Source organism: Micromonospora phaseoli, assembly GCF_900109115.1.
Taxonomy (GTDB): domain Bacteria; phylum Actinomycetota; class Actinomycetes; order Mycobacteriales; family Micromonosporaceae; genus Micromonospora; species Micromonospora phaseoli.
Window position 1 is genome coordinate 56,028 of the sequence record NZ_FNYV01000004.1, and the last position, 56,678, is coordinate 112,705.

A 56,678-nucleotide genomic window follows, 5' to 3' on the forward strand; every position below is an offset into this window, starting at 1 on the left:
TCGGTGCTCAAGTCAGAGGAGGTCGACGCACTCAACCGCAGGGTGGTGGCGATCCGAGCGGCGGTGCCGGACAGCGAAGCCATCCTGGTCGTCGTCGGGCACCTACCGGCGGATTTCGCCGCCGACCTCGCCGAGACGTTCAGTGTGGAGCCGATCGTCTACGACCCACAGTCCTTCCCCGAGGATCTGTCGGGCAGCATCAAGGCCTCCCTGCGCCGGCTTGAGCAGGCGCTCGGCGCGGACGCGCTGACCTCGGTGCGGACGCGGGTCGAGCGCATCCAGCGCCAGCAGACCAACGCTCAGCGCTCCATCGAGCGGCTGTCGTACCAGCTGGACGAGATTCGGGGCGACCTGCGCCACGACCTGCGGGGCCCGGCGCAGCGGGACCATCACCCGACGGTCCGACCGAAGGTGGGTGCGGCGGCGTTGCCGGGCCCGGTCGCCCGGCTCTTCGTCGAGGCCATCGCGGCCCTCGACCAGCTCACCGGCTTCGACCGGCACCTGCGCGACGCCTTCGCACCGCCCGGCACCGAGATCCGACGAGCGGTCGAGGACGCCGCGCCGCTGCGCTCCGGGTTGCGCTCACGGGACGTGCAGCGGGCACTGGGCACCTCGATGGTGTTGCGGCGGTTGATCGAGGCGTTCCGCGACGGCGTCGAAAGCTGGTACGAGGGTCACCGCCGCGCACCCCGGCCGGGGGATCTGGACCGGTTGGACCGGCTCTGTGAAACGTATGACGGCATCGCCGAGTACCTGCCGCTGTTCCAACTGGACGTGCTGGGTGACCTGGCCGTCCCGGGTGACGCCGGCCCGATCGAGCCGCCGGACCGCTCCCGCAGCTGGTCGGAGGCACGGTCGGTGTTCGACGGGCTGAGCGGTCGGGTGCGGCGGCTGATGGTGAACGCCTGACCGCCGCCGCCCCGACCCGTCTGCCCTACATCACGTGCTGGTTCGGGTGTCCGACCCGGTCAGCTGCCGTCCCACCGCCGACATGTCGAGATCCGCCTGGGTGACCCAGTCCTGGTCGAGCGCGACCCCGAACAGGTACTCCTCCGGCGCGAGCAGATAGTAGAAGACCGCGCCGATCTCCAGGTCGAGGACCAGGCGTTCGACCTGACCGGCGACGGTCCGGCGCAGATCCCGGCTGACCTGCAGCGACAGCAGGGACAGATCCCCGGCCAGGCGTTCGTAACGGGTCCGCCGGCCGGCCACGGTGACGCCTCTACTGAAGAAGGGCTCCAGGTCCGGATGACGCAGGATGTCGGCCGCGGCCGTCTGCTCCCCCGCCCGGTGGTGGCTGAGGTAGTGCAGCCCCGCGGGGCGCAGCGCCGTGGTGAGCAGGCCGCCGACCTCCGGTGACCCGACCACGTACGCCATGAAGTCGACGGTCGACGGCGACACCGGCACCTGCGCGTCACCGGCGGTCTGCCAGCCGCCCGGATTCTGCGAGGGCAGCCGCACCAGTTGGCGCAGCGCGGTGGCGAGTTGGGCGGCTGCCCGGTCGATCTCGCCCGCCCGGGACGGGTCGGCCACCGCGTCGGTCGTGGACGCCGGCAGCGATCCGAATCCCACCACGTGTTCGCCGCCGATCACCGTGTTGCAGAAGACGAGATCCGCCCGGGTCTGGACGGCCAGCCGGACCAGGCCCCCACACTGGAGTTCCCACACCCGCCGGCTGAGGTCGGCCGCCCGGTAGACGAGTTGGGCACCCACAAGGCGGTGCGTCTCGCGGCGCTGCGCGGGCTCGGCACCGTCGATCGCGACCGGCGCCGACGGATGGCCCAGGAGATCGAGCGAGAAGTCGAGCACCCCGCCGGTGTAGTGCGCGATGTGGTAGATGCCGGTGCCGCCCAGGAGCAACTCCCGGCACAGCTTCCGCTTCTTGCGGAATCCGGGCACGTCCTGCTCGGCCGACTCCTCCTCCAGCGCCTCGATCAGCTGCGGATCCGTCACCTGGCCACTCCTCAGCTTCTCGGCACGTCGATGTCGGTGTCGGTCAACGCGATGGCACCTGCGCCATCAGCACCCTCGTGCAGCGCGCGGATCGCCGCGAGGTTGGCGGCGGCGTCGATCGTGCAGGGATGGCGCCGACCGAGGTAGCGCAGGCAGGTGTGGTGCGTGTCCTCCTGGATCCGGACGGCATCGGTGAGGTCGCCCCGGGCGGCGAGGTGGCCGGCCTGGGCCGTGGTGGCGGTCAGGGTCCACGGGTGGGTGTCGCCGAGTCGGGCCCGTAGGGTACGCAGGCCCCGTTCGCCGTAGCGGACGGCCTGGTCGTACTCGCCGGCGCCGCGCTGGAACAGCCCCAGGTCGACCGAGCAGATGGCGGTGAACGGGTGCCCGGTCTCCAGCTGCCGTTCGTAGCCACGCAGGCAGCGGATGGCGTGTTCGACGGCGACCCCGGCGTCGCCCGCCCGGTAGTAGTCCACAGCCATGCTGAGCAGGCTGGCCCGGGTGACCGGGTGGTCCTCGCCGAACCGGTCCCGGTAGCCACGGAACGTCTCGATGCTGCGCTTCTTGGCGGCGATGGCGAGCCCGAGCCGGCGTTCGGTGACCGCCAGGCTCCGGTTGACGCTCAACTCGTCGAGGTGGCTGGCGGACCGCAGCTCGTGCACCCGCTCCAGCGTCTCGCGCAGGGTGGCCAGCGACAGCTCGTTCTCGCCGGCCTCCCGCTCAAGCGTCCCCACCAGGCACGACGCCCGCCACGTCGCGGGTTCCTCCGGCCCGAACAGCGACATCCGCCGGTCGAACAACTGGTGGGCCAGTCGTAGTGCCTCGCGCGCGTCGCCGTTCAACTGGAACGAGACGGCGAGATTGTGGATCGCCATCAGGGTGTTCGGGTGGTCGTCGCCGAGCACCTCCTGGTAACCGACGAGGGTTGCCTGGTCCTCCACCAGGGCGTCCTCGAAACGCCCGAGACCCCGCAGGTCACCGCCGCGGCCCCGGCCCGCGATGAGGGTCCGGAAGTGCCGCAGGCCGTGACGGCGGCGCTGCTCGCTGAGCACCCGCTCGTCGAGGCGGAGGGCCTCCTGGTGTTTACCCAGCATCCGGTGCAGGTTGGCGGTCTGGACGAACAGCCGCATGGTCAGCTGGTCGAAGTCGCCGGTGGCCGTCCACCGGTCGCAGACCTCCTGTGCCAACCGCACCGCGGACTGCCAGGCGTCGCTGTCGCCGAAGAAGAACAGGTAGCGGACCTGTTTGACCACCCAGTGCCGCACGGGCGCCTCGTCCGCCGTCAACGCACCCGACGGCACGAGGTGCCGCTGCAACTCCTCGAAGACCGGTAGGTAGCGGCGGTCGTCGGCCTCCGGGTCCGTCGGCGCGTAGCCGGCCAGTCCGCGCAGGACCTGGCGATGGCGCTGGCGGCGCTGCGGCTCGGGCATCGCCTCACGCAGCAGGACCTGGATGGCCCGGTGCATCCGCAGCGCGGCGCCACGCCCCCAGTCGATGTCGAAGAGGGCGAACCGGGCACCGACGGTCAGCACCAGGTCGATCTCCCCGGCGTCGAGCAGCAACTCCTCGGCGTCGAGGTCGGCGGCGGCGGCGAGTTGGGTCAGCATCGACACCGACCGCAGCAGCGAAAACCCGATGCCCTCCGGCGAGAGGAACGCAGCGAGCTCGGCGACCCGGATCGCCAACGGCCCGAACTCGGTGTCCCGCAGGGTGGCCAGGGTGATCTCCAGCACCCGGGCCACGGTCGAGGTGCGGGAGCCGGGAATCCGCTCGGTCGGCTCCTCCTCGCCGGGAGGCCGCCGCAGCCGGTCCAGCAGCTCGGCGACGCACCGGCCGACCGCCTCCAGGTTGGGCACTCCCTCGCGCTCCAGGGCCCGGGTGCGCTCGCGGATCCACGCGGTGGCCAGCCGCAGCGCCAGCGGCAGGTGCTCCACCGCGGCCGCGATGGCCCGCGCGTCCTCGGCGCTGATGCCGAGCGTCCGCCGCAGCATCGCGGTGCTCTCGTCGCCGGTGAACGCCGCCACCTCCAGCGGTGCCGGCAGGTTGGAGGAGCCGTCGTCCCGCGAGGTGAACAGCACGTGCCCGGCGCCGGGGCGGGGTAGCAGTCCGGCCAGCACGTCCGCGTCGTCGGCGTTGTCGTAGATCAACAGCCAGCGGGCGATGGCACCGCGCGGCGCCGACAGGGCGGCCACCGCCGCCTCCGCCGCGCCGACGCTGTCCGCCACGTTGATCTCCTGGGCCAGCTCACCGAGGGCCGCCTGGACCGTCTCCCGGTCCTGCGCCGGGATCCACCAGACCACGTCGTAGTCGTAGGCGAAGCGGTGGGCGAACTCGCGGGCGATCTCGCTCTTGCCGACACCGGCGCCGCCGGTGAGGGTCACCGGCCCACCGGCGTCGGCGAGCTGGTCACGCAGCCGTTCGAGGTACTCGCCGCGACCGACGAAGGACTCGTTCCGGGTTGGCAGGTTGGACCGCAGCCGACGTTCCGCCTCGGCCGGGTACCGCGGCGCGGTCCGCAGGTCGCCGGTGGGCTGCGCGGGTGCGATGAGGCCCAGCCGGCTGAGCAGCAGCGGCTGGGCCCGCGCCGCGTCGACCGCCCTCAGGTCGATGACCCGGCTCGGATCCAGCTGTTCGGGGGCGTCCCCGCTGGTCAGCACGCCGAACACCTCGACGTCGGTGTCGGGCGGAGCCGTCAGGCCGGTGCCGAGGGCCTGGACCACCCCCGGCGACAGGATGGCCAGCACCGTGGCGTCGGGGCCGTAGGCCGGCACCACGCCCGATCGCACGGCGTGCGGCTGGACCTGGGCGTTCGCCCGACGGAGCTGCCCGCCGATCCAGTCGGCGAACGGCCGGTCGACCGGCTCGTACAGCACGTGAATCTCGTCGGCGCTCTCGGCCCGGTCCAGCAGCACACCCCGGCGGTACCGGCGACGGATCCGCTCGGGCACGTCGGCCGCCCGGGCCACCGCGCCTCCGCTGATCCAGGAGGCCATCTGCTCGTAGGCCGCGAGGAGACTGTTCTCGCCGCCGGGCGGATCGGCCAGCACGGCCAGTACGTCGTCGTAGGTGTCGTACGCCTGCTCCGGCACCTCCACGATCTCCACGGTGGAGGCACCGGCCAGCCCTGCGGTCGACTCGTCGAGCAGGTTCGCGAACGCCTTGCGGGCTGAGTCGCGGACCGCTCCGTACCACGGTTGGCTGACATCACGCAGCGTCGGCGCCGCGAGCACCCGAATGCCGCCGGTGGCCTCCCGCTGGAGTTGAGCGGCCAGATCCGCCGCCTGCTGCATCGCCTGACGGCGGGGCGGTATCGACACCACCGCGACGTCGCTGAGCATGGCGGTGTAGCTGATGCCCGGCAGGGTGAGGTCGACCGGGGTGTCGATCAGGACGTAGTCGTAGCCACCGTGTTGCAGCAGTTGGCGGGCCCGGACCGGGTCGACCTCCGGCAGGGCGTTGACGTCGAGGCTGATGCCGATCACCGCGAACCCGAAACTCGACCCGGATATCGCGTACTGGTAGAGGACGCCCTGCTCCGGCCCGGTGGGTGCGGTCACCGCCGGCGTCCGGTGCGCGGGCGGATCGGGGTGTGGGCTGATCAGGGCGGCGAGTTCCGCGCCGAGCACCCTGGCAGCCGGGACGGCGTCCACCCGGAACGAACGCAGGTAGTCGTAGACCCTGGGTGTCTTGGTGCACCAGTCCACGGCGAGGACCCGCTTGCCGTTCGAGGCGAGGATCCAGGCGATGTTGGCCACCGCGCTGCTGCGCCCCGTGCCGCTGGTGGGCGAGACGAACGAGACGATGGTGCAGCTGCCGACCGTCTCCTCCCGGCCCGCCGAGCCGGCACGGCCGTGGGCGGGACGCTGCTGCGGAACGTCACCCGGAACAACCGGGGCGTCTTCGCGGTCAGTCGTCGCCATCGATGGCGCTCTCCCAGTCCGCGTACTGGTCGCCGGCAGTGCCGCTGCGGCGCTGCAACCGGTGCAGCGCGGCCCGGAGAACCTCGCTCGGCACGGCGTCGAGCGCGACCAGGTCCACGTCGGTCAGATCGATCAGATCGGAGCGCAACGAGTCCTCCCCGGTGTCCATCCCCCGATCACCGCCTGTCTGCATCTCGCACAATGATCGCGTCGCTAGCCGGACATCGACCGTTGGCCAGATCCGCTGCGTACGCCCATGATAACGGTATGACGTGGTCGCCAGACGGCCGCACGCGGGCCGGCCCGGTCCACCGCCGGGCCGGTCCGGCCGCGATCGCGGCACGAACCGGCAATCCCGGATCAGGCCAAACACGGCGAACAGAGCGCCGTACGTCGATGTATGCTGTGGGCTCGTCGACCACGGCCAACCGGCCGCAGCCAGGACGGTGAAGCTCCTGATGCCCGGATCCGACGACGGCCACCGGCCAGCCGGCGGCACCGCCACCCGGCGCGCTCCGCCGGTCGCCTTCCGCCAGTTCGTGCTCAAGCTGCACAGCCGCTGCGACCTGGCCTGCGACCACTGCTACGTCTACACGATGGCCGACCAGCGGTGGCGGGGCCTGCCCCGGATAATGCCGCAACGGGTACTCGACGCGACCGCCGACCGGATCGGCGAACACGTCCGGGCACACCGGCTCGACCGGGTCTCGGTGATCCTGCACGGCGGCGAGCCGCTGCTGGCCGGGCCGGCCCGGATCGAGGCGGCCGTGTCGGCCATCCGACACGGCGTGGCACCGGTGCCGGTACGGCTGACCGTGCAGACCAACGCCACCCGGCTCGACGAGACGTACCTCAGCCTGTTCGACCGACTCGACGTGCGGCTCAGCATCAGCCTCGACGGCGATCGTGCCGCCCACGACCGGCACCGGCGCGGGCCCGACGGGCAGGGCAGCCACGCCCGCGTCGAGACCGCCCTACGTCGCCTGACCACGGGCTACCCGCACCTGTTCAACGGGCTGCTGTGCACGGTCGACCTCCGCAACGACCCGGTCGCCACGTACCTCAGCCTGCTCGCGCACCAGCCGCCGACGATCGACTTCCTGCTACCGCACGGCACCTGGAGCACTCCCCCACCCGAGCGTCCGGCAGATCCTCGCCAGACCCCGTACGCGCGGTGGCTGATCTCGGTGTTCGACCGGTGGTACCACGCCCCGGGCCGGCCGGTCCGGATCCGGCTCTTCGACGAAATCATCCAACTGCTGCTCGGCGGCGCCTCGCGGCTGGCCGGGGTGGGCCTCAGTCCCGTGGTGGTGGCGGTGGTGCAGACCGATGGTGAGATCGAGATGGACGACACACTCGCCGCCGCCTACACCGGCGCGGCGCGTACCGGGCTGCACGTGCAGCGGGATCCGTTCGACGCCGCCCTCGACCTGCCCACGGTACGGTCCCAGCAGGACGGCGCGGCGGCGCTCTGCGCGACCTGCGGCGCCTGCGACCTGCGACGGGTGTGTGGCGGAGGACTGCGCACCCACCGCTACCGCGCCGGCAACGGCTTCGACAACCCCTCGGTCTACTGCCCCGACCTGTACGCCCTGATCGGCCACATCCGTCAGACGGTGCGCCGGGACCTGGCGACGATGCCCGGGGCGTCGCGTTGATCCTGTCGGTGCACCGGGTGCCGAGGATCGTCCTCGACGAACTCGCCGCCGGCCGTGGCGGCGCGGAGGCGGTGGCGCGGCTGCGGGCCGCGCAGCACAGCAAGACCCTCCTGTTGGTACGCGCACTGCTGTTGCTGCTGCGCGAGACGGCGCACCCCGACCGGGCGGTGGTCGAGGCGGCGTACCACGTGCTGGCCGAGGTCCCCCCGCAGGATCGGATGGCCGCGCTCGCCCATCCGCCCGTCGGCGCGTGGGCGTTCGGCACCGTGTCGCTGCTGGAGGCGGGGAACGCGTCGGCGGCGTACCCGGGACTGCTGGCCGCGGTGGCGGCGACCGCAGCCGTCCGCGCCGGCGCCGACGCGGACCTCGACGTCCCGCTGGCCCCCGGCGCTGCCGGCCGGCTGGAGCTGCCCGGCCTCGGCACGGTGACGCTCCCGGTCACCGCCGCTCGGGCCCGGATCCGGATAGCCGGCGGGCAGGCGCGGGTGTTCGCCGCCGGCGAGCAGGTCGACCTCGGCGACTGCCGGTCGACCGACCGGCGCTGGCGGCCGGTGTCCCGGCTGGACGTCGTCCACGGCGGGCTACCGCTGTCCCTGCTGCTGGACACCCGGACCTGGCGGCACGTACCCGGGCTGGGCGGAGACCGCCGGTTCAGCGATGCGCCGACCGGCGTGTGGAGTTCACGCCTCGAAGGGGCGTGGCGGATCCTGGTCGACCATCACCGACCGGTCGCCGAGGAGATCTCCGCCGTGCTCCGCGCACTGGTGCCGATCCCCGCGCCCCGGACCAGCACCCGCAGCGGCACCTTCCACCACGCCTTCGGCTCGGTGGCCATGTCTCTTCCACCGGATGCCCGGTCCACGGCCGCGGCGCTGGCCCACGAGATCCAGCACGCCAAGCTGGCCGCCCTGACCGACCTGTTCGCCGTGCTGGAACCGGGATCGACAGAGCTGTTCTACGCACCGTGGCGGCCCGACCCGCGACCCTTGGACGGCCTGCTGCACGGGGTGTACGCCCATCTGGGGGTGGCGGGTTTCTGGCGTCGGCAGGCGCGGGTGACGGACCCGGGTGCGGCGCGGCACCACGCGGAGGTCCAGTTCGCCCGGTGGAGCAGGGCCGCCGCAGACACCGCTCGGCTGCTGGCCGCGCAGCGGCGGCTGACTCCGGTGGGTCGGCACCTGGTGGACGGCATGGCCGGCGTACTCGCCCGATGGCTGACGGAGCCGGTCACCCCAGGGGCGACCGCCGAGGCCCACCGGCTGCTGGCCGCGCACCGGGCCCGGTGGGACCGGGACCGGGCACCGACCGGCTGACCACCCGTCTCGCCGTACTCCACTACGCTGGGTCCATGGGGGAGGGTAGCGAGCAGCCGACGCGTCGTGAGTGTTTCGTGATCGCCCCGATCGGCCCCGAGGGCTCGGAGATCCGCAAACGCAGCGACCAGATCCTCAAGCACGTGATCCGCCCGGTGGTGGAGGAGCGGGGTTTCGTCGCGGTACGTGGCGACGAGATCGAACGCGCCGGTCTGATCACCTCCCAGGTGTTGGACCGCATCATCCGCAACGACCTGGTCATCGCCGACCTGACCGACCAGAACGCCAACGTCTTCTACGAGCTGGCGGTCCGGCACGCGCTACGCAAACCGTTCGTCCAGTTGATGGCGAAGGACCAGCAGCTGCCCTTCGACGTGCAGGGCATGCGGACGATCCTGGTCGACCACACCGACCTGGACAGCGTGCACGCCGCAAAGGAGCAGCTCGGCCGGGCCATCGACGCCATCGGCCGGGAGGCGGACATCGTCACCCCGATGTCGGTCGCCCTCACCCTGCAGGAACTGCGCGGGTCGTCGAGCCCGCACGAGGCCGGCCTGTCGCAGGTCATCGAGACCCTGCCGCAGATGATGGACATCCTCCAGGACCTGCAACGTCACCTCGGCGCCGGTGTGGTCGGCATGGCGTCGACCGAGGACGACGACCATCGGCGGCTGCGGACGATGGTCGAGTCGCTGGCCGCGCGGGGCGGGGTGACCGAGGACGAACTCACCGGCCTGCTCGGCGGCGGCAGCAGCAAGTTCGAACGGTGGGTCGAGAACGTCATCCAACGGGCGCGAGGCTCCAACAACCATCGGCCCGTCTGAGCGCAGTCGCGCTCCGGTGCTCGGCCGGCGACCCCCGACCGCGCACCGTTCAGCACGACATGACGCGGGCGTGCAGGTCGGTGACCACCTTGCGGGCCGACTCGAACGCCCCGGCCTGCCAGGCGATGTAGTGGCTGAGGTGGTCACCGGCGAAGTACACCCGGTCGTCCGGCTCCAGCAGCCGGCCGTAGTGCCCGCCGCTGGTCCGCGACGGCCACGACACCCAGCCGCCCTCGGAGTAGCGGGTGCGTTCCCAGGCCACCGAGAACGACGTCTCCAACTCGGTGCGGTACTTCTCGCCATGGATCTTCACACCCTGGGCGACGGCGCGGGCCTCCCGCTCGGCGTGGGTCAAGGCGGCGTACGACTGGGCGTTGGCGCCGAAGTTGTAGTAGCCGACGACCAGGCCCTTGGTGCCGTGGTAGCCGTAGGAGGGGTACCAGATCGTGGCGAGGTCCAGGTTGGTGTTGGTGATGCCGGAGTAGATGTTCTCGTCCTGCTCCCACCACCGCCGGCGGTACTGCAACCCGATCTTCCCGGTGGCGTTCGGGACCGGGAAGGCGAGGGCGTCGCGGACCGGCTGGGTGAGGTTGGACGGGATCTTCGCCAGCACCTGTGGCGGGATGGTGCAGACACAGAAGTCGGCCGTGACGGTGCGCGGCCGGCCACCGGGCCCGTCGTAGACGACGGTGACGCCGGAGCCGGTGTTCGAGATGGACCGCACCTCGGCGCCGTAGGTGACGAACCGGCGGCCCACCGCCTCCTCCAGGGCGTACGCGATGCGGTCCATCCCACCGACCGGCTGGAACATCAGCATCGCCTGGTCGTAGCCGAACTCGAAGGAGATGTACCGGCCGACGCCGCTGGCCAGCACGTCCTCCAGCGGGTACGGCGTGAGCTTCGGCGTGCCGGCCTCGAAGCCGGCGCCCGGCTCCACCTCGTAGCCGCGCCGGTTGGTGCCGGTGTACTTCCAGCTGGCCGCCGGGTCGCCGGCCACCCGACCGCCGATCGCGCCGAAGCCACGCAGGAACTCCAGCAGCCGCTCCTTGTCCTCGCCGGTCAGGTGGCCGTCGAGCGCGCCCTGGTCGGTGGCCTTGGCGAGCAGTTCGGAGACGTACCCGTAGACGTCCGCCTTCGCCTCGCGGTGGCGGATCGGCTGGCCGGACAGCGCTCCGGCGTTCTCGTTGACGTAGTAGGCGTCGGCGTTCTGGTTGCCGAAGATCTCGATCGGCACGCCGAGTTCCCGGCAGTAGTCGAGGGTCACCATGTGCTGGGCGATACGCGCCGGGCCGGCGTTGAGGTACTGGCCGCCGTTGAACCGGGCACGCTGGGTCTGCCCGTCCAGGTCGGTCTCGGTGGTGCCGGCACGGACCGTCCAGTTGCGCCCGCCGGGGCGGGTACGGGCCTCCAGGATCTGCACCCGGTAGCCGGCCTTGCCGAGTTCGTACGCCGTGGCCAGGCCGGCGATGCCGGCGCCGAGGACCACGACGGACCTGGCGGACCGTCCGGTCAGGGTGAAATCGGACCGGTCGGGCGCCCGGAACGGCGGCGCCGCCTGCGCGGCGGGCGCCAGGCCCAGCGCACCCATCGTGCCGTAGAGGACACCCGCACCGCCGGACACGCCGACGGCTTGCAGGAACTGCCGCCGCGTCGTTGGAATCGTCACCCGCCGCCTCCTCACAAGATCGAAGGATGACGATCTCAGCGGCAGGTTTCACCGACGTGGCCCGCTGGTAACGCCTGTCGGTCGACGTCGACGTTAGGACGGATCAGCCATGGTATGCCCGACATTGACAGCAGAATAGCGGTTGGTCGATTACTGGCAGTAGTCGGATCTTGGATAACGCCTGGTCGTTCAACTACTTAACGTGATCGCGTTAGGCCACCGCCCTGATGTGGGCGGTCGTACCGGCGCACCTCCGCCGGAGTAGTGAAACAGGAGCGACGCATGTCCCATCACATCGCAAGCCGCCGCCTCGCCGTACGCGGGCTCGTCCTCGTGCTCGCAGCCGCCGCAGTGACGGTCCTCCCGGCGGTGCCCGCCTCGGCGGCCGTGCCGGGCCTGGTACGGATCGCCGCGGTCAGCGCAACCAACTCCACCGACTTCCGCTCGGTCACCGCAACCTGCCCTGTGGGCAAGCGGCTCATCGGCACCGGATACGAGATCAATGGCGCCTTCGGCGAGGTGGTGGTGGACGACCTGCGGCCCAACGGCAGCACGGTCGCCGCCCCCACCGCGGTGACCGTCGGGGCGTACGAGGCGGATCCGTTCGCCGGGAACTGGAACGTCACCGCGTACGCGATCTGCGCCAACCCGCTGCCCGGTCTGGTCCGGGTGACGGCGGTCAGCGCCACCGACTCGAACGACTTCCACAGCGCCACCGCAGCCTGCCCGACCGGCAAGGTGCTGACCGGCACCGGCTTCGAGTTGACCGGCATCACCGGCGACGGCGTCGTGGACGACCTGCGCCCGAACGGCGGCCCGGCCAGCGCGCCCAACGCCGTCACCGTCGGGGCGTACGAGGTGGACACCTTCCTGAGCAGTTGGAACACCCGGGCGTACGCGATCTGCGCAAATCCCGTCGCCGGGCTGGCGCGCATCACGACGGTCAGCGCCCTGAACTCCACCGACTCCCGCTTCAGCACCGCCACCTGTCCCGCGGGGAAGGTACTCACCGGGAGCGGCTTCGAGGTGACCGGAGCGCTCGGTGAGGTGGTGGTGGACGACTTCCGACCCAACGGCTCCACCATCACCGCGCCGACCGCGGTCACCTCGGGGGCGTACGAGGAGGACCCCTTCGCCGGCAACTGGCAACTGCGGTCGTACGCGATCTGCGCGACCAGGTAACCCGTTCGCCGGCACTCGAGGTCCATCCGGGAGCCGTCCCGTCGCAGGGGCGGCTCCCGGCCGGGATCCCGGGATCAGCCGAGGGCGAGGCGGTCCCGAGTGACTACCGATTCCCACGACTATGGATATCCGATCACCCGTTTGGGACACTGTTACTGATCTATGTCTCTCACGCCGGGTGGTGTCATGAGCGATTCTGCGAGCGGATCAAAATACCTTGATTTTCTCCATGTCGAGGGGGAACGCCTCGGGTGGATCTTCCGCGACCGGAACCTGTACCGGCACCGCTTTCCCGAACCGTACCCGACCCTGGAACCCGTACGCGACGAGGTGTTCTTCGACGCCGCGACGGCGAGCATGGACAAATGGCCCCGGATGCGGCGATGGTTGAAGATCGGCTTCGGCGTAGCGCTGGTCCTACTCTGTCTCGGGATTTTCGGCCAGGGACCATCCGACAATCTGGGCGTGATTATCCTGATCGGGCTTGCGATTGCGGTGGGTGGCGCCATGCTGAGCCGGTCCAAGACCCGGTACCTGGAAACTGGGCCAGAGCGGGAGCGGGAGCGGCAACTGCAGCACTACGAGGCCGAGTGCGCGTGGTGGGAGGAGCGCCGCGAGCAGTTCGACGCCATGGAGCGGGAGCGGGTCAGCGGCTATCTCGAATGGGGGGCCGCGATGCTGCCGCCGACGACCCGCCGGGTCGACATCGTCGGCGGCAGCGTCTGGGGCTGGGAGGCGCTGCTGACCGTGACGGGGGCCTCGATGCTGCGGACCAGGGGTGCGCTGACCCTCGTCGACTTCTCCGGCGAAGCCGTCTGCCACGAACTGGTCTGGCTGGCCAGGTCGGTCTCCGTCGACGTCACCGCCGTCCGACTGCCCGAGCAGATCAGCGAGACGACGCTGCTGTCCGGCATGGACGGACGAGGTCTCGTCGACAGCCTCGTCGAGGCGATGCACGGCGACGCCCCCGCCGGTCGGCGGGCCGAGCGCGCCCAGGACGACCGCATCCTTTCGACGGTCTGTCGGGCCCTCGGCGAGGACGTCACGATTCACCGGATCTCCGCGGCGGTCAGCGTCCTGCTCGACGAGCCGGGCGACTTCCCGGAGCTCAGCGAGGCCGAGCGGGAGCACATCAGCGACTCGCTCTTCTCGGACGAGTTCCGGCGCCAGACCCACCCGAACCTACGGCGGATCGAATCCCATCTGTACCCGCTGCGCGAGCTGCTCACCGCGACCGACCGCAGGGAGGCCCGGCGCGATCTGGGGCAACCCGGGTTGACCTGCCTCGTCTACGAGAACGCCGCGCACAACGCCCGCGAGGAGTTGCTCAAGGAGTTGGTGTTCCAGGGGTTGATCCAGCGGCTCGCCTCGCCCGAGCGGTTCGTCGGTCCGCTGGTCATCGCCGGCGCGGACGACCTCAGCCACCGGCACATCGAGCGGCTGACCGACCTGTGCGTACGGCGTGGGGTCCGGCTGGTGTTGATGTTCCGTCACCTGCGGGACTCGGCGGTCCGCGTCGTCGGCGCGGACGTGGTCGCGTTCATGCGCCTGAGCAACCACGAGGAGGCGGCACGAGCGGCCGACTTCATCGGCCGACAACACACATTCGTCCTCAGCCAGCTCACCCGCACGCTCGGCGGCAGCCAGACACACTCGCAGGGCACCAGCATCGGGTTCTCGGACCAGGTCAGCGGCGGCCAGTGGTTGAGGCAGGTCAGCCTCGGCCGGAGCTGGACCCACACCAGGACGGTGGCCGACAGCCTGAACTGGAACGACTCGGCGAGTGAGCAACGGGTGTACGAGTACGTGGTGGAGCCCCGCACCCTCCAGGATCTGCCGGACTACGCGTTGATCGAGGTCACCCAGGGCACCGGGAGACTGTCGGTACGCAGCGTGGAGTGCAACCCGGACATCGTCTCCCTTTCCCGGGTCACCACCGGCGCGTTGCCGGACCTGCCGCTTCCGGACCCGTCGGAGGCGGCGGTCCAACCGGGGGGCGAGCCGGACGAGACGCCGCTGATCGTGCCCGGACAACCGGGCTCGCCCGGACGCCCGCGTGCCGCCTCCTACGACGAGTCCGAGTGGGCCGAGGAGCACTACCCGGAGGACTGGCGGTGACGCCTCCGGTCGACCCGGGCCCGGACGTCCGCGGCTGGCTGGAGCAGGTGGCGGCGTACCGGATCGTGGAGCTGCCCGGGATACCTGCGCAGGTGGACCGCGCCCAGGGTGATCCGGGACGGCGGCAGCGGCTGGCCGCCGTCGTCGCGGCGTACCACGCGGCTGCCGCGGCCGGTGGCGGCGGCCGCGTCGTCGTCGGCTGGTGTCGGCCGGACGAGCAGAGCGGCGTGCACGTCTTCACCGGCGGCGGTGTCGAGGCCGCAGGCGTGGGTGCTGCCGGTCGCCACCGGTCCAGCCTCTTCGCCGGCTCGGTCGGCCTGGCCTACCCGGCCGGGGCCTTGACCGCGGTGCTCGACGCACTCCCCTGCTGGACGCGAATCGCCGGGATCACCGACAGCCTCGTCGAGGAACACGACGACCGGCAGATCCGCACCGACCTGCGCCCCCGGCTCGACGATTGCCTGCTCGGCGTCTGGCAGGGCGCCTTCGCCTGGCTGCTGGTCGCCGACCCGGTCCCCGCCGACGAGGTCGCGGAGCAGGCCCGGCAGATCGCCGCCCAGGAACGCGACGCCAAGGCCCGGGGCGCGTCGCCGACCCAGGCGGTACGCGCCGCGCGGCTCGGACGCCGGCACCGGGAACTGGCCGCCGCCGAGACGCTCGGCTGGTGGCGGATCGACCTGTTGGCCGCCGGTACGACGCCGACGGCCGCCGCGGCCGTGGCCGGCCTGCTCTGCGCCTCGGTCGACCTGCACGGGCTGCCCTACGCCCTGGCGCCCACCCGGGCCTGCGGCGACCTGACCGGCCTGCTCGGGCGGGCCGAACTGGCCACCGGGACCGGTCTGTCGGCACGACCACCGGGGCCACGGCCCATGCTCGTGGGTGGCTCGTTCCTCGGCAGCTCGCCGCTGCTCGCCGCCCTGGCGGTCCCGCCGACGGAGGAGGCGCCCGGAGTGCGCCTGACCGTCCGGTCGGAGTTCGACGTCACCCCGGAGACCACCGACGTCGAGGTCTGGCGGCCCACGGCCGCCGGGGCGGTGGAGGACGCCAGGACGGACCGGGGCGCGGGTCGGGTCCGCGCCGACTCGATAGCGTTCGGTGCGGTGCTCGACCGGCACGGCAACGTGGGCACCGAGTTACGGGTGACGACGAGCAGCCTCAACCGGCACACCTTCGTCTGCGGCGCGACCGGGGCGGGCAAGTCGCAGACCGTACGGCACCTGCTCGAACAGGCCGCCGGGGTGGGGCTGCCGTGGCTGGTGATCGAGCCGGCCAAGGCGGAGTACCGGCGGATGGCCAACCGGCTGCGGGGGGCGGGCGTCGTCGCGGTCCGCCCCGGCGAGGGTCGGGCGCCGCCCGCGGGGTTCAACCCGCTGCGGCCGGTGCCGGGATTCCCGCTACAGACCCACACGGATCTCGTCCGCGCCCTGTTCCTCGCCGCCTTCGACGCCGACGAGCCCTTCCCTCAGGTACTCGCCGCCGCCCTGGCCCGTTCGTACGAGCAGCTCGGGTGGGACCTGACCCTGGGTGAGCCGCGACGGCCGGGGCACCGGCCACGCTATCCGACCCTGGGTGACCTGCAACAGGTGGCGGAGGAGGTGGTGGACCAGATCGGCTACGGCCGCGAGGTCGCCGACAACGTGCGCGGCTTCATCCGGGTCAGGTTGGCCAGCCTGCGGCTGGGCACCACGGGCAGCTTCTTCGAGGGCAGCCACCCCATCGACGTCGGGCGCCTGCTCGACTCGAACGTGGTCTTCGAGATCGAGGACGTCGGCGACGACCGGGACAAGGCGTTCCTGATGGGTGCCCTGCTCATCCAGCTGACCGAGCACCTGCGGGTGCGGGTACGCCGGGAGGACTCCCCCGCTCAGGTGACGCTGCGGCACCTGAGCGTCTTCGAGGAGGCGCACCGGCTGCTGCGGCGCACCGACCGCCCCGGCCCGGCCGCGCACGCGGTGGAGCTGTTCGCCGGGCTGCTCGCGGAGATCCGCGCGTACGGGGAGGGCCTGGTGATCGCCGAGCAGATCCCGGAGAAGCTCGTCCCCGACGTCATCAAGAACACCGCGGTGAAGATCATCCACAGGTTGCCCGCACGCGACGACCGGGACGCCGTCGGCGCGACGGTCAACCTCACCGACCGTCAGTCGGAGTTCGTCGTGACCCTCCCGCCCGGCGTCGGTGCCGTCTTCACCGACGGCATGGACCACCCGGTGCTGGTACGCGTACCGGACGGCACCGACCGTGAGACGGCCGGGCCGCCCGCCACCGCGGACCCGTCGACGATCACCGGCCGTCGCAGCGCCAGCTGCGGCGCGGTCTGCCTGGCCCAGCCCTGCACCCTGCGGGACATGCGCCGGGCGCACCTGCTGCTGGCGGAGCTGCCCTGGCTGGAGCTCTGGGGCGAACTGGCGGTACTCGGGCATCTCACCGGCTGGCCCACCCCGGCCATTCGCGCGGAGCTGATCCAGGTCCTGCACCTGATGCCGGTACGGCTGCGCGAGTGCGCCCTGTCGCACGCCGTCGACGGTGCGGTCGCCGCGCGGTCCGCACAGCTGTCGAACCGGTGCGACCCCGACGAGCTCGCGAGGCACGTCGTCGACTCGCTGCACTGGACGGCGTTCGGTGGCGGGCAATGCGCGGAGCAGGAGACCGACTTCCTCGCGCACCGATACCGCTGGGCCGTGCTGCGCGACGACCTACGGGCCGAGGCGGCCGGAGCGGAGGCCGGAGCGGGACGATCCGCGCGAAGCGCCGAGTGGGCGCGGCGATACGGGGTGGAGATTCCGGGCCGTACCGTGACCGAGCAGTTCGCCGCCGTCTCGACGTTGCACGACAACGACCAGCAGGACCGGGTGGCCTGCCGGGTCGTCGCCTTCGGGTCACGCATCCCGTCGGTCATCGAGACGGCCGTGGGGGTCGGATACGACACGCCGACCTGGCCCGACCGGCTCGCGGGGGCCGTCGCCACCCATTTCGCCGCCTGCCGATGGCCGATGCGGGTCCTTTCCGCCGGGCAATACGACAGAACGGAGTGACAGATGTGTCCACGCTGGGACGACCCGCTGAACCAGGCCGACAAGCCGGACGACGACGACCGTCGCGACACGCGAGGCTCCGGGGGCGTCGAGCCGGGCGAGGACCGCGACCGGGCGGAACAGACGCTTGAGCAAGGCGATCAGCCGGAGGCCGAAGATCCGGACACGCCGGCGGGGACGGCCGAGACGCCGGACCGGGCCGAGGATCGCGCGGCGACCACCGACGCGTCCCTGCGAGAGCGGTTGCAGGCCGCCACGCACCGAGGGGGCGAGATCGTGGCGGCACTCCTGGTCGCGGGAACCAGCATCCTCGGTTGGCAGAAGACGGACGACAGGCCGCACGTGCAGACCGCCGCGGAGACCGCGGAGATCATCGAAAAAGGGGCCTCGGCCGCGAAGAAGAGGAAGAGGGACGAAGCAGAGGCGGAGCAGCCCAAAGGGGACGTCGACCCGCAGGAGCAGCTGCCGCCGGACCGGGAGGGCGACCGGCCAGCGTTGCACGGGACGGCTGAGCAGGCCGATGGCGCCAGTCCCGAGGGTGTCCCCGACATGCCACCGGTCGAAGTGGATCTCCCCAGCCGGGATTCGGCCGAGGGGCGTCGCTCGGATGCCGCAGACGACGATTGAGCAAGCCGCGTGCCGGTCACGGAACCGGCCAAGGCTTGTAGCGTCAGGTGCGGCTGCCAGCGACGGGGATACCGCCGTGAATGTCGCGCCGATGCCTCGCCGACCGCCGCATGGCCGGCCACGATGATCGTGACATCGCGGTGGCCGGCCGCGACGACGGCTCGTCCGGACCGAGTGATCCGATCCGGTCAGGCCGGGCGGGTGACCAACGGGTCGTGGACCCGGCCGAGGAACAGCGGTACGCCGGTGACCCGGTCGTGGATGACGTACAGGAACGGCCGGTTCACGAAGAACTGCGGCCCCTGCGGGATCGACGGTGGCCGGATGATGACGGCCGACGCGGCTGCCGCCTCGACACCCTTCTCGTCCACCGCGATGAACGTCTCGTGCACCACGTCATCGATGCACAACGCCGGATCGGTGGTGCTCATGCCGGTGAAGTCGGCGTACGACGTGAACGCCGTCGGCATGCCGAGGCCACTCAGCGCGGCGCCCAGCTCGGCCGGCAGGCGGAACGTCCACCGGGGCAGCCGCAGTTGGATGTCGGTGAACTGAAAGCCGGTGAACATCGCGCTCAGCCATGCCGCGTCAAGGTTCGCCTCGACCGCGGCGAGGTTGTCCCGGGTCGGCATGACGATGGCCATGGCCAGCCCGTCACCCGCGAGCGGCACGTCGACCGCCCGCCAGCCGTCGCCCTGGAGGTGCCCCATCCGGTCGAACGGACCGCGCATCATCGGCACCTGGACGACGGTGCCGTCATCCCGGGTGAACGGTTCCTCCACGGTGGCCGACGGCCTGAAGGGGTAGTACCAGGCCGCCTTGAGGTAGGCCGTGTTGGTTAGCACCAGGCTGGTGTCGGGGCGCACGGAACTCGGGCCCAACAACTCCGGAATCGTCGCGTTGGTCCGGTCGGACACCCAGGTGTTGATCTCCTGGCGGGCCGCCTCCGGTGCGCCACGGAAGTCGACCGGGTGCGGCGCGGCACCGTAGTAACCGGCCAGGGTGTCCCGGAACCCGGGCCGCAGGCCCAGATCGAGCCGGGTCCACACGGCGTTCGCGGTGGTCAGCTTGGGCTGCCTGGTCCCGTCGCCGTCCTGGAACCGGTCGGCGAGCATCTGGTCGACAGTGTTCAACCCGCGGTCGAGGGCGCCGGGTCGCGGATGTGGCGCATGCAGCACGGCATCCATCTCGTCCGCCGTGGTCGAGCCCGCGCCCGCCCGGGCCATGGCGAGCGCCAACCCGACCGAGTACGGCGCGCACACCACGTTGCCGCCGGTGTGGCTCGACGCGATCGTGCGGTAGAGGTCGGCCGTGAAGCCGCGTACGGCGGCCGCGGCGGCCGGCACTGTCGCCGGGTCGGGAGGTACGCGTTGTGGGCTTGTCGACGGGGACGACCCGTTGAGCCGGAGATGACCAGGGGCGGCGGTCAGGGCGGCAGCCGCAAGTGGCACCGCCCGGAGAACCGATCGACGCGAGACCATGTCCCGACGGTAGAGCAGTGCCAGGGAGACGCGCCAGGAAAAGGTCCAAAATGCATCGAAGTCAACCAATGTTCATCACCTGCGTGCAGCAATCGCTGGCGGTCACTTGTCAGGGTGGACGCGGTACCGCATACCCACGAATCCGGCGCGTACCGGTGCCGTGGGTGTGACGAGTCGCGGCAGCCACCGCCAACCTCAGCGGCGGCAATCCAGCTGGGTGAGCCGGCTCAGCACGGTGTCCGCGACGACGGACGCCTGGAAGGTAGCCCGGACAGGCCGACCCACCCGTCGATCCGGGTACGCGGATGGCGGCACTGCGGCGTACGGAACTCGGCGGCGCCGAACGCGGCGAGCGAGCTGAGGTGGGCGCACGACGGGCCGGGCTCATCCCCGCCGACGTTGGCCTGGCCGAGGGCGGACCGCGCCGCGCCACAGGGCTGCGCCGTGAGGAGGTCGCCGTGGTCGCCGGGTCAGTGTCACCTGGTACACCTGGCTGGAGCAGGCCCGCCCGATCAACCCGTCAGAGGACGTGCTGCGAGCGCTCGCCCGGACGTTGCGGCTGGACCCCGACGAGACCGCGCACCTGCTCGCCCTCGCCGGCCCGGCGCCCTGCAGTGCGGCTCCCGCCGAGCCTCGCCGGCGCTTCAGTGGCGCCGACACCGCAGACCGGATCAGCCGCTGTTGTAAAAACCCGGCCGGGTTGCGGGTTCACCCGGCCGGGACGACGGCTTCCTTCCAACCGGACCCGAACGACCCGCAGCCGAAGCGGACCGTCGGCGTACCGGTAGTCGGTCTCGGCGAGCCGGACCACGTCGCCGTGGGCGACGGCTACGCGCCGGATCACCGGTACGCGGCTCACCGCGACAGGCACCACCTCGACGCGGTACCGCCGTTCATTCGGCGACCCGGTCCGGGTGGCCAACGCCGCCTGCCGGTCAGGCAGGATCAGCCGGTTGCGGATCTGCGCGGGCGACCGTCAACGGAGTATCGGGCGCCCGGTTCCCAGCATCCCGGAGGCGTTGCCGGTGTGAGTTGTTGGTATTCGACGGCGGTAGGGTTCGGCCTTGTGGGACACGAACCGCGCGATCCTGGGTTGGCTGACCTCGTGCACCGGCTGCGCCGGTTTGCCGACGAGCGGGACTGGCAGCAGTTCCACACTCCGAAGAACCTGGCGATGGCACTCGCTGGAGAGGTGGGCGAACTGGTCGCGGAACTGCAGTGGCTCACCCCCGAGGAGTCCGCAAGGGTGATGGCCGACCCGGATCACGCCGCTCGGGTTCGTGCCGAGATCGGAGACGTCATGATCTACCTGGCCCGGCTGGGCGATGTCCTGGGGATTGACCTTTTGACGGCTGCAACCGACAAGCTGTCCGACGCAGCCCGACGCTACCCGGTCGAGCGGTCATTCGGGTCGTCGGCCAAGGCTCCGCCCGCCGACAACGCCGACTAACCGCTGCAGCCTTGATTCGACTCGATAAGGTGCTCAGAGCCAAGCGGTCCGACGGGCTTCCGATGCACGGATATGCCCCCCATCCGCACGATCACTTCGTGCTGCCTGGGGGCATCTGCCAATGTCGGCGTTCCGTACGTCCGCCGCTAATCTATTGCTTCTCGCCACCGACGGCACTCTCGCTGACCGAGTCGCCGAGCACTTGTGGGCGACGCGCCACGGCGTGAGCCCGGCTGAACGTCGATCCTGGGGCAGTAGCCTGCCGATACTGGCCCAGGATCTCGCCGACGCCGGCCTCGGCCAAGTGGAGGTGTTGGTCGAGTATCAACTGCCGTTGACCAGCCGGCGGGTAGACGCTGTGCTGGCCGGGGTCGATCCCCGTAGCGGGCGCGATTCCTACCTGGTTGTTGAGTTGAAACAGTGGTCCTACGCGACTGCGTACGAACAATCCGACACCCTGGTCGCCGTAGAGCACGCGCGTGGAGCGCGACTGCACCCCGGTGTGCAGGTCGGCGACTACTGTCAGTACCTCACGGACTTCCTTGGTGTCCTTGGCCGCGAGCGGTACCCACTGCACGGCGCCGCGTACCTGCACAATGCCGTCGATCGGGATGTTGCCGATCTGCTTCACCGTTCACCAACCGAGCAGAGCCGACTTTTCACCAAGCAACGTCGCGGTCAGTGGCTCGACTATCTCCGGTCACGGTTCGCGCCGACTCCCGGTGCGAACGCCGCCGATCGATTCCTCACCAGTACCGTTCGGCCCAGCCGGCACCTGTTGCGGTACGCCGCACAGGAGCTCAAGGAACGGCCGCAGTTCACCCTGATCGACGAGCAGCATGTGGCGTACGAGTTGGTGCTGCACGCAGTCGAGCGGGCGCGGAAGTCGGACCGCAAACGGGCAGTGGTGGTGGCCGGCGGACCTGGCAGCGGCAAGAGCGTCATCGCGCTGTCAGTAATGGGTGAGCTGGCCCGACGCGGCCGGACTGTGCTGCACGCAACTGGCTCCCGGTCATTCACGCAGACCCTGCGCCGCTACGCCGGACGCGGTTCGACCCGGCTGCAGGGCATGTTCAAATACTTCAACAGCTTCATGGAAGCGGAAGCCAACGACATCGAGGTGTTGCTCTGCGACGAGGCGCATCGAATCCGAGCGACCTCAGTCAACCGCTATACGCCAAAGACTCGCCGGGATACAGCCCGGTCACAGCTGGATGAGCTCATTACTACGGCACGCGTTCCGGTCTTCCTGCTCGACGAGCATCAGGTCGTCAAGCCGGGAGAACTGGGCAACATCGAGGTCATCTCGGCACACGCTGAAAGGCTGGGCTTGGACGTGGAGGTCGTCTCGTTGCACGACCAGTTCCGGTGCGGTGGCAGTGAGGCATACGAGGAGTGGGTGCTCAAGCTGCTCGGACTCGACGGCGATAAGCCGACGGTGTGGGCCGGCGACGGCAGGTTCGACCTGCAGATCGCGGAATCCCCGAGGCAGTTGGAGGCGTTCCTGCGGGCGCGCCAGCGTTCGGCGGGAACGGCCGGCGAGCCGGGACAGACGGCCCGGGTGTCGGCTGGTTACTGCTGGCCGTGGAGCGACCCGCGGCCCGACGGCACCCTGATTCCGGACGTGGTAGTCGGTGATTGGGCGCGTCCCTGGAACGTCAAGAGTGATCGCAGCGTGGGGGAGGCTCCCGGCAGCGCATTCTGGGCCACCGACCCGAACGGCTTTGGCCAGGTCGGCTGCGTCTACACCGCTCAGGGCTTCGAGTACGACTGGTCCGGCGTCATCCTCGGTCCCGACCTGGTGGCCCGCGACGGCCAGTTGACACCCCGGCAGGACGAGTCGAAGGATCCGGCGCTTCGCAACCGCAAGGCAGTCAGCGCTGCCGAGGCCGACCGACTGATCCGCAACACCTACAAGGTGCTGCTGACCCGTGGTATGCGTGGGACGATCATCTACTCCACTGACCCTGAGACTCGCGCGTTCCTGGCTGATTTGGTGAAACCCGTCCACCAGGTGGAGACCCGCTATGAAATGATCGGCGATGACTCGAATGCAGGCTAACCGAATCCTTTCCGTATCACTACAGTAACTTTCAGTTCAGCGGGCCGGCGAGCGTCCTCTGAGAGACCTGCCCCATCGCCCCAGTTTCTCGTGCGGTGGGGCAGATCTCTGCGGGCACTCGACGCACTGATCGAGTTTCAGTTGCCGCGCAGCAGTCGACAGGTGGACGTAATTCTGGCTGGGGGCCGCGAACATCCCCGCTGAGTCATCTCTTCGCGCAGGGCGTCATCTCCGCCGATGCGTTGCGCTACCAGGCCGACGCCCGCGCCCGCTTCCTCGACCTGGTCGGTCGGCAGCCCCACGCACCGAAGCTCTCCGGGGACTTCCGGCCGCGCAAGGTCGTCTATGCCATCGCTCTCGGTAGCGGCCGGACGGTCACCGTCGACACGCTCTTCACCTTCGCGCAGGTCGCGCTCTACCAGGCGATGAGGACGCTGCGTAACGAAGGCATCGATGTCGAGGTCGTCGCGATCTCAGCCACCTGATCCGGCTGCACTCTCAGTTCGACAGCACGGAAGGAGTACCGGATGGAGTCGCACCTGCCCGCAGAGGTCGTCCGCCGTGACACCACTGCGGCCGGCTGGGCGGGCCCCGGCCTCGCCGCTCGCTGACGTCCTCGCTGCCGCCCCGGCAAATCCCGTGGCCGGAGCGGCAGCGAGCCCCCGTTGACCAAGTACGACGTGGCCCCCCGCATGACAGCTGCGGGCAGGACTCATCATAGGGCCCGACACGGACGTGCTGTCAACGCTCGTTTAAGGACTCTCGGCGTCGATACACGGATGTTTACTGCCACCGCCCGTTCACCACTGGCCGGCCGGTCTGGGGAAACACTTGTTTAGCCGGCGAGCGGAGCGTCATACGATTGTTGCGCGGCCTGCCAGCGGTTCATCCGGGCAGACGACGGTAGGGTGGCCTACGCGCGGCGCAGGATGCGGGTGCGCGCGCCCGGCTGTTTGTGCCGACCCGAAGCTGAGGAGTGGGTGATGGTCGAGGACGTCCGAGGGGAGAGCGGGCCGTCGTCCCTCGAAACGCTCGCCGACAAGTTGAACTACCTGTTCGACAAGATCCGGCCGACCCGGGACGAGTTGGGCGCCGACGAGTTCGGCCGCCCGTACACGAACAAGGAGATCGCCGACAAGATCAACCGCATGTCCGAGGTCTCCGGTGTCAAGATCAGCTCTGCGTACGTGGGAGAGCTGAGGCGCGGCATCGCCGACGACCCGCGGACCTCGCACGTCCGTGCCCTCGCGGGCGCGTTCCAGGTGGACCCGGCCTTCTTCGTCGACGACAAGGTGACCCGAAGGGTCCAGGAGCAGATCACGATGCTCACCCAGCTGCGGGAGATGAAGGTACAGCAGGTCGCGCTGCGAACCGTCCTCGCCGACACCGGGCTGTCCCCGGCGAGCGCCCTGGTGGTCGAGCAGATGGTCGCCCGACTCCAGGAAGTCGAGCAGAGCCGGGAACAGCCACCCTCCTGATCGATTCGTCCACACCGGATCACCACGTCCGACGATGACGGAGCCGGCGAGGCGGAACGCCCCTCACGTACTGCCTCGACACCGCTCCCCCAGGGTCGTTACGATCTCGCCGCAGCACAAGGACGCGGAAGTTGCGACACGCTGAGGAGACGGGGAGCGTGTACGACCGAGATCTGCGCAGGTTCTGTGGCGAGCAGGTGCGGCGCCTGGAGCGCGAAGTGGGCTTACCCGACCCCTTCGTGCTCACCACCCTCGTCCGCCGGATATCGCAGTGGCGCGGCCGACCCATCCACCTGCTGCCCTACGACCACGTGGCCGGAGCGATGTGCGGCCTGTGGATGGCCCTACCCGACGCCGACGTGATCGGCTACGCGAGGACCACCCCGCTGCTCGAGGAGCACACGGTGCTGCACGAGCTGGGGCACATGCTCTGCGATCACAAGGGCAGCGGGAACCTCGGTACCGATCTCGGCGCGCTGCTCGCACCGGACCTCGACCCGGCGCTGGTGAGCCGGTTCCTGGGTCGCGGGTCGTACTCGGACCGGGACGAGCAGGAGGCCGAGCTGATCGCGACACTGATCATGAGGAAGGTGACGGACAAGCGTCCCCGTCCCGCCGCGCCGGCCAGCCAGGAGCTGGGCGCCGAGCTGGACCGCCTGCTGTCCACCTTCGAGGGGTGAGTTGACCATGCAACGGGCCATCATGGTCACCGCCGGACTGATCTCGCTGGTGTCCGCCCTACTGAAGATCCGCGCGGTACGCCGGCAACCGGACGCACCCGGCCCGAAAGCCATGTGTCTCGGGCTGCTGGCCTTCGGCACGGCCTTCCTCGTCCTCGCCCCGCCGCACACCGTGCTCATCAGTGAACTCCTGCGCGTCCCCAACAGCGGGCGTCTCCTGGGCAACCTGCTCACCCTGGCCTCCGCCGGAGCCATGCAGGTGATGATGCTCCATCTGGTGCATCCACCGCCGGTGGCGCGGCAGCGGGTCAGACGGCGGCTGATCGTGGTCACCCTGGTGGCGCTCGCGATGACGGTGCTGTTGACCTCCGCGCACACCGAGAACGTCACGAACTTCGTCGAGCGGTACGCGACCTCCACCCCGATCGGGATCTACCAGCTGCTCTACCTGAGCTGCCTGGCGATGGCGGTGGTCGACCTGATCCACCTGTCCATCCGGTACTCGCGGCACGTCGCGCCCATGCTGCGCACCGGCCTGCGGATGGTCGCCACGGGCGGGGTCGTCTACGCCCTGCACACCGCCTACAAGATGGCCCTGATCACCTCGGCGTGGTTGGGTCGTCGGCTTCCCGGCGACGAGTCGACGATCGCCACGACGCTGGCGGCGCTCGGCGGCATACTGATCGCCGGCGGAACCACGCTCCCGGTGTGGGGGCCGCGCGCGCTGGCGCCGTGGCGGCTGCTGCGTCAGTACCGGTCCTACCGGCGGCTCGCGCCGCTGTGGCGGGAGCTGTCTGACGCGGTGCCCGAGGTCATGCTGTCCCAGCCCGAGGCCGTCGCCGAACCGGCCCCCTGGACGATGGACATCCGCCTCTACCGGCGCGTGATCGAGATTCGCGACGCCCAACTGCTGCTTCAGCCGTACAGCGATCCGGAGGCCGTCGACGCCGCCCAGGAGGACGCCCGGCGCGGCGGGCTGCGCGGCGAACGCGTCCAGGCGCACGTCGACGCGGTCGCGCTGGTCACCGGCCTGCGACGGTGGCGCTCCGAGGGTCCCGGCGCGCCGCCGGCCGTGCTGCCGCGGCGCAGCGTCGGTGACGCCAGCCTGGCCAGGGAGAGCCGTTACCTCGAACAGGTCGCCGCCGCCTTCTCCCGCGTCGATGCGAGCCGGAGCGGCGCGGGTGTGAGCCGGTAACGGGAGAACCCGGCGGCTGCGCGCTGCCGCCAACACCACGACGGAGGAAACTGTCATGGCCGACCACCTGCCGCCCTCGGCGCACCGCCTGATCGAACGGCCGATCCGGTGGTGGGGCACCGCCAGCTCGGCCGTGCAGGTCGAGGGAGCCTGCGCCGGCGACAACTGGTACGCCTGGGAGCGGGCGGGCCGCGCCCCGGAGTCGGCGAGCGGCAACGGCTTCGCCGAGCGGTACCACGACGACCTGGAGTTGCTGGCCCGCTGGGGGTTCACCGACCACCGGTTGTCCCTCAACTGGGCGCGGGTGCTGCCCGATCCGGACCGGGTCGACAAGGTCGCCGTCGACTACTACCGGGATGTGCTCTCCGCCGGGCGCGCCGCCGGGCTGCGGATGTGGGTCACCCTGCTGCACACCGCGCTACCGCAGTGGTTCGCGCACCAGGGCGGTTTCCTCGGCCCCGAGGCCGGCGGGCACTGGCGGCGCTGGGTGGACCTGGTGGCCGACCAGTTCGGCGACCTGGTCGACGGTTGGATGCCGGTGAACAATCCGACGAGCTTCGCGCAGAAGGCGTACCTCACCGGCACCTTCCCGCCCGGGGTCCGTTCGCTACCGGAGTTCTTCCAGGCGCTCACCGCCGTGCACCGCGCCGACTTCGACGCGGCGTCGTACCTGCGCGGTTCGGGTCGTCCGGTGTGTTCCAACGAGTCGCTGACCCCCCTGGTGCCCGCGGACGACAGCCCGCAAGCCGCGGCCGCCGCCGCGCAGTGGGACGCGGTGGTGTGGGAATCCTGGTTGAGCCTCGCCCGCAGCGACGAGTACGCCGACGCGTTCGACCACTACGGCTTCTCCTACTACGCGGTGACCGCCGTCAACGGCAGTGGCGAGGCCCGGCCGTACCCCCTGGAGGCCTCGCCCGGACCGCTCGGATACGTGCCGTGGGCCGACGGTCTCGCCTGGGTGTTGCAGCGGCTGGCCCGCGAGCTTCCCGGGCGGTCCTTCGTCGTGGCGGAGCTCGGCTACGGCGGGGACGACGAAGGACGGACCGACTACCTCAGCCGCTCCCTTCGGCACATCGACGACGCGCGCAACAGCGGCGTGGACGTGGACGGCGTGTTCTTCTGGACCGGGATCGACAACTACGAGTGGCTCGCGGGCGACGGGGTGCCCTTCGGCCTGTTCGACCGGGAGCGTCGCCCCCGGCGCAGCGCCGAACTGGTGCGGCGGACGGCGCCGAGTGCCAGCGGCCGACTCGGCGGCGGTCACGGCTCCGACGGCAGGTAGCGTGTCGCGCATGTCGGTTGCGTTGGTGACGGGAGCTACGGCGGGAATCGGCGCCGCCTTTGCCCGCCGTCTCGCCGGGGACGGCACGGATCTGGTGTTGCTGGCCCGGGACGACGCCCGGCTGCGGTCGGCCGCCGACGAGCTACGGTCGGCCTACGGCGTCAGTGTCGAGACCGTGGTCGCAGACCTGTCCACCGAGGAGGGGCTCTCGGTGGCTGAGCAGCGCGCGGCCGAGGGCGTCGACCTGCTCGTCAACAACGCCGGATTCGGTCATCAGGGCTGGTTTCTCGACGCGCCGCTCGACGTCGAGTTGAAGACCATGCGGGTGCACTGTGAGGCGGTGTTGCGGCTGACCCACGCCGCGCTCCCCCACATGCTTCGCCACGGCACCGGCGGGGTCATCAACGTGGCATCCATCGCGGCGTTCGTCGCGCGGGGCACGTACGGCGCGTCGAAGGCGTGGGTGGTCAGCTTCAGCGAGAGCGTCGCGGCGGAGATCGTGGGCAGCGGCGTGCAGGTCACCGCCGTGTGCCCCGGCTGGGTCCGGACGGAGTTCCATCACCGTGCCGACCTCGATGTCGGCGACGTACCGAGCTACCTCTGGCTGGAGCCGGAGACCGTGGTCGATGCCGCGCTACGCGACTTCTCCCGCGGGGTCCGGGTGAGCGTTCCCACCGCCAGGTACAAGGTCATCGTCGGTCTCAACCGCGCGGTGCCCCGCCGACTCGCCGCAGCGATCTCCGCACGCGTCGGGTCACGACGGGCCGGACGCCGCGTGCCCGCCAAGCCCTGATCAGGCCCGTGCCGGTCAGCAGCCCAGGCGCGTGGTGGACAGGGCGATGTCGTCGATCCAGAGGTCGAACTCGGCCGGCGTGGTGCCGCCCTGGTAGAGCTGCCAGCCGATTTTCACCGTGTTCACCGTCGGCAGGATGAAGGGCACGTCGTTGCCGCCGTGCTCGTTGGTGGAGGCGGTCAGCTCCGGGTTCGCCACTCCGTCGATCCACACCGTGACGCGGTTGTCCGCCGGGTCGAGTTTCCACTCGAAGCACTGCCAGGTGTCTTCGGTGACCGGGGCGGATTCCCGCCAGTTGGTCCAGTCGCCGGTCGGCCCGCCGTCGGCGCCCACGCCCCAGAAGATTCCGGGGACGGTGGGTGCGTACTGGCCGCCGATCGGACGGACGATCTCGGAGCTGCCGGTGCCGGTCGCCTCTACGAGGGTGAAGTGCGCCCAGTCGGGTGCGGTCGGGAAGGCGTCGACGCGCAGCCGCATCCGACCGTAGAAGCGGTTGCCCGGTGCGGCGAAGTCGTCGACGCGCAGGAAGGCGCGTCCGTTGTCGACCGTGTGGATGTGCAGCACCTGGTTGCCACGGCGGGCACGTTCAACGGTCAGCGTGCCGTTACGCGTGTCGACGCCCCAGTTGAGGGTGCTGGGACCGCCCTGCGGCAGGCGCTCGAAGTCTTCGCAGAAGAGCAGGTGGCGGGTGCAGGAGCCGCGGTGGGAGTTGTCCGCGGCGTCGGCCGTGGCGCTGCCGGCCGGGACGCTGCCGGCCGGGACGCTGCCGGCCGTGGCGCTGAGCAGCAGGGCCGCAGTCAGTGCGGCGAGAAGGTTGCGCATGGTTCTCCTCCATGAGTCGATCCCCACCATGGCGGCGGGCTGCCGGAATCCACCTCACCCTCGCCGCGCCTTGGGAGCGATCCCATATATAGCAGATGTTGGATGTCTTCGCGGTCGACCCTCGGCTTCACCGACGGCAGTTTGACCTGCGCGGACACAGCTTTCGCTGCCACGGACCGAAGTTTTGCGCAAATCAACCTAAGTCATCGACATATCGACATGTCTTTTGCTAGCCTCAGCGCGGATATTACGCCGAGGTGAACCGAGACAGGGGCCAGCGCCTCGACCGTGACCTCCGTCGGCCCCTCCGACACCCGTCCCCAACCCCGCAGATCCCCCGCCCACGTCACCCGACGACGGGCGATCCGGTGCTGCTCCGAGGCCCTCACCGCCTCGGCAGGTGAGCCCTCCCCCCTACGTCCCGACCTGCCCGAACAGTCCTCACAAAGGGGAGGCAGTTGAAGAGACGACTCGCGCTCGCCGCGGCGGGCCTGACGACCATCGCGCTCGCCGCCCCACCCGCCACCTCGATGGCCGCGCCAACCACCCCGACGGCCACGCCCGATCAGGTCGTGCTGGTCCCGGCCGTGTAGATCCACGAGAGGAGTCATCATGTGTTACGGATACGACGGGATGGCCGCCCTGCGGCGCTCCGTCATCGATCGACGGGGCCTGCTGCGCGGCTCGATGGCCGCGATGGCCGGTGTCGGCCTCGCCACAGCGGGCATGGGCGCCACCGCCGCCGTCGCCGCCCCCGACCACGGCACGGGCCCCGGTCCCGGCCACGGTCCGGGTCCTGCCGGTCGGCGGCGAGTGCCGCCCGGCCTGATCAGCATCCAGCTGTGGACGGTCCGCGACGCGTTGAACGGTGAGCCGGGATACGACGCCACCCTGCGACACCTGGCCCGGATCGGCTACCCCAAGGTGGAGCTGGCGCTCGGCTACTTCGGGCGCAACGCCGCCCAGCTGCGTCGCTTCCTGGACAGCATCTGCCTCAAGGCCAGCTCCAGCCACGACGGGATCAGCGCCGACCCCGCCGCCCTGCGGGAGAAGATCCGCAACGCGGTCACCCTGGGCCAGAAGTTCATGGTGGTGCCGTACCTCTACTCCGAGAACGCCGACGACTGGAAACGTTGGGCGGAGCAGATGAACGTCGAGGCCGCCGCGGCGGCCCGGGCCGGCCTACGCTACGGCTACCACAACCACGCCCACGAGTTCACCATCGATCTGGGTGCTGGCCGCACCCCGTGGGACGTGCTGACCGAGGAGCTGGATCCACGACTCGTCCACCTGGAGATCGACATCTACTGGGCGGTCACCGGCGGCATCGAATCCGGTGACGGGGTGGCCGACCCGGAGGGCTTCACCCTGGACGTCATCCGCGCCGCGCCGCAACGGGTGCTGCAGTACCACGTCAAGGACCGGCACGCCGCCGACGGCGACATGGCGGACCTCGGCACCGGGATGATCGATTTCGGGCGGATCTTCCGGAAGCACTCGGTGCTGGAGTACATCGTGGAGAACGACACCCCGGACGTGACGCCCCAGCAGACCGCCCAGGTCGGCTACCGCTACCTGCGCGACCTGCGGTACTGAGGATCGCCTGCGCAGTCGACCACTGCAGTCGCCGGGGCGCCAGGTGCGACCGTGGTCGCACCTGGCGCCCCGGCGACACGGGTGCCGGCACGGGTCAGCGCGCTCAGTCGAAGTCGGCAGGGGTGAACTCCCGCGCCTCGACCAGGACCAGCCAGTTGCCCGAATTGTCGCGCGCAACGGCCTCCACCCCGTACGGGCGCTCCGCCGGCTCCTGAATGAAGTCGACCCCCTTGGACCGCAGGTCGTCGTAGGTCTTGCGACAGTCGTCGACGGCCAGGCCGATGCCGAACAGGTTGCCCTCGTCCTGCGCCCGGCGGAACATCTCGGCCACCTCCGGCGTGAACGGTGGCCCGGGCAGGGTCAGGTGCACCTCAAGCTCCGGCTGGCTGGGATGCTTGACGGTGCACCACCGATAGCCCTCGCCGAGGGTGATGTCGGTGGCCTCGACGAAACCCAGGATGTCGATGTAGAAGGCCTTGGCAGCGTCGATGTCCTTCACGAACACGCTGGTCAGCGAGATGTTGGTAATCATGGGACCAGGTTAGGGGAGGGTCGGCGGCGCCCGGCTTCTCCTAGCTTGCGGTGTCACCGCGCCGTTCGGCGAGCCCCCACATGAAGACGAAACAGCCAGGGATGTGCGGTGCCCCGGTGCGCGCCCAGCGGCGCTGGAATTCGCTCGGCGTCTCACCGACGACGTCCCGGAACCGGCTGCTGAACGAGCCGAGACTGGCGAACCCGACCGCGTAGCAGACCTCGGTCACCGTCAGGTTCGTGCTCCGCAACAGGTCCTGGGCCCGCTCGATGCGCCGCTGGGACAGGTACGCCGCCGGGGATCGACCGTAGGTGACGGTGAACAGGCGCTGGAAGTGGTACTTGCTGACGCCCGCCACCGCCGCGACGGCCGCGAGATCCAGCGCCTCGGTGTAGTGGCGATCCATGTGATCGCGGGCTCGCCGGAGGTGGACGAGCAGGTCACCGGAGGCACGGCGGGGTGGAGCAGTCATCGCCGGCAAGCTTATGCCGCCGGCTCACTGCGCTGGCATGGTCACCACGATCCGGTTGGCGGCTCGCCCCTGTGCCTGCCGGGACCAGGCGTCACCGACCTCGGCGAGCGGCACGGTCTCGTACGCCACGGTCAATCGGCCCGCGGCGGTGTGCTCGGCGATCGACCGGATGGCCCCGGCCCGCTGCGTCGCGTCCAGTTCGTTGTTGGTGTAGCCGAGCAGCCGCAGCGAGCGGCTACGTAGCGTCGCGGAGTCGAACGGGGCGATCTCGCCGGCCGCGCCGCCGAGATTGACCAGTCGGCCGCGCGGGGCCAGGGTCCGCAACGCAGCGGCGGCCGGCACGCCGAACAGCGGGTCGAGCACGAGGTCGGCCGGCCCGTCGCAGGCGGCCGTGAGCCGCACGGCGAGGTCGTCGACGGTGTCGCTGTCGGCGAGCGCGACCACGGCGTCGGCGCCCAGCGCGCGGGCCCGTTCCTGGGCGGCGGCCGACCGGGCGGCGGCGACCACCCGTCGGGCGCCGTGCAGGCGGGCCAGTTGCACGGCGGCCTGCCCGACGACGCCGCCGGCGCCGAGGACCACCACCTGCTCCCCCGGGCTCAGCTCGCCGCGCCAGGTCAGCGCCATCTGGGCGGCAACCGCGGAGAGCCCGAGGGCGGCGATGAGCGTGTCGTCGGCGTCGGGCAGGGTGACGACGTCGGCGTACGGCACGACGCAGTGTTCGGCCATGCTGCCGTCACCGGGGCGCATCCCGGCGGTGGTGGAGAACCACACCGGGCGGCCGTCGTCGAGCTGGCCCACCCCCTGCACCCCCGGGACGTACGGGGTGGCCGGCGCGCCGAAGTACGAGGTGCCGGTGGCGCAGAGTACGTCCAGCGGGGTGATCGGGGCGGCGGCGACCCGGACCCGGACCTGCCCGTCGCCGGGTCGCGGTGTCTCGCGGCGGGCGACGACGGGGGGCTGGCCGCAGGCGGTGACGACGGCGGCGTCCATCAGGTCGCGATGTCCGGGTAGGGCAGCGAGAAGTGCGCCAGCCGGCGGGCGTACTCCTGCTGGAAGCCGAGCGGTTCGTGGTCGCGTTCGAACATGGCGATGAACAGCGTCAGGGTGAGGAACGGGTGGGCACCCAGCTCGAACAGCTTGACGTAGTCGTGGCTGGCCAGCGCCTCCCGCTCGACGTCGGCGAAGCGCAGCCAGGTGCTTGCCTCGGGGACGTGGCAGTTCAGGATCTGGTTGGCCCGTTCGGCCTCCCACCAGGTCACCGTGCCGCGCGGGTCCTCGCGGTAGCGCTCCACCAGGGCGGGATCACGGTCGACGGTGTAGAGGAACTTGTTCAACAGGTACCTGCTCACGCCGCCACCGTCCCCTGCTCGCCGACCGCCGGCACACCGTCCGGGTACCAGGTGAAGTAGGCCTCCATGGTGTGGAACAGGTCGAGGGTGTCGACGTAGTCGGCCTTCGCGCCGTCACCGGCGACGCCCATCATCAGCATGAAGTCCATGAAGCCGTGGGTGGCGTTGCCGGGCGCGTGCAGGCTGTCCAGCGTCACCTCGGACAGGCAGCCCGCCAGGTCGCCGCTGCCGATCCACTCCACCGCCCGACGATCGAACTCCGGGTCGGGGCCGTGCTCGCCGAACTGTCGGGGCCCGCCCAACTCCAGCGAGAGGTGCCCGGTGCCGATGACGGCGACCCGCTGGTCGCCGGGCCAGGATTCGATCAGCTGCCGGATGGTCCTGCCGAGCTGCACGAAGCGCTTCGGCTGGGGCAGCGGCGGGGCGAAGATGTTGGTGTAGATCGGCACGATCGGCAGGTCGGCCTCGGGCCGCAGGGTGATGATCGGGCAGGTGATGCTGTGGTCGATGCGCAGCTCGTTGCTGTACGCGAGGTCGAATCCGGCGTCCAGCCCCTCGCGCAGCAGGTACGCCGACAGGTCCTCCTGGCCCCGGAGCAGCATCCGGGGCAGGCCGAACTCGCGTTCCTCGTTGTACCAGTTGGCGTCGTAGAACGGCGCCTTGCCGACGAGGAACTGCGGCATGTTGTCCAGCCACAGCTGGTGGAAGTGGTCGGAGCCGACCATCACCAGCACATCCGGCCGGGCCCGGGTCAGCGTCTCCCGGAATGCGGTGATCTTGCGTACCCATTCGTCGGCGAACGGTGGCCGGTCCTCGCCCTGGGCGGTGCTGGCCCGGTAGTAGAAGGGGTGGTGGGTGGAGGCGATGACCGCGACCAGTTTGGCCATGGACGGCTCCTCTCAGGACAGATCGGGGGTGGTGTAGGTGGCGTTGCGGTCGACGGTCAGGTAGACGTCCATGCCGATCGGGTCGCGGCGCTCCTCGGCGAGGTGACCGAGCAGGCCGGCGGCGCGAGCCAGCAGCGCGAAGCCGCGCAGCAGGTCGACCGGCAGGCCCAGGTCGGCCAGGGCCGCGCCGCAGACACCGGCGCCGTTGAGCGGCAGGGTACGGCCGAGCACCTCCGGATGGACCCGACCGATCGCCTCGAACAGCCGCAGGTGCGGCCCGCGCAGCTGCTCCTGCTCGGCGATCCGGATGAGCACCGGCGTACGCGGATCCTCGGTCTTGTGCACGGGGTGGCCGAGACCGGGCACCAGCCGGCGGGCGGTGCGGGCGGCGGTGACGGCTTCCCGGGCGAGGTCGTCGAAGCCGGCGTCGTCGACCGGTGGCGGCCCGCCGACGGCGGCGAGCGTGTCGGCGAGGAACCGGCCGCAGTCCTCGGTGACGCCGAGGAAGCGGGAGCCGCCGCCGAGCAGGCCGGCCGCCAGGGCGCCCTGGAGGGACTCCGGGGCGCTGAGGTAGGTCAGCCGGGCGGCGATGGCCGTCGGGGTGAAGCCGTGGTCGGCCAACGCCACCAGGACCGTCTCGAAGACGCGCACCTCCGACGGGGTGGGGCGACGCCGGGCGACCAGCCAGAAGGCGAGTTCACCGAAGCCGACCTGGCCCATCAGGTCGGCGGCGAGATCCTGACCGAGCAGCCGGATGCTGCTGGCATCGGAGGTGCCGATCGACGTCGGGAAGCTGGTCACGGGTTGTCCTGCCTCTCGGTGAGCCACGTGCGGATCTCGGTGCCGTGCTCGTCGAGGCCGGGCGGCGGCAGGTCGTAGCGGGCCGGGGTGGCGGAGAAGGTGATCGGGTGCCGGACGCCGGGCACCGCCTGGTCGCCGTCGCCGACCTCGACGACCGGGTCGAGGCCGAGTTCGTCGGCGAGCGCCACGCCGCCGTCGATGGTGTTGATCGGCGCGCAGGGCACGCCCGCGGCGATCAGGTCGCGGAACCACTCGTCCTTGCCTCGGGTACGCAGGCGTTCCAGCAGCAGCGGTCGCAGTTGCTCGCGGTTGGCGGTGCGGTCCTGGTTGCGCCCGAAGCGGGGGTCGTCCACCAGCTCGGGCACGCCGAGCACCTCGCAGAGCTTCGCGAACTGACCGTCGTTGCCGGCGATGACGACCAGCTCGCCGTCGGCGGTGGGCAGCGGCTCGTACGGGAACAGGCTCGGGTGGGCGTTGCCCATCCGGTAGGGCACGGTGCCCCCGGCGACGTAGGCGCTGGAGTGGTTGACCAGGCCGGACAGCGCCGAGGAGAGCAGGTTGACCTCGACGTGCTGGCCGTGCCCGTCCGCGTTCCGGTGGTGCAGGGCGGCGAGGATGCCGATGGTGGCGTGCATGCCGGTCATCACGTCGAAGACGGAGATGCCGGCCCGGTACGGCGAGCCGTCCGGGTCGCCGGTGAGGCTCATCAGGCCGGAGACGGCCTGCACCATCAGGTCGTAGCCGGGCAGCGCGGCGCCGGGGCCGGTGCCGAAGCCGCTGATGGACGCGTAGACGACCTTCGGGTTGACGTCGGCGACGGTGTCGTAGTCGAGCCCGAACCGGCGTAGTCCGCCGGGCTTGAAGTTCTCGATCAGCACGTCGGCCCGGCCGGCGAGTTCGCGGGCCACCGCCAGGTCGTCGGGGTCGCGCAGGTCCAGCGCGATGGAGCGCTTGTTGCGGTTGATGCCCAGGTAGTAGGTGGAGATTCCGTCGCGTACCGGGGGCATCCAGGTGCGGGTGTCGTCGCCGCCGGGGCTCTCCACCTTCACCACCTCGGCGCCCATGTCGGCCAGCAGCATGGTGGCGTACGGCCCGGCCAGGATCCGGGAGAAGTCCGCGACCAGCAGGCCCCGCAGCGGGCCGCCGGACGGCGTCGGTTCCTGTTCACGCCCGTGCTCCGATGCCATCGCCATCCCACTCCCCGACCGCCAGGCGGACATGTGTCCGTGAAAGCCGAGTATTGGAGCGGGAATGCTCACTGTCAACCGTTGACACCTACCGGAAGGCGCGCCCACACTTGCGGCCATCGCGACTGCGCCCGCATCACGGACAGCTGTCCGCAGAGTGGGCCGCACCCACCACCGCTGGGAGTTGACCGCATGAGCGCACCCGTGTCAGACCCGAACCCCGACCGTCCCCTCCTGTTCCGCAACGCTCTCGTCCTGACCATGGACGACAACCACCGCGTCCTGCCCTGCGCGGATGTCCTGGTCGTCGGCGAGCGCATCGCCGAGATCGCCGTCGGGCTGGCCGCCCCCGACGGCGCGATCGAGATCGACGCGTCGGGCGGCATCCTGATGCCCGGCATGATCGACACACATCGGCACATGTGGCAGACCGCGATGCGCGGCTACGGTGCCGATTGGACGCTGACCCAGTACTTCGTCTGGTACTACCTGGAGTCCGGCAAGATGTTCCGCCCCGAGGACATCTACGCGGGCAACCTGCTCGCCGCCATCGAGGCGATCGACGCCGGCGTCACCACCACCGTCGACTGGTCGCACGGCCTGCAGAGCACCGACCACGCCGACGCCGCGGTGGACGCCCTGCAGGAGGTGCCCGGCCGGTTCGTCTTCGCCTACGGCAACATCCAGCAGGGGCCGTGGGAGTGGTCCACCAGCCCGCAGTTCCGCGATTTCGTCTCCCGCCGCTTCCACAGCCGCGACGACATGCTCGGCCTGCAGTTGGCCTTCGACGTCACCGGCGATCCGGCCTTTCCCGAGCGGGCCGCGTTCGAGGTGGCCCGGGAATTCGGCCTGCCGGTCACCACCCACGCCGGAGTGTGGGGCGCCACCAACGACGACGGCATCCGGCTGATGCACGAGAACGGCTTCATGAACCCGTCCAACGTGTACGTGCACGCCGCCACCCTCACCAACGACTCGTACCATCGCATCGCCGCCACCGGCGGCTCGGTCTCGGTCTCCACCGAGAGCGAGCAGAGCGCCGGTCAGGGCTACCCGCCCACCTGGGCGCTGTGCCACCACGACATCCCGGTGTCGCTGTCGATGGACACCAGCGTCTGGTGGAGCGGCGACCTGTTCTCCGCGATGCGCAGCACGCTCGGCGCCGACCGCTCCCGTGAGCACCTGGAGGCGCACCACCGCCAGGACACCGTCACCCACTGCCGGCTGCGCGCCGAACAGGTCGTCGACTGGGCCACCCGGGGCGGCAGCCGGGCGCTCGGGCTCGACGACGTAGTGGGGAGCCTGGAGACAGGCAAGAAGGCCGACCTCGTGCTGATCAAGAACGACCGGTCGCCGGTGATGTTCCCGATCCTCAACCCGTACGGCCACGTCGCGTTCCAGGCCCAGCGCGGGGACGTGCACAGCGTCGTGGTCAACGGCCGGCTGGTCAAGCACGACCACCAACTCGTCGGGGTCGACCTGGCCAAGGCCCGCCGCCACGTCGGGCAGACCATCGACCACCTGGTCGGCGCGATGGGTGCGGACGCGTGGGCCAAGGGCATGAACCCCGACATCCCCGAAACGAAGATCCAGGACAACCCCTACACCTACACCGAGTGGGACGCCGGTTCGGCGCAGTGGAAGCATTGACCGGCACGTGACCCTCGGAAGGCAGGCAGCAATGGCACGCGACGCCCGACCCGACTTCATCGAAGCCCTGGCCCGCGGCCTCGACGTCCTGCGCTGCTTCCAGCCCGGTCGACCGGTGATGACGCTCAGCGAGATCGCCGGTGCGACCGGGCTGGCCCGGCCCACCGTCCGCCGGATCCTGCTCACCCTCGAGGACCTCGGCTACGTACGCTGCGCCGAACGAGGCTTCGCCCTCACCCCACGGGTGCTCGAACTCGGCATGGCGTACGTCAACTCGCTGAGCATGTGGGACGTCGCCCGACCGCACATGCAGCACCTCGTCGCGCAGACCAACGAGTCCACCTCCATGGCCCAGCTGGACGGCAGCGACATCGTCTACGTCACCCGGGTCGCCGTACCGAAGATCATCACTCTTTCGGTGACCATCGGCACCCGCTTCCCCGCCCCCGCCACCTCGATGGGCAAGGTGCTGCTCGCCGCGCTGCCCGAGGACGAACTCGACCGGGTGCTGGCCCAGCCCGGCCGCTCCGGTATCACCCCCCGCTGGCAGCCGGACCGGGCCGCCCTCGACGCGTCGCTGCGCGAGGTGCGGGCCCGCGGCTGGGCCCTGGCCGACGAGGACCTCGCCCCCGGCATCCGGTCGGTCGCCACCGGTGTCCGGGACGGCCAGGGCCGGGTCGTCGCCGCCGTCAACGTCACCGTGCACGCGGCCGAGACGTCGCTGCGCACCCTCACCGAGGAGCACCTGCCGCGGCTGCTCTGCGCCGCCGCCGACATCAGCCAGGACTGGGCGCTGCTCGGCAGCGTGCCCAGCGTGCTCCAGGACGCCCGCGTCGAGCCCGCCGCCGCCACGGTCACGGTCACGGTCACCGCCGAGCCGGTCAACGCGGGCAACTGAGCGCCGGCTGGTCGGGTGGTCGCGGCCCCGACGACTGCCGCGACCACCCGGGCCGGTCACCGCCTCGGTGCCTTGACCTTCTCCTTGTTGTAGTTGTTGCCCCTGCCGTCAGGCTTGTAGTTCTTCTCCACGTTGCCCGCCGCGTCGACCGAGAACCAGTGGACGGTCGTGCCGGCCGCAACGGTCAGCGTCTCCCCGCCCTCGCGGATGCCCGCCGACCCGTAGAGGGTCGAGTCGTAGGTGGGCCGGGACCGGTCGAGGGTGTAGAAGACCGCCGCCGGTTCGCTGGTGGAGAACGTCACGTCCACCATGCCCGGTGTGGCGCTCGGGGTCACCGACAGCGAGCTGGACGGCCTCTTCTTGTCGGTGTCGAAGTCCCGGGCCACCCGCAGCATCTCGACCAGGCCGTTGGAGAACTCCATCGTCTCGGCGTGCGCCTCGTCCCAGGCCGGCTGGAACGACGTGCCGACCTCGAAGTTCCAGGCGTAGATGCCGTACTTGTACCAGAGCATGTCACCGGAGTTGCCGGCCGCCGAGTACAGCACGTCGGCGATCGGTCCGGTGCGCGCCGGCGTGACCGCCAGGTTGCGGTGCCGCTTGATGGCGGTCAGGATCCGCGCCGAGGCGCCCCAGAACAGCGACTCCTCGGCCAGCGTCGGTCGCGGCGCGGAGATCCGGCCGGGCGTCGCGTACGAGCCGGGCGACCACATGAAGTAGTTGCCCGACGAGTGCAGGTTCATCGAGAACTTGACGTTCGGCCGGGCGGCCAGCCAGTCGACGTTGCGGCTCTCCGGCTCCGACAGCTCGCTCGGTCCGGCATAGGTGCCGCTGGTGCAGCTGGTGGAGGCACCCGAGTAGCCGTCGAAGAGGCTGTACTCGGTGTAGTTGCGGTTGTTGTCCACGCCCCACGAGTTGCGGCCGAGGAAGTCACCGGACGTCTCCGGCGTGCAGTGGTTGGTCATGTTCTTGCGCTGCGAGTTGAAGTCGTAGAACGAGTAGTGCCCGCCGTCCGGGTTGATCGACGGCGCGATCCAGATGTCCAGGTTGTCCACCAACTGGCGGGTCTTCCGGTCGTGCGCGTAGTTGCGCAGCAGCCGCTCGGCGGTCTCGATGGTGACCAGTGGGGGCACCCATTCCCGCGCATGTTCCTGCGCGTACGCGAGGACACCGAGCTTGGAGCCGTCGCGGTGCTTGCCGATCCGGATCGCGTACACCGGATGCGGGTCGCGGGAGACCGACGCCGGCGCCGACAGGCCGTCCGACAGCGCGGTCGGCGCGGCCGGCGCGACCACACCGGTGCCCGGGCTGCCCCGATAGGTGTACGCCCGCAGCAGCGTCCCCGCCTGCGCGTTGAGCGCGGCGACCACCTGCTCTGCGGTGCTGGTGACGGTGCCGCTGCCATCGGTGGCGAGGTCGACGCGGACCTGGTTGCCGGTCACGGTCACCGCCAGAGGCGCGTCGGCGACACCGGGGTCGGCCAGTTCGACCGAGATGTCGTTGCCCCCCTGGTGCCCCCAGGCCACCGAGTCCACCGCGATCCGGCTAGCGTTGGCGGTGCCGAGCACGGCCTGCGCCTGCCGCCGGTAGCCGTTGGTCTGGTACGGCAGCTCGACGATCTCGGCCAGCTTCGGGTACTGCACGGCGAGGGCCTTGATCCGGTCGTACAGCTCGGTGGGCGTGAGGTAGCTGGCCACGAAGTCCTTCATGTAGCCCGGCCCCTCCGGGTCCTTGTCGGGGATGGGCAGCCACTCGTTCACCTTGGCCACCGCCGTGTCACCGGTCGGGCTGGTGATCCGCACGTACGCCGGACGGCTGGTCACCTGCGCCGCGCCCCGGTGGTAGAGGTAGGCGCCGGCGTCGACGAAGCGGGAGATGCTCTGCGTGCCGCCGGAGCCGATCTCGGTGCCCGGCCCACTGTCCCGCTCGACGGTCAACGGGGCGCTGTCCGTCTGACCCTGCGCCCACTTGGCCTCGACCGAGAGGACCTGGGTCTCGCCGGAGGTGTAGTAATCCGCTCGGATGATCCTGACGTCGGAGACGGTGGTTCGGGCCGAGACCGTCGCCGCGGCGGCGAACTCCTGGTTCTCGGCGAAGTGGGCGGCGATGGTCGCCTCCCGCTCGGCCACCCGGTCGGCCGCGTCGGCCGCGGTGTGCAGAACCCTGCCGAAGGTGAAGCCGGCCCGGGTCAGGGTGGCGACCTCGTTGCCGGTCACCACGGCGTGCACGACGATGCCGTCCTCGGTGTGGCTGACGTGATGATCGAGGTCGACGCCGGTGGCGACCAGGGCGTCCAGTTCGGCGGTGCCGGTCAGCACCACCTCGACCACGCTGGCATCCTCGTCCGCGAGCCGACCGAGGTCGGCCGGTGCGGCGCTGGGCGCGGCGGCCCGCGGCACGATGGCCGCCGCCGGACTGACCAGCAACAACACGGCCGTCGCGACGGCCAGAGCGGTGGATGCGGGCATCCGGTGTCGCCACCGGGAACCGGTAGGGAGTGCAGACATGAGGCGGTGGCCCCTTTCCCCGGGCATGCGCGCCGACGAAGCGGGTCACGCAGCGTCGCGCAGCTGACCGATTAGAGTGATCGGGTTGGGCACAACCCTCGCCCGCAGATCCGTATCTGTCAATGACTGCCGACCCCGGCTCCGGTGACCGCGCCCACCCCGCCCCGACCGCCCCCGATCTGGTGTTTGACCTGCATGCAGACTGGACACCAAGAGCGTGAGGCTCGATTACGAGGGGGATCACGCGTGTCCGAGAACGCCATCGACCGACACAGCCATACCGCCGACCGGCCGGCCGAAGTGACCGACCCGCTACTGTGGCGGCTCGCCCTGGACGTCGCCGACGCCCACGCGCCGGACGGGGAGGGCGGCTGCGACCACCTGCTCTGCGCCGGCCAGGACTGGCCCTGCGGGCCGTGGCAGCAGGCCCAGCGGGCGCTGAGCCTCGCGCAGGGCGGCTCGCCGGACGAGGCACCGGCACCCGGGGCACCGCGGGAGGCGGACTGGGCGCCCTCGGCACCGCTGCCGAGCTGGTCAACAGAGCAGTCGCGCCGCAAGTCGGCCGCCGCCTGAACCGCCGCCTGAACCGCCGGCCTAACCGCCGGCCGAGGTGCCGGCTGGATCCGGCCGGCCGCACGGCAGCCCGTCCGCGCCCGTCAATGTACCGTTGACAGGTGCGCGACCTGCTCGATCTGCTCGCCGGAGTACCGGTCGCCCGGGATCAGCTCGATGACACCGAGCTGGATCTGATTGACCGGGCGCGGCAGGCCGGTGCCACCTGGGCCCAGGTGGCCGACGCGCTCGGGCTGGGTAGCCGACAGGCCGCCGAGCAGCGCAGCCAGCGGCTGGCCGCCGTGCGGCGGGCCCGGCGGTCGGCGGCCGACCGGCACTGGCCCGCCGAGATCGCCGCCCTGCGCGAGCTGCTCGGCGAACTGCGGCGCTGGATCGACGCCGACCGGCGCTGGGAGGGACGCTTCCCCCGGGCCACGCTGGCCGACCGCACCACGACCCTCGCCCTCGACGCCGAGCCGGGCGGCCTCTACGACCTGGCCCGGCGGATCTGCGTCGACCTGGCGGAGGCCGGCCCCGACCTGCCGACACCGGTACGCGCCATCGCCCGCGACCTCGCGCAGATCCTGTCAACGCCACGTTGACACCCCTGCCCGCTATTGCTTCGCGCAGGCCCAGAACCTGACGATGTGAGTCACCTCGACTCAACCTTCGGAGCGGCTCGTGCGGCGCAACGCGGTCCTGTTCGTGGCGGTCTCCCTGCTGGCCGGCTTCGGCGGCAGCGCCATGGCCCTGGTCGCCGGCATCTGGCTGCTCGACCTCACCGGCTCCCCCGGTCTGGCCGCGCTCGCCGGCCTCTGCGTGTACGCACCCACCCTCGCCGGCCCGTGGCTCGGTATCCTCGTCGACCGGCTGCCCCGGCGGCCGCTCGTCATCGCGACCAACCTGACCCTGACCGCCACCCTGCCCACCCTGCTGGCGGTCCGTTCTCCCGCACAGGCGTGGCTCCTGCTCTGCGTGTCCACGGTCTACGGAGTCGCCTACGTCCTGGTCGACGCGGGCGAGAGTGCCCTGCTGCCCGCCGCCCTGTCCCCCGCCGACCTCCGCCATGTCAACGGCGCGCGCGCCAGCGCCCAGGAGGGCGTCAAACTCGTCGCCCCGCTGGCCGGCGCCGGCCTCTACGCCTGGCAGGGTGGGCATGTCGTCGCCCTGCTCGCGGCCGTCCTGCCGGCCCTGGCCGCCGTCGGCTACGCCGCGCTGCGACTGACCCGCAGGCCACCGGCCGCGCACCGGCCTCGGGGAGTCCGGGCCGGATTTGCGGTCCTGTCTGGTGCGGCGTCGATCCGAGTACCCGTGGGGCTCGCCGCGGTCACCATCGGCATGTCCGGCTTCACCACCGCCGCCGGGTACGCCGTCGTCACCGACGTACTCGGCCGGCCGGCGACGGTCCTCGGCGTCCTGCTCAGCGCCCAGGGTGCCGGCTCCCTCGTCGGTGGGCTGATCGTCGGCCGGCTGCTCGCGCGGTACCCGCCGACCGCCGTCGGCGTGGCCGGCACGGTGCTGTTCGCGGCGAGCTGCCTCATCCGGTGCCTGCCCTGGTGGCCGGGGGTCGTCGCGGCGTCCGTCGTGGCCGGCGTGGGGCTGCCGTGGGCGCTCGTCGCCGCCGTGACCGCCGTGCAGACACACAGCCCGGATGCGCTGCTGGGCCGGGTCGCCGCCACCGCCAACACGATCATGTTCGGGCCGATCGTGGTCACCACTGCGGTGGGGTCCGCCGCCGTGCTGCTCGGTGCCCGACCGCCGCTCGCCCTCGCCGCCACCGTGTGCCTCATCGCCGGCGCGCTCGGCGGGCGGCTCGCTACGGCGTCGCGGTCGGCTCCCCGCCATCCGGCTCGGGGCAGCAGACGGTCAGGGCGGCCGGCACGGCCCGGACCTTCAGACGCTTCGTCCGGGAGCGGGCACCCCCGTCCATCTCGTACGTCTTCTTCTCGGCGAAGCGCACCCTGACCTTGCGTCCCCGGGTGATCCGGAGGAACTTCGAGTCCTCGGAGCGGCCGGTGGCCATCTTGCCGAGGGTGCGCGCCCAGTCGACGGCACCGCTGGCCGTGGAGACCCCGATCTCCAGCGAGCCGCTGTCCGGGCGGGCGTCGTCGAAGGCGGGAATGCCGCCAGTGATGGTGCCGACGTTGCCGAACAGCACGCAACTGGCCTCGCCGTCGAACCAGGTGTCGCCGTCGACGGTGATCCGGGTACGGGTCAACTCGCCGCGTACGTGTCGCAGGCCCGTCCACACGTAGGCGAGCCGGCCGAGGCGGCCCTTCATCTCCCGGTCGGCCTCGCGGATCAGGTCGCCGTCGAAGCCGGCACCGGCCATCACCGCGAAGTGTTCACCATTGAGTTTGCCGAGGTCGAGGCGGCGGCGCGTACCGTGCAGCCCGATGCGGACGGCCTCGGCCAGGTCCTCCGGGATACCGAGGTTGCCGGCGAACAGGTTGGCGGTGCCGGCGGGCAGGATCGCCATCGGCGTCGGCGATCCGGCGAGGGTGTCTGCACAACGTTGCACCATGCCGTCGCCGCCCCAGACGAAAACCAGCTCAGCACCCTTGTCCAGGGCCCTGCGGACCTTCTTCGGCGCCTTGCGGCTCTTGGGCACCTCGTACCAGAGCAGGTCCCGCACACCCGCGCCGACCAGGGCGGCGCGCAGCTCGTCCAGGCCACCACCGAGGTTCTTCTTCCGATGGGCCACGACCGCGACGGTGCCGACCGTCACGGCGGGGGCCGGCGGGCTGTCCGGGTCCACCACCACACTCGCGCTCATGCCTGCCGTTCTACCCAACCAGCGCGCGATTGACGCGCGGACCACGACGACTGCTCGCGGATCCGCACCCGAGGACCGAGGAGCACCGTGACGACGTTGCCAGAACCAGCATGATCCACCAGGATTCGATAGACCGGTTTCCCGTGCTGCACCCGTCACCTCACGTACGCGGGCAGCCCGCACCTCAACCTCGAATGGAGCCGAACAGGTGGGAATCTTCGGCCGGAAACGCAAGGCGCCGCCCGCACCACCGCCAGGACCGCCACCACCGCCCACCGTGGCACCCGGGGACCTGGAGGTCGCGCGGCGGGTGGTCAGGGCCTTCCTCTCGGCGCTGGGTGACGACGAGCTCATGCAGCAGGCCGCGCAGGCAGTGGCCCAGGCCGGCGGTGGCGTACCCGACCTGGAGACGTTGCTGCGCAACGCCCGCCAGGCACACCAGACCGGAGATCTCGGGATCGATCGGCCGTGGCGCTGGCTGACAGCCGTCACCGCCGAGGCACAGCGACTGGGCGACCCGCAGCTGGTCGCCGAAATCGGGTACTTCGTACTCGTCTGGGATGCCCAGCTGCGGGGCCGGATCAGCTCGGGCGAACTGGGCTCGATGCTCCAACTCCCACCGCACGACGCCGTGCGGGACGTCTACTCGACGGCGCTGTTCGCCCTCGCCGAGGTCGATCCCGAACAGCTCATCACCGACCGGACCGGCACCGTCACGGTGGCCTCGCTGCGGACCGCCCTCGCCAACGCCGTTCTCGACGCAGATCCGTCGTACCCGGTCGAGGTCTCGACGCAGGCACGCCGGCTCCTCGACGGCTGAGCCGGTGCCGACCGCCACGTCGCGGCTCGCCCCGGCCGATGTGACAAGCGGGCCGGGGCGAGCCAGGGCGATTGCGCGACTACAGGGTGCGGGCGAGGCGGTCGGCGAGGATCCGGGCGAACCGCGACGGGTCGGCCAGGTCGCCGCCCTCGGCGAGCAGCGCGGTGCCGTACAGCAGCTCGGCGGTCTCGGCCAGGGACGCGTCGGTGGCACCCTGCTCGTGCGCCTTGCGCAGACCGGTGACGAGCGGGTGGGTCGGGTTGAGCTCCAGGATCCGCTTCACCTTCGGCACCTCCTGCCCCATCGCCCGGTACATCTTCTCCAGCGTCGGGGTGAGGTCGTGCGCGTCGCCCACCACGCAGGCCGGTGAGGTGGTCAACCGCGACGACAGGCGCACCTCCTTGACGGAGTCGGCCAGCACCCCGCCCATCCAGCCGAGCAGGTCGGCGTACTCGGTGCGCTGCCGCTCCCGCTCGGCCTCGGCCTCGGTACGCTCCTGCTCGGTGTCCAGGTCGACCTGCCCCTTGGCCACCGACCGCAGGGGCCGACCGGCATAGCTGCCGACCCGTTCCACCCACACCTCGTCGACCGGATCGGTGAGCAGCAGCACCTCGTAACCCTTGGCCCGGAACGCCTCCATGTGTGGGGAGTTCTCGATGGTGGCGCGGTTCTCGCCGGTCGCGTAGTAGATGTCGCTCTGACCCTCGCGCATCCGGCTCACGTAGCCGGCCAGGTCGGTCAACTCGGCCGGGTCGTGGGTGGAGGCCACGGAGAGGATCTCCAGCAGGGTGTCCTGGTTGTCGGTGTCCTCCAGCAGCCCCTCCTTGACCGCGGCGCCGAACTCGGTCCAGAAGGTGCGGTACCGCTCCGGCTGGTCGGCCTTGAGGTCCTTCACCGTGGCGAGGACCTTCTTGACCAGGCGGCGGCGTACGGCCCGGATCTGCCGATCCTGTTGAAGGATCTCCCGGGAGATGTTCAGCGACAGGTCGTGGGCGTCCACCACGCCCTTGACGAAGCGCAGGTAGTTGGGCATCAGCGCGTCGCAGTCGTCCATGATGAAGACGCGCTTGACGTAGAGCTGCACCCCACGTCGCCCCTGGTGGGAGAAGAGATCCAGCGGTGCGTGCGTGGGGATGAACAGCAGCGCCTCGTACTCGAACGTCCCCTCGCCCCGCATGTGGATGGTTTCGAGGGGGTCCGCCCAGTCGTGGCTGACGTGCTTGTAGAACTCGTGGTACTCGGCCGGCTCGACCTCACCGCGCGGGCGGGCCCACAGCGCCTTCATCGAGTTGAGCGTCACCGTCTCGGTGGTGGCGGGGGCGTCGTCCGCGCCAGGCCGCTCGACGGTCATCCGGATCGGGTGGGCGATGAAGTCGGAGTAGCGCTTGACGATCTCGCGGATCGTCCACTCGGCGGTGTAGTCGTGCAGATTGTCCTCGGCGTCGGCGGGCTTGAGGTGCAGGGTCACCGCCGTGCCCTGCGGCACGTCGTCCAGCGCGGCGACGGTGTACGTGCCCTCGCCGGTGGACTCCCACCGGGTACCGCCGCTCTCGCCGGCCCGCCGGGTCACCAGCTCGACTGACTCGGCGACCATGAACGCGGCGTAGAAGCCGACACCGAACTGGCCGATCAGCTCCTGCGACGCACCGGCGTCCTTGGCCTCACGCAGCTGACGCAGCAGCTCGGCGGTGCCGGACTTGGCGATGGTGCCGATGACGGCGACGACCTCGTCGCGGGTCATGCCGATGCCGTTGTCCCGCACGGTGAGGGTGCGCGCGTCCCGGTCCACCTCGATGGCGATGTGCAGGTCGCTGGTGTCGACGTCGAGCTCCTTGTCGACCAGCGACGCCAGGCGCAGCTTGTCCAGCGCGTCGGAGGCGTTCGAGATCAGCTCGCGAAGGAAGACGTCCTTGTTCGAGTAGATCGAGTGGACCATCAGCCGGAGCAGCTGACGCGCTTCGGCCTGGAACTCCAACGTCTCGGCCCGGTCGTTCACACCATGTCCTTTCCGGTCGTCCACACAACGGTTCGCGGAAAGGATACGAGCCGTCGCGGTACGCGTGCGCCGGGTGGTCCACCAACGCGCCGACACGCCCGACGGGCGGTGCCCGAACCGCCGCCGGCCCGCCCCTGACCTACGGGGCGGACCGGCGGCGGGGCCAGGGGAGGTCAGCGTCGGCGACCGTACGTCCCGGCGACGAGCGAGACGCCGACCGCGGCGAAGCCGATCTGGATGAACAGCTCGATCCAGTCGATGCCGGCGGTGTCGTCCACGCCGATCAGCCCGGCGAACAGCGTGCCGAGAATCGCGGCGACGATACCGATCAGGAGAGTCAGCAGGATCGGGATGCGCTGGCGGCCCGGCACGACGAGCCGACCGAGGGCGCCGATGACCAGACCGATGATGATGGCGGTGAAGAAGCCTTGGATTTCCACGAGAGCCGTCCTTCCGGGCGTATAACTCAGCGCCCGTCTGGTGCCCCCGCCGGCCGTACCGTCAAACCCGACATCGCGCCGTCGACCGCTTTGTCACGCGACCGTCACATCCCCGCAGGGCTCCCGTCATCCACCCTCAGCGCGGGTTGATCAGGACGGCGTAGTCGGCCGCCGTGAGCGGCTCCGACGACAGCGAACCGTCCGCCCGGGGGACGCTCAGCGGTGCGCCGCCCTCCAGGAACAGCACCGCCGTGACGTCGGTGCGGGCGTTGAGCGTGCACACGATTTGCCCGTACGCCAGCAGCCCGTCGCTGCGGCCGGTGTCCACGGCGGCCGCAGCGACCGTGACCCGGGCCACGCCGTCCGCGAGCTCGACCACCGCGCTGCTGAACGCCCCCGGCAGGGCGCTGGTCACGCCGTCGTCGCGCTCGGCGGGCGTCGGCCCGGCGAGCAGGTCCCGCAGTTGGGCGTCGAGAGCGGGTGCCTGGTCGATCCGGCGGATCACCGGCACCAGGCGGTCGTCGCGGGAGAAGTAGAGCACCTCGGTCGCCGCGCCGGTCTCGGCGGCCGTCGGCGCGGCGGTCGCCGAGTACGGGAAGGGGCCGGGCGGCGGGGTGACGGTGCGGGGCAGGTCCTCGGCAGGCACCCCGCACGCCGCCACCAGGGTTAACACGGCGGCGACCGCGACGGCCCGGGCGGTAAGGGCGCGAGCCGTGACGGCGCGGGTCATGAGAGGCTCCCGGGCAGGGTGACCCGGAACCGGGCCCCGCCCTCGGGGCGGTCGCTGACCGAGGCGTCCCCGCCGTGCGCGGCGGCGTGCTGAGCCACCAGCGCGAGCCCGAGGCCGGTGCCGTCGCCGCCACCCCGATAGTTGGCCGCCCGGCCGCGCACGAAGCGGTCGAAGATCGCCTTGCGGTCCTCCATCGGCACTCCCGGGCCCTCGTCGTCCACCTCGAGCACGCCGGTGTCACCGTCGTGGGAGAGCCGCACCGCGACCGGTCCGGCGCCGTAGCGCTCGGCGTTGTCGAGCAGGTTCGTCAACACCTGCGCGACCCGGCGCTGATCCACCCGCCAGATCGCCGGTGTGTCCGGTGCCAGCTGCACCATCGAATCCGGCAGGTCCCGGTCGCGGCACGCCTGTCGGGCGAGCTGCGCCAGGTCAACCGGCTCCCGGTGCACCGGTTTGTCGCTGCGGGCCAGGTCCAGCAGGTCGTTGACCAGCTGCTGGAAGCGGTCGATCTCGTCGGCCACCAGCCGGGCCGCGGTGGCGGTCCGCTCGTCCTGGTTCTCCCGGCGGCGGGCCAGCACACTCGCCGCCGCGGCGAGCGTCTGCAACGGAGAGCGCAGTTCGTGGCTGACGTCGGCGGCGAAACGCCGATCCCGGTCGATGCGCTGGGCCAACTGGTCGACCATCCGGTTGAAGGAGGTCGAGAGGCGGGTCAGGTCCGGGTCGGTGTCCGGCGCGAGCCGGGTGGTGAAGTCACCGGCGGAGATCCGCTCGGCGGCGTCGGCGACGGCGGTCAACGGGCGCAACCCGTGTCGGGTGGCATACCAGCCGAGGGCCGCCCCCGAGCCGGCCACCATGATCGCGACCGCGGTCAGCGCCAGCGCCAGGATCTGGAAGGTCTGCTCCAACTCCCGCAGCGAGGCGATCTCGTAGAAGCCGGCCGACTCCGACAGCGGCACGCCGACCAGCATGACCGGGTGGTCGTTGACGCGGACGCGCTGCACCGCCGGTTCCCCGGCCGAGACCAGATCCTGCATCCGGGTCGGAATAGCGGTGGTGAGTCCGGAGTCGGCGCCGCGGGCGTACCACTCGCCGTCGAGAAGGATCAAGGGTCGCCGGCCGCTGCCGGTGTCCAGCGCCCGCAGCGCCTCCACCACGTCCGGGTTCTCGATGTTCAGCCCCGCCCGAACCACCGCCGCGTCGTAGTACGCCGCCCGCAGCACGGTGCGCTCCCGCTCGTCGAGCAGGGTGCGGCGGGTCAGCTCGTACGACACCAGGGCCATCGATGCCGACAGCAGCAGCGCACCTACCGCGAACGCGGCGGTGACCCGGGCGCGCAGTCCGAGGCGTCTCATCTCTGGAGTTTGTAGCCGAGGCCGCGCAGTGTCACCAGATGCCGGGGATTGGCCGGATCGGTCTCGATCTTCTGTCGCAGCCGGCCGACGTGCACGTCGACCAGTCGTTCGTCGCCGGTGTCGTACCCCCAGACCCGGCTGAGCAACTGCTGGCGCGAGAGCACCCGACCGGCGTGCTCGACCAGCTCGCAGAGCAGCCGGAACTCGGTGCGGGTGACGGCGACCGGCTCGCCCGAGCGGCGTACCTCCCCGGCCTCCGGGCTGACCTCCAGCTCACCGAAGGCGAAGACCGGCACCGCCTCCTGGGTGTCCGCCGAGCTCACCGTGCGGCCGCGCCGGCGCAGGGCCCGCAACCGGGCGGTCAGCTCCTTGATCGCCACCGGTTTGACCACGTAGTCGTCCGCCCCGGCCTCCAGCGCGGCGACGATGTCATGGGTGTCGTCGCGCGCGCTGACCACCACGATGGGCACGTCGTCGTCGCGGCGCAGTTGACGGATGCCCTCGAAGCCGTCGATACCGGGCAGCATCAGGTCGACCAGGACGTAGTCGGCCGGTTCCCGGCGCTGCGAGCGCAGCCCCTCCTCGGCGGTGGCCGCCCCCCGGGCCTCGTAGCCCTCGTCCTCCAGGGCGAGCAGCAACGCCAACCGGATCCGGTCGTCGTCCTCGATCACCAGTACCGCTGTCATACCGGAATCATCCCCAAGCCATCACCGACCGGCCAACCGCAGTCGACTTAAGGGGGTTTTGTCATGCAACTGTCATACGTCCGCGCGGTGCCCGCCAACCCCGCTGGGCAGGGTGAGAACGACCTCAGGACACCATGAGAGGGGGCCTCGACGTGATCACCCCGCGCCGCCCCGAGTGTTCGGTTCCGTTCGTGGAGGTATCCATCACCGAGCTGGACCTGGCCTGCCTGCCGGAGACCGGCGCGGTCTTCGACCAGCTGCTGGCCCTGCACCCGGAGCAGATCGTGATCGACCTGGCCGACTGCCGACACATCGACGCCGCGGCCATCGGGCTCCTGCTCGACGTGCACCGTCGGATGATCCGCGCCGGCGGGGTGCTCTCGGTGCGCAACCCGAACCCGCGCATCATCCGCATTCTTCAGACCGCCCGACTCGACCACATCCTGCCGGTACGCACCGACGCCAGCCCGGCGCCGGCGGTGCCCACCGCCCCCCCGACCGTGGTCGCGGCCGGCGCGGGGACCGCATCGGCCGGCGATGCCCCGCTGCCGGATGCCGTGCCACGCGCCACCGCTTACGGCCGCGCGACCGTCACCGTACGCACCTGACGCACCGAACCGCGAGGACGAGGAGCAGCATGACCATCGCCGGGATCGGCACGGCTCTCGCCGTCGGCCTCGCCGTCGGCTGGCTCGGCCGGTTCGTCCTTCCCGGTCGCCCGGCCGTGCCGCTGTGGCTCACCATGACCATCGGTGGCGTCGCCGCGTTGCTCGGCGCCATCACCGCGTGGCTCGCCGGCGTTCAAGGATTCAGTCTGCTCAGCCTGGTCGTGCAGGCCGGTCTCGCCGCGACCGGCGTGGTGATCGTGATCGCCACCGCCGGCAAGGAACGCTCCGACTCCCGCTAACCGTTCGTCCGGCGACGGCGCCACCCGGCCGGAGCCCCGAGTCCCTGTCCCGGCCGCACCGGCCGGGACACCGGAGAGGAAGCAGGATGACCGTCGTACCGGACGACAAGCTGATGACGCTGATCTGCGACGTCTGCGGCGAGACCACCACCGGCACCGCCTGTGTGCTGCCCGACGCCGAGGTCGTCTGGACGCTGGTCTCCGACCATGGTTGGAGCGGCTCGCCGTTCGCCACCGGCCCGCACCGCTGCCCGCGGTGCAGCACCATGCCCACCGGCACGGCACCGCGCGGCGCCCGCCCGAACACCGAGGAGGTGCCGGTCATCGCCGCCGGCGGCGACGTCGAACCGGGCACCGAGGACGCGTTGCGCGCCGCGCTGCGCACCGCGGTCGACGTGGATGGCACCGTCGTGGTCGATCTGGTCGGAGTGCAGGTCATCGACTCGGCCGGGCTGGGCCTGCTGGTCCGGGCCCATCGGGACATCCGTGAGCGCGGCGGGCAGCTGTTCCTGGCCGCGCCGTCGAGGTTCGTCCGCACCGTGCTGCACACCATGAAACTCGACGGGGTGTTCCCCATCGTCGACAGCCTCGACGCCGCCGTGGCGCACCTGCGGGCCGCCGCCAACCCGACCGCGCCCGCGACCCCGACCGCGGTGTCACCGCCAGTGCCGGCAGTGCCGCCGCTGCCAGCGGTGCCGGCTACCCGCCGGACCGCCGGCAGCGTGACGGTATGACCGTCATCCCATCTCGGACACGGCGTGTGAAGACGCCAGCGCGCCGGTGAGTGCCGGGCAGCACCGGCGTACGACGATCAGGAGGCGGCGGAGAAACCGCCACGGCGGCGCAGTCGACCGATCCAGCCCTGCGCGGTGTGTCGGGGCACGCCGTAGTGTTCGGCGACGGCGGTGACGGTGCCGGTGCGGTTGAAGACGTCGACCACGTCGTCCGGCATGCGCCGGTAGACACGCCCTTTGGGCACCGACGCTTCGGTACGCCGGCGCGCCGCGCCGGCCGCGGTGCGGTTGGCACCGGTTCGCACGGACCGCTTGCCGGTGGCCGAGCTTCGCGGCTGCTCGCTGGGCGGCTCCTCGGTGGACGATCCGAGGGCGCGCTCGGCCGCCGCCGGTGTCACCGGTGTCGCGTGGTCAGGGAAGAGCGCGCGCAGCAGGAGGTTCAGATCGAAGGAGGGGAGGGTCGGTGCCGAGATGCCACTGCCGGCCCGCATCACGAGCTCCACCACCCGCGGCGTCGAACCGTCCATGTCGACGCAGATGACGGTTTCGGTTTCGGCGTTCTCGGCTCTGATGGTGATTGTGTAGTCACCCATCGCTACCCTCCGCTGTTCGTCACATCACAGCACACACCCCGGCAGTGTGGTGGTTGAACATCTTAACCAGATTAGCGGATTGAGCTGCTTCCTTACAGACCGCAACCGACACGTGTCGACGCCGCCGACCGTGGCCGACACGCACGTCGCTTTCCGGTGGACCGTCATCAGCGGGGCGAGGTGAAACGTCCGGGTAGCGACTTCAGCCCGTTGACGAAGTTGCTCTCCAGCCGGACGACCGGGCCGGTCACCTCGAAGCGCGCCAGGTGCGGCGCCAGTTCCCGCAGCATGGTCTGCGCCTCCAGCCGGGCCAGATGGGCGCCGAGACAGAAGTGCGGCCCCATGCCGAAGGACAGGTGCGGGTTCGGATCACGGTCCAGCCGTAACGTGTCCGCATCGTCGAAGACGCGCGCGTCCCGGTTCGCCGACACGTACCACAGCACCACCTTGTCCCCCTCGGCGATGGATCGGCCGCCCAGCTCGGTGTCCTGGGTGGCGGTACGCCGGAACTGCATGATCGGGGTGACCCAACGCAGCAACTCCTCCGTCGCCTCGGGCAGCAGCGTCCCGTCACGCGACAACCTATCCCGCTGCGCCGGATCCGACAGCAGCGCCAGGACGGCACCGGAGATGAGGTGTCGGGTCGTCTCGTTGCCGGCCACCACCAGCAACAGCCAGAAGCTACAGAACTCGCGATCGGAGAGTCGACGGCCGTCCACCTCGCTGGTCGCCAGCAACGTCATCAGGTCGTCGCGAGGCGACCGGCGGCGCTGGGCGGCGACCTCGAGCGCGTACTGGAACGCCTCGAAGAACGTCCTGCGGTAGGCCTCCACGTCCCCGCCGCCGTACTCGGGATCGTCGAAGCCGACGAGGTTGTTGCTCCAGCGGTGCAGCAGGTGCCGGTCCTCGCGGGGCAGGCCGAGCAGGTCCGCCAGGACCAGCAACGGCAGTTCGGCGGCGAGGTCGGCGACCACGTCGCACTCCTGACGACGCACCGCCCGCCGCACCAGGTGGTGCGCGTGGGCGGCGACGCTGTCCTGCAACGCCCGGATCGCCCGTGGGGTGAACACGGCGGTGACCAGCCGCCGGATCCGGGAGTGCTGCGGCGCGTCCATGTTCACCAGCAGTTGCCGGGCCTGTTCGAGATCCGCCGTGGTGCGCGGGTCGGGCAGGAACGCCCCCTTACGGCCGGAGGAGAACAGCTCCGGCTGCCGGGACGCGGCGACGACACCGTCATGGCTGGTGACCGCCCAGAATCCGGAGCCCTGGCTGAGCATCCGGCCGGCGCCACCGCGCCGCCAGAGCGCCGGCTCCGGCACCCAGCACACCGGCTCGTCCCGCCGCATCCGGGCGAACTCCGCGTGCGGCACCCCGACGCCGTACGTCTGCGGATGCGCCACGTCCGGACGCTGCGCCACCGGACTCACGACCGCTCCCCGGCGGCCTGCGGGCGCAGCAGCTCGCGCAGCACGTCGTGGCGGAGCTTGCCGGTGCCGTCGCGGGGCAGCTCGGCGACGAACCGCCACCGTCGGGGCACCTTGAAGCCGGCCAGGGACCGCCGGCAGAACCCGTCCAGCACCTGCGGGGCGTCGACCGGATCGAGCCGGTGCCGATCCAGTTCGACGACGGCGACCACCCGCTCGCCGTACTCGTCGTCGGGCTCTCCGGTCACCGCCGCGTCCCGCACCGCCGGATGGGACAGCAGGACCGCCTGCACCTCGGCCGGGTAGATGTTCACCCCACCCGAGATGATCAGCTCCCGGGCCCGGCCGGTCAGGTAGAGGTAGCCGGCGTCGTCGAGGAAGCCGGTCTCGCCGTAGGTGAACACGCCGGGACGCAGGTGCGCGTCGCGGGTCTGCTCCGGGGCGTTGTGGTATTCGAACGTCTGCCCGGACCGGCGTACGAAGACCCGTCCGGGCTGACCGGGTGGCAACGCGGCGCCGTCCGGATCCAGGATGACGACCTCGTTGGGCGGCACGGCCCGGCCGACGCTGCCCGGCCGACGCAGCCAGTCGTCGGCGCCGATGAGGGTGACCACCCCCGCCTCGGTGGCCGCGTAGTACTCGACCACCACCGGCCCCCACCACTCGATCATCCGGCGCTTCACCTCGACCGGGCAGGGCCCCCCGCCGTGCCACACCACCCGCAGGCTGCTCACGTCGGCCCGCGCCCGGACGGCGGCGTCCAGCCGCAGCAGCCGGACGAACTGGGTGGGCACCAGGTGGCAGGCGGTGATCCGATGCTCGGCCACCGCGGTCAGGAACGCCGCCGGCTCGAACCGTTCGTGCAGCACCAGCCGACTGCCGCGCAGCAACGGCAGCAGCGCGAAGAACAACTGCGCGGAGTGGTACCACGGGCCGACCAGCAGCACCGCGCCGCGCGCCGGCACCGCCAGCGCATGCCCGGCGTACGCCAGCAGCCGCTCCACCCGGCCGAACGGCGCACCGGTGCGGAACAGCCCGTTCCGTACCCCCTTCGGCGCACCCGTGGTGCCGGAGGTGTAGAGCATGGTGGAGCCGCAGACCTGCTCGCCCGGCTCGTCGTCGGCGACAACGGCGAGCAGCGGTTCGACCGCCTGCGCGTCGGCGAGATCCTGCTCCCCCGTCACCAGTTGGCGGACCGGTACGCCGGCGGCCCGCACCGCCTCGTCGACCACGGCCGCGTACGCCGGCTCGGTCAGCACCAGCCGGCTCGCCGAGTCCGTCAGCAGGTACGCGATCTCGGGGGCCGTCAGGTGCCAGTTGACCGGCACCACCGTCACTCCGGTGTGGATGGCGGCGAGCAGCGCCTCGATGCTCTCCCGCCGGTTGCCGCAGACCACCGCCATCGTGTCGCCGACCCGCAGCCCCTGCACGCGCAGCAACCGGATCCACCGGTTGACCCGAGCGTCGAGACCCGACCAGTCCAGCGTGCCGGTCGGGTCACCCAGCGCCGGCACGCCGGCCGCCCCGGCCAGGTCCCGTAGCAGTACGGCCATCGGTGTCCCCTTCGACTCAGTCCAGCAGATCCGGCTGTGCCCGGACGATGTCGGCGTAGAGCGGCCGGAAGTTCAGCCGGGCGATCCCCGGGGTGCCGATCGTGCGCCGGGTCTCGGCGGCCTCGGCCGCGCCGATCAGCACGGGCCGCCCGGCCGCCTCGGCGAGCAGCTGGACCTGGCAGCTGCGGTCCATGGCGATGAACCACCACGCCGCCTCGGCCACCGAGCCGCCGACGGTGAGCAGCCCGTGGTTGCGCAGCACGACGGCCTTGGCCTCGCCGAGGGCGTCGGCGATCCGCTTGCCCTCCTCGTCGGCGAGCACCACCCCGGTGTAGTCGTCGAAGACGGTGTGGTCGTCGTAGAACGCGCAGGCGTCCTGGGTGATCGGATCCAGTGGACGACCCAGCGCCGACCACGCCCGTCCGTGGGTGGAGTGGGTGTGCGCGGCGGCGACCACGTCGGGCCGCGCGGCGTGCACGTGCGAGTGGATGACGTACCCGGCCGGGTTGATCCGCCCGGAACCCTCCAGCACCTCGCCGGCCTCGTCCACCAGCAGCAGGTCGCTGACCCGCACGTGACCGAAGTGCATGCCGAACGGGTTGATCCAGAACCGGTCCGGTTCCTGCGGGTCACGGGCGGTCACGTGACCGCCGGCCCCCTCGTCGAACCCGTAGCGGGCAAAGAGCCGGCAGGTCGCGGCCAGTTG

51 protein-coding genes and 1 pseudogene (2 of these 52 cut by a window edge) are annotated in these 56,678 nt (G+C 71.0%); 27 read left to right on the forward strand and 25 right to left on the reverse strand.

Annotation, left to right across the window (positions count from 1 at the left end; genetic code table 11):
• Nucleotides 1-909, forward strand: the end of a protein-coding gene (locus tag BMY89_RS11805) for an AAA family ATPase (RefSeq protein ID WP_092379496.1). The gene continues 1,269 nt to the left of window position 1, outside the view; 909 of the gene's 2,178 nt are visible here — the last part of the coding sequence; the start codon falls outside the window, past its left edge; it ends in the stop codon at nucleotides 907-909.
• A gap of 30 nt (nucleotides 910-939) precedes the next feature.
• Here the strand turns inward: BMY89_RS11805 and BMY89_RS11810 are convergent, their stop codons facing one another.
• The 3 genes from BMY89_RS11810 to fxsA are packed head-to-tail and all read right to left on the reverse strand — an operon-like array spanning nucleotide 940 to nucleotide 6,063.
• Complete coding sequence (locus BMY89_RS11810; protein WP_092379499.1) at nucleotides 940-1,953, reverse strand: hypothetical protein; 1,014 nt, start codon at nucleotides 1,951-1,953, stop codon at nucleotides 940-942.
• An 11-nt stretch (nucleotides 1,954-1,964) separates the two neighbouring features.
• Nucleotides 1,965-5,870 carry an FxSxx-COOH system tetratricopeptide repeat protein gene (fxsT, locus tag BMY89_RS11815; RefSeq protein ID WP_092379502.1) on the reverse strand — a complete coding sequence of 1,302 codons (3,906 nt, stop codon included), beginning with the start codon at nucleotides 5,868-5,870 and terminating at the stop codon, nucleotides 1,965-1,967.
• Nucleotides 5,857-6,063, reverse strand: a complete 207-nt coding sequence (gene fxsA / locus BMY89_RS11820) for an FxSxx-COOH cyclophane-containing RiPP peptide (protein ID WP_092379505.1) — start codon at nucleotides 6,061-6,063, stop codon at nucleotides 5,857-5,859. Before fxsA ends, fxsT begins: the two co-directional genes overlap by 14 nt.
• Nucleotides 6,064-6,328: 265 nt before the next feature.
• Between fxsA and BMY89_RS11825 the strand changes: the two genes are divergently transcribed.
• Genes BMY89_RS11825 through BMY89_RS11835 form a run of 3 tightly spaced genes read left to right on the forward strand, consistent with a single transcriptional unit; the run spans nucleotide 6,329 to nucleotide 9,665 of the window.
• Nucleotides 6,329-7,528 carry an FxsB family cyclophane-forming radical SAM/SPASM peptide maturase gene (locus tag BMY89_RS11825; RefSeq protein ID WP_092380308.1) on the forward strand — a complete coding sequence of 400 codons (1,200 nt, stop codon included), beginning with the start codon at nucleotides 6,329-6,331 and terminating at the stop codon, nucleotides 7,526-7,528.
• A gap of 17 nt (nucleotides 7,529-7,545) precedes the next feature.
• Entirely contained in the window at nucleotides 7,546-8,841 is a 1,296-nt protein-coding gene (locus tag BMY89_RS11830; protein ID WP_170147643.1) for an HEXXH motif domain-containing protein, read from the forward strand.
• A gap of 35 nt (nucleotides 8,842-8,876) precedes the next feature.
• Nucleotides 8,877-9,665, forward strand: a complete 789-nt coding sequence (locus BMY89_RS11835; RefSeq protein ID WP_139217933.1) for a hypothetical protein — start codon at nucleotides 8,877-8,879, stop codon at nucleotides 9,663-9,665.
• Between the two features lie 49 nt (nucleotides 9,666-9,714).
• Here BMY89_RS11835 and BMY89_RS11840 read toward each other — a convergent pair whose 3' ends face one another.
• Nucleotides 9,715-11,331: a flavin monoamine oxidase family protein gene (locus BMY89_RS11840; RefSeq protein ID WP_092379514.1), complete on the reverse strand. Its 1,617-nt coding sequence runs from the start codon at nucleotides 11,329-11,331 to the stop codon at nucleotides 9,715-9,717.
• 282 nt (nucleotides 11,332-11,613) lie between these two features.
• Here BMY89_RS11840 and BMY89_RS11845 point away from each other — a divergent pair, with 282 nt between their 5' ends.
• From BMY89_RS11845 to BMY89_RS30340, 4 genes are all read left to right on the forward strand, one after another.
• Nucleotides 11,614-12,513 carry a hypothetical protein gene (locus tag BMY89_RS11845; protein WP_092379517.1) on the forward strand — a complete coding sequence of 300 codons (900 nt, stop codon included), beginning with the start codon at nucleotides 11,614-11,616 and terminating at the stop codon, nucleotides 12,511-12,513.
• A gap of 186 nt (nucleotides 12,514-12,699) precedes the next feature.
• Nucleotides 12,700-14,631, forward strand: a complete 1,932-nt coding sequence (locus tag BMY89_RS11850) for a hypothetical protein (RefSeq protein WP_092379520.1) — start codon at nucleotides 12,700-12,702, stop codon at nucleotides 14,629-14,631.
• On the forward strand, nucleotides 14,628-17,663 hold the full coding sequence (locus BMY89_RS11855) for an ATP-binding protein (RefSeq protein WP_092379523.1): 3,036 nt from the start codon (nucleotides 14,628-14,630) through the stop codon (nucleotides 17,661-17,663). Before BMY89_RS11850 ends, BMY89_RS11855 begins: the two co-directional genes overlap by 4 nt.
• A 3-nt stretch (nucleotides 17,664-17,666) precedes the next feature.
• Nucleotides 17,667-18,290, forward strand: a complete 624-nt coding sequence (locus BMY89_RS30340) for a hypothetical protein (RefSeq protein WP_092379525.1) — start codon at nucleotides 17,667-17,669, stop codon at nucleotides 18,288-18,290.
• 188 nt (nucleotides 18,291-18,478) lie between these two features.
• Here the strand turns inward: BMY89_RS30340 and BMY89_RS11865 are convergent, their stop codons facing one another.
• Both BMY89_RS11865 and BMY89_RS30345 read right to left on the reverse strand, forming a co-directional pair.
• Nucleotides 18,479-19,771, reverse strand: a complete 1,293-nt coding sequence (locus BMY89_RS11865) for a serpin family protein (protein ID WP_092379528.1) — start codon at nucleotides 19,769-19,771, stop codon at nucleotides 18,479-18,481.
• Nucleotides 19,772-20,291: 520 nt separating this feature from the next.
• On the reverse strand, nucleotides 20,292-20,630 hold the full coding sequence (locus tag BMY89_RS30345) for a hypothetical protein (RefSeq protein ID WP_170147639.1): 339 nt from the start codon (nucleotides 20,628-20,630) through the stop codon (nucleotides 20,292-20,294).
• 246 nt (nucleotides 20,631-20,876) lie between these two features.
• Here BMY89_RS30345 and BMY89_RS11875 point away from each other — a divergent pair, with 246 nt between their 5' ends.
• The 8 genes from BMY89_RS11875 (at nucleotide 20,877) to BMY89_RS11910 (ending at nucleotide 28,711) form a co-directional block, all read left to right on the forward strand.
• On the forward strand, nucleotides 20,877-21,221 hold the full coding sequence (locus BMY89_RS11875) for a nucleotide pyrophosphohydrolase (RefSeq protein ID WP_232521239.1): 345 nt from the start codon (nucleotides 20,877-20,879) through the stop codon (nucleotides 21,219-21,221).
• Between the two features lie 121 nt (nucleotides 21,222-21,342).
• Nucleotides 21,343-23,283, forward strand: coding sequence for a DUF2075 domain-containing protein (locus BMY89_RS11880; RefSeq protein WP_092379531.1), 1,941 nt, complete (start codon nucleotides 21,343-21,345; stop codon nucleotides 23,281-23,283).
• Between the two features lie 95 nt (nucleotides 23,284-23,378).
• The gene (locus BMY89_RS31315; protein ID WP_170147644.1) at nucleotides 23,379-23,768 is read left to right on the forward strand and encodes a DUF6119 family protein; all 390 of its coding nucleotides are present in this window, start codon (nucleotides 23,379-23,381) and stop codon (nucleotides 23,766-23,768) included.
• Nucleotides 23,769-24,266: 498 nt separating this feature from the next.
• Nucleotides 24,267-24,761, forward strand: coding sequence for a hypothetical protein (locus BMY89_RS11890; RefSeq protein ID WP_092379537.1), 495 nt, complete (start codon nucleotides 24,267-24,269; stop codon nucleotides 24,759-24,761).
• Nucleotides 24,762-24,919: 158 nt separating this feature from the next.
• Nucleotides 24,920-25,441 carry a hypothetical protein gene (locus BMY89_RS11895; protein ID WP_092379539.1) on the forward strand — a complete coding sequence of 174 codons (522 nt, stop codon included), beginning with the start codon at nucleotides 24,920-24,922 and terminating at the stop codon, nucleotides 25,439-25,441.
• Between the two features lie 7 nt (nucleotides 25,442-25,448).
• A complete protein-coding gene (locus BMY89_RS11900) occupies nucleotides 25,449-26,636 on the forward strand; it encodes an MAB_1171c family putative transporter (RefSeq protein WP_232521242.1) in 1,188 nt (395 codons plus the stop codon).
• 55 nt (nucleotides 26,637-26,691) lie between these two features.
• On the forward strand, nucleotides 26,692-27,918 hold the full coding sequence (locus tag BMY89_RS11905; RefSeq protein WP_092379542.1) for a family 1 glycosylhydrolase: 1,227 nt from the start codon (nucleotides 26,692-26,694) through the stop codon (nucleotides 27,916-27,918).
• 10 nt (nucleotides 27,919-27,928) lie between these two features.
• Complete coding sequence (locus tag BMY89_RS11910) at nucleotides 27,929-28,711, forward strand: SDR family NAD(P)-dependent oxidoreductase (RefSeq protein WP_092379544.1); 783 nt, start codon at nucleotides 27,929-27,931, stop codon at nucleotides 28,709-28,711.
• A 15-nt stretch (nucleotides 28,712-28,726) separates the two neighbouring features.
• Here the strand turns inward: BMY89_RS11910 and BMY89_RS11915 are convergent, their stop codons facing one another.
• Nucleotides 28,727-29,533: a hypothetical protein gene (locus BMY89_RS11915; RefSeq protein WP_092379546.1), complete on the reverse strand. Its 807-nt coding sequence runs from the start codon at nucleotides 29,531-29,533 to the stop codon at nucleotides 28,727-28,729.
• A 458-nt stretch (nucleotides 29,534-29,991) separates the two neighbouring features.
• Between BMY89_RS11915 and BMY89_RS31320 the strand changes: the two genes are divergently transcribed.
• A complete protein-coding gene (locus BMY89_RS31320) occupies nucleotides 29,992-30,126 on the forward strand; it encodes a hypothetical protein (protein WP_269766862.1) in 135 nt (44 codons plus the stop codon).
• Between the two features lie 19 nt (nucleotides 30,127-30,145).
• Complete coding sequence (locus BMY89_RS11920) at nucleotides 30,146-31,129, forward strand: sugar phosphate isomerase/epimerase family protein (RefSeq protein ID WP_092379549.1); 984 nt, start codon at nucleotides 30,146-30,148, stop codon at nucleotides 31,127-31,129.
• Nucleotides 31,130-31,232: 103 nt separating this feature from the next.
• Here the strand turns inward: BMY89_RS11920 and BMY89_RS11925 are convergent, their stop codons facing one another.
• The 7 genes from BMY89_RS11925 to BMY89_RS11955 are packed head-to-tail and all read right to left on the reverse strand — an operon-like array spanning nucleotide 31,233 to nucleotide 36,357.
• Nucleotides 31,233-31,661 (reverse strand): VOC family protein, encoded by a 429-nt coding sequence (locus BMY89_RS11925; protein WP_092379550.1) that lies wholly within the window; start codon nucleotides 31,659-31,661, stop codon nucleotides 31,233-31,235.
• Between the two features lie 40 nt (nucleotides 31,662-31,701).
• On the reverse strand, nucleotides 31,702-32,133 hold the full coding sequence (locus BMY89_RS11930) for a helix-turn-helix transcriptional regulator (protein ID WP_170147645.1): 432 nt from the start codon (nucleotides 32,131-32,133) through the stop codon (nucleotides 31,702-31,704).
• A 24-nt stretch (nucleotides 32,134-32,157) separates the two neighbouring features.
• Nucleotides 32,158-33,123: a quinone oxidoreductase family protein gene (locus BMY89_RS11935; protein ID WP_092379555.1), complete on the reverse strand. Its 966-nt coding sequence runs from the start codon at nucleotides 33,121-33,123 to the stop codon at nucleotides 32,158-32,160.
• Entirely contained in the window at nucleotides 33,123-33,482 is a 360-nt protein-coding gene (locus tag BMY89_RS11940; protein WP_092379558.1) for a hypothetical protein, read from the reverse strand. Before BMY89_RS11940 ends, BMY89_RS11935 begins: the two co-directional genes overlap by 1 nt.
• Nucleotides 33,479-34,369: a DODA-type extradiol aromatic ring-opening family dioxygenase gene (locus BMY89_RS11945; RefSeq protein WP_092379562.1), complete on the reverse strand. Its 891-nt coding sequence runs from the start codon at nucleotides 34,367-34,369 to the stop codon at nucleotides 33,479-33,481. Before BMY89_RS11945 ends, BMY89_RS11940 begins: the two co-directional genes overlap by 4 nt.
• A gap of 12 nt (nucleotides 34,370-34,381) precedes the next feature.
• Nucleotides 34,382-35,170: a citryl-CoA lyase gene (locus tag BMY89_RS11950; RefSeq protein ID WP_092379565.1), complete on the reverse strand. Its 789-nt coding sequence runs from the start codon at nucleotides 35,168-35,170 to the stop codon at nucleotides 34,382-34,384.
• Entirely contained in the window at nucleotides 35,167-36,357 is a 1,191-nt protein-coding gene (locus BMY89_RS11955) for a CaiB/BaiF CoA transferase family protein (RefSeq protein WP_092380313.1), read from the reverse strand. The genes BMY89_RS11950 and BMY89_RS11955 overlap by 4 nt, the downstream gene beginning before the upstream one ends.
• 192 nt (nucleotides 36,358-36,549) lie before the next feature.
• Here BMY89_RS11955 and BMY89_RS11960 point away from each other — a divergent pair, with 192 nt between their 5' ends.
• Both BMY89_RS11960 and BMY89_RS11965 read left to right on the forward strand, forming a co-directional pair.
• A complete protein-coding gene (locus tag BMY89_RS11960; RefSeq protein ID WP_092379571.1) occupies nucleotides 36,550-38,007 on the forward strand; it encodes an amidohydrolase family protein in 1,458 nt (485 codons plus the stop codon).
• Between the two features lie 31 nt (nucleotides 38,008-38,038).
• A complete protein-coding gene (locus tag BMY89_RS11965; protein WP_092379574.1) occupies nucleotides 38,039-38,905 on the forward strand; it encodes an IclR family transcriptional regulator domain-containing protein in 867 nt (288 codons plus the stop codon).
• A 56-nt stretch (nucleotides 38,906-38,961) separates the two neighbouring features.
• On the opposite strand, the gene BMY89_RS11970 is transcribed toward BMY89_RS11965, so the two are convergent.
• Nucleotides 38,962-41,370 (reverse strand): M14 family metallopeptidase, encoded by a 2,409-nt coding sequence (locus BMY89_RS11970; RefSeq protein ID WP_232521244.1) that lies wholly within the window; start codon nucleotides 41,368-41,370, stop codon nucleotides 38,962-38,964.
• Between the two features lie 285 nt (nucleotides 41,371-41,655).
• Between BMY89_RS11970 and BMY89_RS11975 the strand changes: the two genes are divergently transcribed.
• The 3 genes from BMY89_RS11975 (at nucleotide 41,656) to BMY89_RS11985 (ending at nucleotide 43,926) form a co-directional block, all read left to right on the forward strand.
• Complete coding sequence (locus BMY89_RS11975; protein WP_092379580.1) at nucleotides 41,656-41,982, forward strand: hypothetical protein; 327 nt, start codon at nucleotides 41,656-41,658, stop codon at nucleotides 41,980-41,982.
• A gap of 101 nt (nucleotides 41,983-42,083) precedes the next feature.
• Nucleotides 42,084-42,563: a hypothetical protein gene (locus BMY89_RS11980; RefSeq protein WP_092379585.1), complete on the forward strand. Its 480-nt coding sequence runs from the start codon at nucleotides 42,084-42,086 to the stop codon at nucleotides 42,561-42,563.
• 79 nt (nucleotides 42,564-42,642) lie between these two features.
• Nucleotides 42,643-43,926, forward strand: coding sequence for an MFS transporter (locus BMY89_RS11985; RefSeq protein WP_198413998.1), 1,284 nt, complete (start codon nucleotides 42,643-42,645; stop codon nucleotides 43,924-43,926).
• On the opposite strand, the pseudogene BMY89_RS11990 reads toward BMY89_RS11985, so the two are convergent.
• Nucleotides 43,880-44,737: pseudogene (locus BMY89_RS11990) on the reverse strand (diacylglycerol/lipid kinase family protein); the annotation flags it as partial. The gene BMY89_RS11985 and the pseudogene BMY89_RS11990 sit on opposite strands and share 47 nt — an antisense overlap.
• 208 nt (nucleotides 44,738-44,945) lie before the next feature.
• Here BMY89_RS11990 and BMY89_RS11995 point away from each other — a divergent pair.
• Nucleotides 44,946-45,557: a hypothetical protein gene (locus tag BMY89_RS11995; RefSeq protein WP_139217934.1), complete on the forward strand. Its 612-nt coding sequence runs from the start codon at nucleotides 44,946-44,948 to the stop codon at nucleotides 45,555-45,557.
• A gap of 79 nt (nucleotides 45,558-45,636) precedes the next feature.
• On the opposite strand, the gene htpG is transcribed toward BMY89_RS11995, so the two are convergent.
• From htpG to BMY89_RS12020, 5 genes are all read right to left on the reverse strand, one after another.
• Nucleotides 45,637-47,493 (reverse strand): molecular chaperone HtpG, encoded by a 1,857-nt coding sequence (gene htpG / locus BMY89_RS12000; protein WP_232521311.1) that lies wholly within the window; start codon nucleotides 47,491-47,493, stop codon nucleotides 45,637-45,639.
• A 233-nt stretch (nucleotides 47,494-47,726) separates the two neighbouring features.
• On the reverse strand, nucleotides 47,727-47,993 hold the full coding sequence (locus tag BMY89_RS12005) for a GlsB/YeaQ/YmgE family stress response membrane protein (RefSeq protein ID WP_092379596.1): 267 nt from the start codon (nucleotides 47,991-47,993) through the stop codon (nucleotides 47,727-47,729).
• A 136-nt stretch (nucleotides 47,994-48,129) separates the two neighbouring features.
• Nucleotides 48,130-48,723: a GerMN domain-containing protein gene (locus BMY89_RS12010; protein ID WP_092379599.1), complete on the reverse strand. Its 594-nt coding sequence runs from the start codon at nucleotides 48,721-48,723 to the stop codon at nucleotides 48,130-48,132.
• Nucleotides 48,720-50,075 (reverse strand): sensor histidine kinase, encoded by a 1,356-nt coding sequence (locus BMY89_RS12015; RefSeq protein WP_092379601.1) that lies wholly within the window; start codon nucleotides 50,073-50,075, stop codon nucleotides 48,720-48,722. Before BMY89_RS12015 ends, BMY89_RS12010 begins: the two co-directional genes overlap by 4 nt.
• Nucleotides 50,072-50,761 (reverse strand): response regulator transcription factor, encoded by a 690-nt coding sequence (locus tag BMY89_RS12020; RefSeq protein ID WP_092379603.1) that lies wholly within the window; start codon nucleotides 50,759-50,761, stop codon nucleotides 50,072-50,074. The genes BMY89_RS12015 and BMY89_RS12020 overlap by 4 nt, the downstream gene beginning before the upstream one ends.
• A 191-nt stretch (nucleotides 50,762-50,952) precedes the next feature.
• On the opposite strand from BMY89_RS12020, the gene BMY89_RS12025 reads away from it, so the two are divergent.
• From BMY89_RS12025 to BMY89_RS12035, 3 genes are all read left to right on the forward strand, one after another.
• On the forward strand, nucleotides 50,953-51,369 hold the full coding sequence (locus BMY89_RS12025; RefSeq protein WP_232521251.1) for an STAS domain-containing protein: 417 nt from the start codon (nucleotides 50,953-50,955) through the stop codon (nucleotides 51,367-51,369).
• Between the two features lie 29 nt (nucleotides 51,370-51,398).
• The gene (locus tag BMY89_RS12030) at nucleotides 51,399-51,668 is read left to right on the forward strand and encodes a GlsB/YeaQ/YmgE family stress response membrane protein (protein ID WP_092379607.1); all 270 of its coding nucleotides are present in this window, start codon (nucleotides 51,399-51,401) and stop codon (nucleotides 51,666-51,668) included.
• A gap of 86 nt (nucleotides 51,669-51,754) precedes the next feature.
• A complete protein-coding gene (locus BMY89_RS12035) occupies nucleotides 51,755-52,402 on the forward strand; it encodes an STAS domain-containing protein (protein WP_092379610.1) in 648 nt (215 codons plus the stop codon).
• A gap of 77 nt (nucleotides 52,403-52,479) precedes the next feature.
• On the opposite strand, the gene BMY89_RS12040 is transcribed toward BMY89_RS12035, so the two are convergent.
• The 4 genes from BMY89_RS12040 to BMY89_RS12055 all read right to left on the reverse strand — a co-directional run.
• Nucleotides 52,480-52,995, reverse strand: coding sequence for a hypothetical protein (locus tag BMY89_RS12040; protein ID WP_092379612.1), 516 nt, complete (start codon nucleotides 52,993-52,995; stop codon nucleotides 52,480-52,482).
• Between the two features lie 167 nt (nucleotides 52,996-53,162).
• Entirely contained in the window at nucleotides 53,163-54,422 is a 1,260-nt protein-coding gene (locus BMY89_RS12045; RefSeq protein ID WP_092379615.1) for a cytochrome P450, read from the reverse strand.
• Nucleotides 54,419-55,972: an AMP-binding protein gene (locus tag BMY89_RS12050; protein ID WP_092379617.1), complete on the reverse strand. Its 1,554-nt coding sequence runs from the start codon at nucleotides 55,970-55,972 to the stop codon at nucleotides 54,419-54,421. The genes BMY89_RS12045 and BMY89_RS12050 overlap by 4 nt, the downstream gene beginning before the upstream one ends.
• Nucleotides 55,973-55,988: 16 nt before the next feature.
• On the reverse strand, nucleotides 55,989-56,678 hold the 3' portion of the coding sequence (locus BMY89_RS12055; RefSeq protein WP_092379619.1) for a class II aldolase/adducin family protein. The gene runs 45 nt beyond the window's last position; 690 of the gene's 735 nt are visible here — the last part of the coding sequence; its start codon lies beyond the right edge, outside the window; the stop codon is at nucleotides 55,989-55,991.

Excerpts from the sequence above, each read along its gene's own strand:
- BMY89_RS11930 (WP_170147645.1), bottom strand. The coding sequence starts at position 32,133 with ATGACTGCTCCACCCCGCCGTGCCTCCGGTGACCTGCTCGTCCACCTC.
- BMY89_RS11910 (WP_092379544.1), top strand. The coding sequence starts at position 27,929 with ATGTCGGTTGCGTTGGTGACGGGAGCTACGGCGGGAATCGGCGCCGCC.
- BMY89_RS11970 (WP_232521244.1), bottom strand. The coding sequence starts at position 41,370 with ATGCCCGCATCCACCGCTCTGGCCGTCGCGACGGCCGTGTTGTTGCTG.
- BMY89_RS11935 (WP_092379555.1), bottom strand. The coding sequence starts at position 33,123 with ATGGACGCCGCCGTCGTCACCGCCTGCGGCCAGCCCCCCGTCGTCGCC.
- BMY89_RS11900 (WP_232521242.1), top strand. The coding sequence starts at position 25,449 with ATGCAACGGGCCATCATGGTCACCGCCGGACTGATCTCGCTGGTGTCC.
- BMY89_RS11890 (WP_092379537.1), top strand. The coding sequence starts at position 24,267 with ATGGTCGAGGACGTCCGAGGGGAGAGCGGGCCGTCGTCCCTCGAAACG.
- BMY89_RS11955 (WP_092380313.1), bottom strand. The coding sequence starts at position 36,357 with ATGGCATCGGAGCACGGGCGTGAACAGGAACCGACGCCGTCCGGCGGC.
- fxsA (WP_092379505.1), bottom strand. The coding sequence starts at position 6,063 with ATGCAGACAGGCGGTGATCGGGGGATGGACACCGGGGAGGACTCGTTG.
- BMY89_RS11915 (WP_092379546.1), bottom strand. The coding sequence starts at position 29,533 with ATGCGCAACCTTCTCGCCGCACTGACTGCGGCCCTGCTGCTCAGCGCC.
- BMY89_RS30340 (WP_092379525.1), top strand. The coding sequence starts at position 17,667 with ATGTGTCCACGCTGGGACGACCCGCTGAACCAGGCCGACAAGCCGGAC.
- htpG (WP_232521311.1), bottom strand. The coding sequence starts at position 47,493 with ATGGTCCACTCGATCTACTCGAACAAGGACGTCTTCCTTCGCGAGCTG.
- fxsT (WP_092379502.1), bottom strand. The coding sequence starts at position 5,870 with ATGGCGACGACTGACCGCGAAGACGCCCCGGTTGTTCCGGGTGACGTT.
- BMY89_RS11835 (WP_139217933.1), top strand. The coding sequence starts at position 8,877 with ATGGGGGAGGGTAGCGAGCAGCCGACGCGTCGTGAGTGTTTCGTGATC.
- BMY89_RS12010 (WP_092379599.1), bottom strand. The coding sequence starts at position 48,723 with ATGACCCGCGCCGTCACGGCTCGCGCCCTTACCGCCCGGGCCGTCGCG.
- BMY89_RS11925 (WP_092379550.1), bottom strand. The coding sequence starts at position 31,661 with ATGATTACCAACATCTCGCTGACCAGCGTGTTCGTGAAGGACATCGAC.
- BMY89_RS11920 (WP_092379549.1), top strand. The coding sequence starts at position 30,146 with ATGTGTTACGGATACGACGGGATGGCCGCCCTGCGGCGCTCCGTCATC.
- BMY89_RS12035 (WP_092379610.1), top strand. The coding sequence starts at position 51,755 with ATGACCGTCGTACCGGACGACAAGCTGATGACGCTGATCTGCGACGTC.
- BMY89_RS12015 (WP_092379601.1), bottom strand. The coding sequence starts at position 50,075 with ATGAGACGCCTCGGACTGCGCGCCCGGGTCACCGCCGCGTTCGCGGTA.
- BMY89_RS12020 (WP_092379603.1), bottom strand. The coding sequence starts at position 50,761 with ATGACAGCGGTACTGGTGATCGAGGACGACGACCGGATCCGGTTGGCG.
- BMY89_RS11905 (WP_092379542.1), top strand. The coding sequence starts at position 26,692 with ATGGCCGACCACCTGCCGCCCTCGGCGCACCGCCTGATCGAACGGCCG.
- BMY89_RS11825 (WP_092380308.1), top strand. The coding sequence starts at position 6,329 with ATGCCCGGATCCGACGACGGCCACCGGCCAGCCGGCGGCACCGCCACC.
- BMY89_RS11865 (WP_092379528.1), bottom strand. The coding sequence starts at position 19,771 with ATGGTCTCGCGTCGATCGGTTCTCCGGGCGGTGCCACTTGCGGCTGCC.
- BMY89_RS12040 (WP_092379612.1), bottom strand. The coding sequence starts at position 52,995 with ATGGGTGACTACACAATCACCATCAGAGCCGAGAACGCCGAAACCGAA.
- BMY89_RS11945 (WP_092379562.1), bottom strand. The coding sequence starts at position 34,369 with ATGGCCAAACTGGTCGCGGTCATCGCCTCCACCCACCACCCCTTCTAC.
- BMY89_RS11880 (WP_092379531.1), top strand. The coding sequence starts at position 21,343 with ATGTCGGCGTTCCGTACGTCCGCCGCTAATCTATTGCTTCTCGCCACC.
- BMY89_RS11965 (WP_092379574.1), top strand. The coding sequence starts at position 38,039 with ATGGCACGCGACGCCCGACCCGACTTCATCGAAGCCCTGGCCCGCGGC.
- BMY89_RS12050 (WP_092379617.1), bottom strand. The coding sequence starts at position 55,972 with ATGGCCGTACTGCTACGGGACCTGGCCGGGGCGGCCGGCGTGCCGGCG.
- BMY89_RS11960 (WP_092379571.1), top strand. The coding sequence starts at position 36,550 with ATGAGCGCACCCGTGTCAGACCCGAACCCCGACCGTCCCCTCCTGTTC.
- BMY89_RS12030 (WP_092379607.1), top strand. The coding sequence starts at position 51,399 with ATGACCATCGCCGGGATCGGCACGGCTCTCGCCGTCGGCCTCGCCGTC.
- BMY89_RS11845 (WP_092379517.1), top strand. The coding sequence starts at position 11,614 with ATGTCCCATCACATCGCAAGCCGCCGCCTCGCCGTACGCGGGCTCGTC.
- BMY89_RS11850 (WP_092379520.1), top strand. The coding sequence starts at position 12,700 with ATGAGCGATTCTGCGAGCGGATCAAAATACCTTGATTTTCTCCATGTC.